58 protein-coding genes (2 of these 58 running past the window's edge) are annotated in these 55,438 nt (G+C 63.9%); 42 read left to right on the top strand and 16 right to left on the bottom strand.

Annotation, left to right across the window (positions count from 1 at the left end):
- The 3 genes from EJ068_RS22570 to EJ068_RS22560 all read left to right on the top strand — a co-directional run.
- A protein-coding gene (locus EJ068_RS22570; RefSeq protein WP_127251938.1) for a protein-L-isoaspartate(D-aspartate) O-methyltransferase crosses the window boundary here: on the top strand, window positions 1-1,399 show its 3' portion. 593 nt of this gene lie to the left of the window's left edge; 1,399 of the gene's 1,992 nt are visible here — the last part of the coding sequence; its start codon lies off the left edge, out of view; its stop codon occupies window positions 1,397-1,399.
- 53 nt (window positions 1,400-1,452) lie between these two features.
- Window positions 1,453-1,656: a hypothetical protein gene (locus EJ068_RS22565; RefSeq protein ID WP_126079175.1), complete on the top strand. Its 204-nt coding sequence runs from the start codon at window positions 1,453-1,455 to the stop codon at window positions 1,654-1,656.
- A gap of 163 nt (window positions 1,657-1,819) precedes the next feature.
- Window positions 1,820-2,128 carry a hypothetical protein gene (locus EJ068_RS22560; protein ID WP_126062605.1) on the top strand — a complete coding sequence of 103 codons (309 nt, stop codon included), beginning with the start codon at window positions 1,820-1,822 and terminating at the stop codon, window positions 2,126-2,128.
- Between the two features lie 86 nt (window positions 2,129-2,214).
- Here the strand turns inward: EJ068_RS22560 and EJ068_RS32745 are convergent, their stop codons facing one another.
- Window positions 2,215-2,382, bottom strand: a complete 168-nt coding sequence (locus EJ068_RS32745) for a hypothetical protein (RefSeq protein ID WP_189341784.1) — start codon at window positions 2,380-2,382, stop codon at window positions 2,215-2,217.
- Between the two features lie 342 nt (window positions 2,383-2,724).
- Window positions 2,725-3,039, bottom strand: coding sequence for a hypothetical protein (locus EJ068_RS22555; protein WP_127251937.1), 315 nt, complete (start codon window positions 3,037-3,039; stop codon window positions 2,725-2,727).
- 148 nt (window positions 3,040-3,187) lie between these two features.
- Between EJ068_RS22555 and EJ068_RS22550 the strand changes: the two genes are divergently transcribed.
- Complete coding sequence (locus tag EJ068_RS22550; protein WP_127251936.1) at window positions 3,188-3,391, top strand: DUF2934 domain-containing protein; 204 nt, start codon at window positions 3,188-3,190, stop codon at window positions 3,389-3,391.
- Between the two features lie 160 nt (window positions 3,392-3,551).
- Here EJ068_RS22550 and EJ068_RS22545 read toward each other — a convergent pair whose 3' ends face one another.
- Window positions 3,552-4,154 carry a diguanylate cyclase gene (locus tag EJ068_RS22545; RefSeq protein ID WP_127251935.1) on the bottom strand — a complete coding sequence of 201 codons (603 nt, stop codon included), beginning with the start codon at window positions 4,152-4,154 and terminating at the stop codon, window positions 3,552-3,554.
- 8 nt (window positions 4,155-4,162) lie between these two features.
- Window positions 4,163-4,357, bottom strand: coding sequence for a hypothetical protein (locus tag EJ068_RS22540; RefSeq protein ID WP_127251934.1), 195 nt, complete (start codon window positions 4,355-4,357; stop codon window positions 4,163-4,165).
- 256 nt (window positions 4,358-4,613) lie between these two features.
- On the opposite strand from EJ068_RS22540, the gene EJ068_RS22535 reads away from it, so the two are divergent.
- Window positions 4,614-5,189 (top strand): response regulator, encoded by a 576-nt coding sequence (locus EJ068_RS22535; RefSeq protein ID WP_245463191.1) that lies wholly within the window; start codon window positions 4,614-4,616, stop codon window positions 5,187-5,189.
- Window positions 5,190-5,226: 37 nt separating this feature from the next.
- Here EJ068_RS22535 and EJ068_RS22530 read toward each other — a convergent pair whose 3' ends face one another.
- Window positions 5,227-5,658 (bottom strand): hypothetical protein, encoded by a 432-nt coding sequence (locus tag EJ068_RS22530; protein ID WP_126079182.1) that lies wholly within the window; start codon window positions 5,656-5,658, stop codon window positions 5,227-5,229.
- Between the two features lie 336 nt (window positions 5,659-5,994).
- Between EJ068_RS22530 and EJ068_RS22525 the strand changes: the two genes are divergently transcribed.
- From EJ068_RS22525 to EJ068_RS22515, 3 genes are read left to right on the top strand one after another with little or no spacing between them, the layout of a single operon-like run.
- Window positions 5,995-7,050, top strand: a complete 1,056-nt coding sequence (locus EJ068_RS22525; RefSeq protein ID WP_245463190.1) for a chemotaxis protein CheB — start codon at window positions 5,995-5,997, stop codon at window positions 7,048-7,050.
- Window positions 7,004-10,579, top strand: coding sequence for a CheR family methyltransferase (locus EJ068_RS22520; protein ID WP_127251931.1), 3,576 nt, complete (start codon window positions 7,004-7,006; stop codon window positions 10,577-10,579). Before EJ068_RS22525 ends, EJ068_RS22520 begins: the two co-directional genes overlap by 47 nt.
- Window positions 10,580-10,602: 23 nt before the next feature.
- Window positions 10,603-10,992 (top strand): response regulator, encoded by a 390-nt coding sequence (locus EJ068_RS22515; protein ID WP_127251930.1) that lies wholly within the window; start codon window positions 10,603-10,605, stop codon window positions 10,990-10,992.
- A 32-nt stretch (window positions 10,993-11,024) separates the two neighbouring features.
- On the opposite strand, the gene EJ068_RS22510 is transcribed toward EJ068_RS22515, so the two are convergent.
- Window positions 11,025-11,387 (bottom strand): response regulator, encoded by a 363-nt coding sequence (locus EJ068_RS22510; protein WP_127251929.1) that lies wholly within the window; start codon window positions 11,385-11,387, stop codon window positions 11,025-11,027.
- 297 nt (window positions 11,388-11,684) lie between these two features.
- Entirely contained in the window at window positions 11,685-12,179 is a 495-nt protein-coding gene (locus tag EJ068_RS22505) for a hypothetical protein (RefSeq protein ID WP_126079187.1), read from the bottom strand.
- 128 nt (window positions 12,180-12,307) lie between these two features.
- On the opposite strand from EJ068_RS22505, the gene EJ068_RS22500 reads away from it, so the two are divergent.
- The 4 genes from EJ068_RS22500 (at window position 12,308) to EJ068_RS22480 (ending at window position 15,553) form a co-directional block, all read left to right on the top strand.
- Complete coding sequence (locus tag EJ068_RS22500; protein WP_127385964.1) at window positions 12,308-12,625, top strand: hypothetical protein; 318 nt, start codon at window positions 12,308-12,310, stop codon at window positions 12,623-12,625.
- 594 nt (window positions 12,626-13,219) lie between these two features.
- Window positions 13,220-14,005 carry an SDR family NAD(P)-dependent oxidoreductase gene (locus EJ068_RS22490; protein WP_127251291.1) on the top strand — a complete coding sequence of 262 codons (786 nt, stop codon included), beginning with the start codon at window positions 13,220-13,222 and terminating at the stop codon, window positions 14,003-14,005.
- Between the two features lie 88 nt (window positions 14,006-14,093).
- Window positions 14,094-15,272: a zinc-dependent alcohol dehydrogenase gene (locus EJ068_RS22485; protein WP_127251290.1), complete on the top strand. Its 1,179-nt coding sequence runs from the start codon at window positions 14,094-14,096 to the stop codon at window positions 15,270-15,272.
- A gap of 41 nt (window positions 15,273-15,313) precedes the next feature.
- Window positions 15,314-15,553 carry a hypothetical protein gene (locus tag EJ068_RS22480; RefSeq protein ID WP_127251289.1) on the top strand — a complete coding sequence of 80 codons (240 nt, stop codon included), beginning with the start codon at window positions 15,314-15,316 and terminating at the stop codon, window positions 15,551-15,553.
- 192 nt (window positions 15,554-15,745) lie between these two features.
- On the opposite strand, the gene EJ068_RS22475 is transcribed toward EJ068_RS22480, so the two are convergent.
- On the bottom strand, window positions 15,746-16,018 hold the full coding sequence (locus EJ068_RS22475) for a hypothetical protein (protein WP_042647258.1): 273 nt from the start codon (window positions 16,016-16,018) through the stop codon (window positions 15,746-15,748).
- A gap of 189 nt (window positions 16,019-16,207) precedes the next feature.
- Here EJ068_RS22475 and EJ068_RS22470 point away from each other — a divergent pair, with 189 nt between their 5' ends.
- The 9 genes from EJ068_RS22470 to EJ068_RS22430 all read left to right on the top strand — a co-directional run bounded on the left by EJ068_RS22470 (window position 16,208) and on the right by EJ068_RS22430 (window position 25,412).
- Window positions 16,208-17,314, top strand: coding sequence for an SDR family NAD(P)-dependent oxidoreductase (locus tag EJ068_RS22470; RefSeq protein ID WP_127251288.1), 1,107 nt, complete (start codon window positions 16,208-16,210; stop codon window positions 17,312-17,314).
- A complete protein-coding gene (locus EJ068_RS22465) occupies window positions 17,311-18,384 on the top strand; it encodes an NAD-dependent epimerase/dehydratase family protein (protein WP_127251287.1) in 1,074 nt (357 codons plus the stop codon). The genes EJ068_RS22470 and EJ068_RS22465 overlap by 4 nt, the downstream gene beginning before the upstream one ends.
- Window positions 18,381-19,673, top strand: coding sequence for a TIGR04295 family B12-binding domain-containing radical SAM protein (locus EJ068_RS22460; RefSeq protein WP_127251286.1), 1,293 nt, complete (start codon window positions 18,381-18,383; stop codon window positions 19,671-19,673). The genes EJ068_RS22465 and EJ068_RS22460 overlap by 4 nt, the downstream gene beginning before the upstream one ends.
- A complete protein-coding gene (locus EJ068_RS22455) occupies window positions 19,658-20,758 on the top strand; it encodes a glycosyltransferase family 4 protein (protein ID WP_127251285.1) in 1,101 nt (366 codons plus the stop codon). The genes EJ068_RS22460 and EJ068_RS22455 overlap by 16 nt, the downstream gene beginning before the upstream one ends.
- A 2-nt stretch (window positions 20,759-20,760) precedes the next feature.
- Window positions 20,761-21,891, top strand: coding sequence for a glycosyltransferase (locus tag EJ068_RS22450; RefSeq protein WP_127385965.1), 1,131 nt, complete (start codon window positions 20,761-20,763; stop codon window positions 21,889-21,891).
- Window positions 21,888-22,982, top strand: a complete 1,095-nt coding sequence (locus EJ068_RS22445) for a glycosyltransferase (RefSeq protein ID WP_127251284.1) — start codon at window positions 21,888-21,890, stop codon at window positions 22,980-22,982. The genes EJ068_RS22450 and EJ068_RS22445 overlap by 4 nt, the downstream gene beginning before the upstream one ends.
- On the top strand, window positions 22,979-24,088 hold the full coding sequence (locus tag EJ068_RS22440; RefSeq protein WP_127251283.1) for a glycosyltransferase: 1,110 nt from the start codon (window positions 22,979-22,981) through the stop codon (window positions 24,086-24,088). The genes EJ068_RS22445 and EJ068_RS22440 overlap by 4 nt, the downstream gene beginning before the upstream one ends.
- A 23-nt stretch (window positions 24,089-24,111) precedes the next feature.
- The gene (locus EJ068_RS22435; RefSeq protein ID WP_127251293.1) at window positions 24,112-25,146 is read left to right on the top strand and encodes a UDP-glucuronic acid decarboxylase family protein; all 1,035 of its coding nucleotides are present in this window, start codon (window positions 24,112-24,114) and stop codon (window positions 25,144-25,146) included.
- 80 nt (window positions 25,147-25,226) lie between these two features.
- Window positions 25,227-25,412, top strand: a complete 186-nt coding sequence (locus EJ068_RS22430) for a hypothetical protein (protein ID WP_127251282.1) — start codon at window positions 25,227-25,229, stop codon at window positions 25,410-25,412.
- 17 nt (window positions 25,413-25,429) lie between these two features.
- On the opposite strand, the gene EJ068_RS22425 is transcribed toward EJ068_RS22430, so the two are convergent.
- A complete protein-coding gene (locus EJ068_RS22425; protein WP_127251281.1) occupies window positions 25,430-27,163 on the bottom strand; it encodes a hypothetical protein in 1,734 nt (577 codons plus the stop codon).
- A 154-nt stretch (window positions 27,164-27,317) separates the two neighbouring features.
- Here EJ068_RS22425 and EJ068_RS22420 point away from each other — a divergent pair, with 154 nt between their 5' ends.
- From EJ068_RS22420 to EJ068_RS32740, 11 genes are all read left to right on the top strand, one after another.
- Entirely contained in the window at window positions 27,318-28,421 is a 1,104-nt protein-coding gene (locus EJ068_RS22420; protein WP_127251280.1) for an inositol-3-phosphate synthase, read from the top strand.
- Entirely contained in the window at window positions 28,418-29,014 is a 597-nt protein-coding gene (locus EJ068_RS22415; protein ID WP_126079201.1) for a histidine phosphatase family protein, read from the top strand. Before EJ068_RS22420 ends, EJ068_RS22415 begins: the two co-directional genes overlap by 4 nt.
- Window positions 29,015-29,029: 15 nt before the next feature.
- Complete coding sequence (locus EJ068_RS22410; RefSeq protein WP_127251279.1) at window positions 29,030-30,130, top strand: glycosyltransferase; 1,101 nt, start codon at window positions 29,030-29,032, stop codon at window positions 30,128-30,130.
- Complete coding sequence (locus EJ068_RS22405) at window positions 30,130-30,933, top strand: sugar phosphate nucleotidyltransferase (RefSeq protein WP_127251278.1); 804 nt, start codon at window positions 30,130-30,132, stop codon at window positions 30,931-30,933. The genes EJ068_RS22410 and EJ068_RS22405 overlap by 1 nt, the downstream gene beginning before the upstream one ends.
- 2 nt (window positions 30,934-30,935) lie before the next feature.
- A complete protein-coding gene (locus EJ068_RS22400; protein WP_127251277.1) occupies window positions 30,936-31,697 on the top strand; it encodes a TIGR04290 family methyltransferase in 762 nt (253 codons plus the stop codon).
- On the top strand, window positions 31,690-32,625 hold the full coding sequence (locus tag EJ068_RS22395) for a beta-xylosidase (RefSeq protein WP_127251276.1): 936 nt from the start codon (window positions 31,690-31,692) through the stop codon (window positions 32,623-32,625). Before EJ068_RS22400 ends, EJ068_RS22395 begins: the two co-directional genes overlap by 8 nt.
- Before the next feature lie 15 nt (window positions 32,626-32,640).
- Complete coding sequence (locus EJ068_RS22390; RefSeq protein ID WP_127251275.1) at window positions 32,641-33,702, top strand: glycosyltransferase family 4 protein; 1,062 nt, start codon at window positions 32,641-32,643, stop codon at window positions 33,700-33,702.
- Window positions 33,702-34,694 carry a GNAT family N-acetyltransferase gene (locus tag EJ068_RS22385; RefSeq protein ID WP_127251274.1) on the top strand — a complete coding sequence of 331 codons (993 nt, stop codon included), beginning with the start codon at window positions 33,702-33,704 and terminating at the stop codon, window positions 34,692-34,694. Before EJ068_RS22390 ends, EJ068_RS22385 begins: the two co-directional genes overlap by 1 nt.
- On the top strand, window positions 34,691-35,605 hold the full coding sequence (locus EJ068_RS22380) for a class I SAM-dependent methyltransferase (RefSeq protein WP_245463189.1): 915 nt from the start codon (window positions 34,691-34,693) through the stop codon (window positions 35,603-35,605). The genes EJ068_RS22385 and EJ068_RS22380 overlap by 4 nt, the downstream gene beginning before the upstream one ends.
- A 59-nt stretch (window positions 35,606-35,664) precedes the next feature.
- Window positions 35,665-35,883, top strand: a complete 219-nt coding sequence (locus tag EJ068_RS22375) for a hypothetical protein (protein ID WP_042647226.1) — start codon at window positions 35,665-35,667, stop codon at window positions 35,881-35,883.
- A 460-nt stretch (window positions 35,884-36,343) separates the two neighbouring features.
- On the top strand, window positions 36,344-36,511 hold the full coding sequence (locus tag EJ068_RS32740) for a hypothetical protein (protein WP_189342007.1): 168 nt from the start codon (window positions 36,344-36,346) through the stop codon (window positions 36,509-36,511).
- 7 nt (window positions 36,512-36,518) lie between these two features.
- On the opposite strand, the gene EJ068_RS22370 is transcribed toward EJ068_RS32740, so the two are convergent.
- Together EJ068_RS22370 and EJ068_RS22365 are read right to left on the bottom strand one after the other, a co-directional pair.
- Window positions 36,519-37,079 (bottom strand): sigma-70 family RNA polymerase sigma factor, encoded by a 561-nt coding sequence (locus tag EJ068_RS22370; RefSeq protein ID WP_127251273.1) that lies wholly within the window; start codon window positions 37,077-37,079, stop codon window positions 36,519-36,521.
- A gap of 354 nt (window positions 37,080-37,433) precedes the next feature.
- Window positions 37,434-38,270, bottom strand: coding sequence for a universal stress protein (locus tag EJ068_RS22365; RefSeq protein WP_127251272.1), 837 nt, complete (start codon window positions 38,268-38,270; stop codon window positions 37,434-37,436).
- A 159-nt stretch (window positions 38,271-38,429) separates the two neighbouring features.
- Here EJ068_RS22365 and EJ068_RS22360 point away from each other — a divergent pair, with 159 nt between their 5' ends.
- Both EJ068_RS22360 and EJ068_RS22355 read left to right on the top strand, forming a co-directional pair.
- Window positions 38,430-38,828, top strand: a complete 399-nt coding sequence (locus EJ068_RS22360; protein ID WP_127251271.1) for a c-type cytochrome — start codon at window positions 38,430-38,432, stop codon at window positions 38,826-38,828.
- A gap of 68 nt (window positions 38,829-38,896) precedes the next feature.
- The gene (locus tag EJ068_RS22355) at window positions 38,897-40,456 is read left to right on the top strand and encodes a bifunctional aminoglycoside phosphotransferase/ATP-binding protein (RefSeq protein ID WP_127251270.1); all 1,560 of its coding nucleotides are present in this window, start codon (window positions 38,897-38,899) and stop codon (window positions 40,454-40,456) included.
- 114 nt (window positions 40,457-40,570) lie between these two features.
- Here EJ068_RS22355 and EJ068_RS22350 read toward each other — a convergent pair whose 3' ends face one another.
- A complete protein-coding gene (locus EJ068_RS22350) occupies window positions 40,571-43,252 on the bottom strand; it encodes a bifunctional acetate--CoA ligase family protein/GNAT family N-acetyltransferase (protein ID WP_129554867.1) in 2,682 nt (893 codons plus the stop codon).
- Window positions 43,253-43,393: 141 nt separating this feature from the next.
- Here EJ068_RS22350 and EJ068_RS22345 point away from each other — a divergent pair, with 141 nt between their 5' ends.
- From EJ068_RS22345 to EJ068_RS22330, 4 genes are all read left to right on the top strand, one after another.
- Window positions 43,394-43,780 (top strand): DUF302 domain-containing protein, encoded by a 387-nt coding sequence (locus EJ068_RS22345; RefSeq protein ID WP_127250443.1) that lies wholly within the window; start codon window positions 43,394-43,396, stop codon window positions 43,778-43,780.
- An 8-nt stretch (window positions 43,781-43,788) separates the two neighbouring features.
- The gene (locus EJ068_RS22340; RefSeq protein WP_127250442.1) at window positions 43,789-45,660 is read left to right on the top strand and encodes a heavy metal translocating P-type ATPase; all 1,872 of its coding nucleotides are present in this window, start codon (window positions 43,789-43,791) and stop codon (window positions 45,658-45,660) included.
- A complete protein-coding gene (trxC, locus tag EJ068_RS22335; RefSeq protein ID WP_127250441.1) occupies window positions 45,657-46,106 on the top strand; it encodes a thioredoxin TrxC in 450 nt (149 codons plus the stop codon). The genes EJ068_RS22340 and trxC overlap by 4 nt, the downstream gene beginning before the upstream one ends.
- An 84-nt stretch (window positions 46,107-46,190) precedes the next feature.
- Complete coding sequence (locus EJ068_RS22330; RefSeq protein WP_127250440.1) at window positions 46,191-46,577, top strand: hypothetical protein; 387 nt, start codon at window positions 46,191-46,193, stop codon at window positions 46,575-46,577.
- Between the two features lie 148 nt (window positions 46,578-46,725).
- Here EJ068_RS22330 and EJ068_RS22325 read toward each other — a convergent pair whose 3' ends face one another.
- Window positions 46,726-47,709, bottom strand: a complete 984-nt coding sequence (locus EJ068_RS22325; protein ID WP_127250439.1) for a zinc-dependent alcohol dehydrogenase family protein — start codon at window positions 47,707-47,709, stop codon at window positions 46,726-46,728.
- A gap of 484 nt (window positions 47,710-48,193) precedes the next feature.
- Between EJ068_RS22325 and EJ068_RS22320 the strand changes: the two genes are divergently transcribed.
- Entirely contained in the window at window positions 48,194-48,838 is a 645-nt protein-coding gene (locus EJ068_RS22320; protein WP_127250438.1) for a helix-turn-helix domain-containing protein, read from the top strand.
- 47 nt (window positions 48,839-48,885) lie between these two features.
- Window positions 48,886-49,401: a GNAT family N-acetyltransferase gene (locus EJ068_RS22315; RefSeq protein ID WP_042647298.1), complete on the top strand. Its 516-nt coding sequence runs from the start codon at window positions 48,886-48,888 to the stop codon at window positions 49,399-49,401.
- Window positions 49,402-49,463: 62 nt separating this feature from the next.
- On the opposite strand, the gene EJ068_RS22310 is transcribed toward EJ068_RS22315, so the two are convergent.
- Both EJ068_RS22310 and EJ068_RS22305 read right to left on the bottom strand, forming a co-directional pair.
- Window positions 49,464-50,651, bottom strand: a complete 1,188-nt coding sequence (locus EJ068_RS22310) for an acetate/propionate family kinase (protein WP_127250437.1) — start codon at window positions 50,649-50,651, stop codon at window positions 49,464-49,466.
- Between the two features lie 62 nt (window positions 50,652-50,713).
- A complete protein-coding gene (locus tag EJ068_RS22305) occupies window positions 50,714-53,095 on the bottom strand; it encodes a phosphoketolase family protein (protein ID WP_127250436.1) in 2,382 nt (793 codons plus the stop codon).
- A 288-nt stretch (window positions 53,096-53,383) separates the two neighbouring features.
- Between EJ068_RS22305 and EJ068_RS22300 the strand changes: the two genes are divergently transcribed.
- On the top strand, window positions 53,384-53,599 hold the full coding sequence (locus EJ068_RS22300) for a DUF1858 domain-containing protein (protein ID WP_127250435.1): 216 nt from the start codon (window positions 53,384-53,386) through the stop codon (window positions 53,597-53,599).
- Here the strand turns inward: EJ068_RS22300 and EJ068_RS22295 are convergent.
- Complete coding sequence (locus EJ068_RS22295) at window positions 53,596-54,300, bottom strand: Crp/Fnr family transcriptional regulator (protein WP_126079224.1); 705 nt, start codon at window positions 54,298-54,300, stop codon at window positions 53,596-53,598. The genes EJ068_RS22300 and EJ068_RS22295 overlap by 4 nt on opposite strands.
- A 206-nt stretch (window positions 54,301-54,506) precedes the next feature.
- Between EJ068_RS22295 and EJ068_RS22290 the strand changes: the two genes are divergently transcribed.
- Window positions 54,507-55,438, top strand: the 5' portion of a protein-coding gene (locus EJ068_RS22290; RefSeq protein ID WP_127250434.1) for an NnrS family protein. 265 nt of this gene lie beyond the right edge of the window; only the first 932 of its 1,197 coding nucleotides appear in the window; it begins with the start codon at window positions 54,507-54,509; its stop codon lies beyond the right edge, outside the window.

Below are 55,438 nucleotides of genomic sequence, written 5' to 3'. Positions count from 1 at the left end.
GGATTTCGGCGGCGTGCGCTTCGTCCCGTTGATCGGCGAACAGGGCTGGCGGGAGGAAAGCCGCCCGGCGACTGTCCCCACGACGCCACTGGCGCGCAAACGCAGCCTGCCGGAAATGATCGCCGCGGTCGCGGAGCCGCTTCCCGACTTCGACGACCCGGCGTTTGCCGAACCGTTCGACCGTTTCGCGGACCGGCGGATCGTCCTGCTCGGCGAATCCAGCCACGGCACCTCCGAATTCTACCGGGCGCGCGCGGCAATCACCAAAAGGCTGATCGAGAGGCACGGCTTCGCCATCGTCGCGGTCGAGGCCGACTGGCCCGATGCAGCGGCCATCGACCGCTATGTCCGCGGCCGCGGCGCCTCGCCCGGCGCCAATCGGCCGTTCCAGCGCTTTCCAAGCTGGATGTGGCGCAACACCGATGTCGCGGCATTCGTGGAATGGCTGCGCAAGCACAATGACAAGGTCAAGGCGCTGCAGCCGCAAGCAGGTCTCTACGGCCTCGACATCTACAACATGCGCGGTTCGATCGCCGCCGTCCTGGAGTATCTCGACCGCGTCGACCCGGAAGCGGCAAGGGTTGCGCGGGAACGCTATGGCTGCCTTACGCCGTGGCAGACCGAGCCGTCGACCTACGGCCGCGCCGCGCTGACCAAGGGCTACCGCGAATGCGAGGAAGCGGTCCTCGAGCAGTGCCGCGACATGCTGGCGAGGCAACTCGATCATGCCGGCCGGGGCGGCGAGGAACTGTTCGACGCCGCGCAGAATGCCCGGCTCGTCGCTTCGGCGGAGCAGTATTACCGCGTCATGTATTATGGCGGACCGCACTCCTGGAATCTGCGCGACACGCATATGTTCGAGACGCTGGGCCATGTGCTGGATGCGCATGGCCCGAACGCAAAAGCCGTCGTATGGGCGCACAATTCCCACATAGGCGATGCGCGTTACACCGAAATGGGAATCTCGCGCGAGGAAGTGAATATCGGTCAGCTCTGCCGGCAGCGCTTCGGCGATGCCGCGGCTCTCATCGGTTTCGGCACGCACACCGGCACTGTCGCGGCGGCGAACGACTGGGACGGCGAGATGGAAATCAAGTCGGTGCGGCCATCGCGCGAGGACAGCTACGAGCGGCTCTGCCACGAAGCCGGCATCGACCGGTTCCTGCTTGACCTGGCACGCGACCCGAAGCTGCGCGACCGGCTGACCGAACGCCGCCTGGAACGGTTCATCGGCGTGATCTACCGGCCGGAAACCGAACTGCACAGCCACTATGCCGACGCTTCTCTGGCGCGGCAATTCGATGCCCTTGTCTGGTTCGACGAGACCAGCGCGGTTACGCCGCTCGGACCCGAACACGCCGCTGAAGGAATGCCCGAAACCTATCCGTTCGGCGTCTGACGCCGGAACATTCCGCGCCGCTTCCGGTTCGAAAGACATAACGAGGAACGACCATGAGCGGAAACCAGCACCCGAAATCGAAAAAACCGAGCGATGCCGATCTGGGCAATGATCCCGGCATTGGAACCTCCAAGGGCACCATCAAGGAAGGCGACGAGCTGGAGCACGGCGAGAACACTGTCGAAGGTGATGTCGAGAATGACACCACCGACGCGGGTGGCATCAACCCGCGTCAGAAGGTTCGCACGAACAAGTAAATCCAGAAACAACACCGATCAACATAGTATAATCGTTAAATTTTTCCGGCATACATCAACATTGATCAACAAAATCTGCACCCGATCAGCGACCTTTGGAACATCCGGGCGCATTTCTTGTTGATTCTAATCGCAATCAGGCGATCAACAGGAGATTATTACCATGATCAAACTTCTTTCCGCATCGGTACTTGCAATTGTTCTGGCGACTTCCGCGATGGCCCAAACCAGCGGCTCGGGCACCGGGGACGGCACCAACGGCACCGGCGCAACCACAGGCACCACTGGCACCGGCGCCGCAACAGGCACGGGCAGCAGCAACGGCACGATCGATCCAAACGCCACCAACAGCACGAACAGCACCAAGTCCAACGGCGCAAACGACCGCTGCAAGGACGCGGCCGGCAACGACACGGACAACAATACCGCTACCGGCAACACCACATCCAATATGCAGAACTGCAACAAGTAAGCCTGGAGCCCGTTCACGCCGAAGGGCCCGCCTTTCTCAGAAGCGGGCCCATCTTCTTGGGCGATCGCGTGCTAGAGCACTTCCCACTACATGCCGCGGTCGGGGACATAGAGGCAGAAGGAGTGCTGCGACTTCATATCGCCACCCGGCTTGCATTCGTGAAAGTTTTCGTCGCGCGATCGCTTTATCCGGTGGTCGCTGTATGGGATCAGCTCGCCGGTCGAAAGCTGGTAGCCATACTTCGTTTCCTTCACGTCCGAAGGCGGCGCCTGGTAGCAATCCACCCCAGAGCAGCAGGAAGGGTCATACTGCCAGCCCGCCGGCGCCTGATGCGCCGATGCCGGGACGCAAAGGAGGCTCGCCAGGACGCTTGCCGTCAGAGGAAGCCATGCCCGCCGGCGGAGTGGACGTAGCCCAACCGCCGCTGCCCGTGCCTGCAGATGTTCGCTTGACGCTGTTGTGTTCATAGCCGATCCGCCGGGGTTGCGGCGGCTCCGGACGGTTCCAGAGCCTCACGATCCGCCGCCGGATCGTCGGCGGCGGCCATTCCCCGAACTTAGAAGTCATAGCTATGTTCCACGACGTCTGCGGCGCCATCATTCCTTTACATAGGCGCCGGGCTGACGGCCGCTCCGGGGCGCTTTCGCGTCCTTGGAATGCTCCGCGACCGCAGGGCCGGCGCCTGAGCTTTTTTCGGTCGCCGGGCTCGGCGTCGGTTGCCGCGGCGGATTGCGGCCTTCCGATTGGTGGGTCTTGTCCTCGACCTCGCCCTGTTTGCGGCTAAGGCCTGGATCGACGTGAGGTCTTTCGTTGCTGGCGGCGTCCTGGGAAAATTCGTCGCTCGGATCCGGATCGGTATTCGCCGGATATTTCCTGGCGCCCGTCTCGCGACGGTTCTGGATGTTGTTCATGACTGATCTCCGGTTGATGGAAGAAAACACCGGCGCGAGGACGGAGTTCCCAACTCCCGGGCAGCCGAAACAAAGTCCTCGGTGGAACAAACCTCCCCCCACCGGATTAGGCGCGGGCAGGGGAGCTCAGCCGCGAGAGGAGTCCGGCATGAACAGGGAAGAACGGATCAGGCAGCGCGCCCACGAAATATGGGAACGCGAAGGCCGCCCCGAGGGGCGCCAGCAGGAACATTGGGATCAAGCCGTTCAGGAGATCGAGTCGGAAGGTTCGGAGGCCGAGCGCGGTCCGGTGGCGCCCGATCCTGCTGTTGGGGTCGGCTCGGACCCGGCCGCCAACAGGCCAGGCGGCTGAGGTCGCGGATGCGCCGTATCATATTCGCAGTTGGCCTTCTGGTGATCGTTCTGGTCGCCCTCTGGCTGTGGGCTGGCCAGAATGGCGGGCGTCCGGCTGGCGGTGCCCAGCAGCCCTCGCCTCATGCTATCGACCAGAATGGCTGAGACGATGAGGCGCTTCATCGTGCGGCGGTGTCGCCGGCCTTGTGCCGCTTTGCCTTGGCTGGAACGAGCCGGCCCGAGTTGGCGCGCAGTCCTCTGAAGAACTCCTCCACATAGGGCAGCAGTTCGAACAGCACGATAATGACCATCACGGCGGCAACATATGTCACCGGCAGTTGCTGAGGTTTCCAGGTCAGATCGAAGCGAGCTTCTTCCGTTCCGGCGCCAAACAGCGCCAGGAATTGCCCCCAATGCAGCGCCACCACGATGACCAGGCCCATCAGCGGGATCATCTCCAGGAAGCTGTGCACATGCTGCTCGATAGGGCTCACCGTGCGCGCCGTGGTCGCGTAGCGCACGTCCCACATCGCTGTCGCTTCATGGACAAAGAAGGTGACGATCATCACGGCGACGACCAGGGCGTTCACCTCGAGGAACATTGCCGCAAGCAGCGGGATCCCGACCTCGGCGAACATCAGGAGATGGATGAGCGATTCCTTCGCGCCGGTCGTGGATTCTATGTGGGTCGCGCGGTGGCAGAGCCAATCGGCAAACCCCGCGATCAGCCAGACCGGCAAGACGAAATACATCAGGATGAGGACCATCGGATCGTCAAGCACGGCTGCCCCTATCTATCGCCATTGTCCGCGTCCCGCTTCAGCTTTGCCGCCTCGCGATCGAGCACGCGCGGATCGTTTCCGTATTTCAGGATCTGCGCCAGCGCCAACCCGCTTGGAATTCCCGCTCTTTCCGCGAGGTCGCGGACCCGTTCGGCATTCTCACACTCGTTATCATCCTTGGAGGCTTCGCCGTGCGATGTCATGGTCCTGGTTCCCGGCCAAGTCCCGCCTCGTGCCGAACCGCGGGCCAGCGCAATGGTTCCATGCCTGCCGGATCGGATCGAAGCATGCGCGAACGGCCGGAACGGTTCACCCGTCGCTGCGTTCTAACATCTGGCTTCCCTGCGGCCTCACTGTCATGCGCGCCGATGTCGGCGCGGCATGGTCCAGGGCTGCGGTCTCACCACGGAATGCTATTGACGGAGTTCGTGTGTGCGAAACCTCAGGGGACTTCACCTCTTGATTGCGGAGGACGAGTGGCTGCTCGCCAGCGATCTCGCGACCTTCTTCGCTGACATGGGCGCGATCATCCTGGGACCGGTGGCGACGCTGGAACAGGCCGGACGACATGCCAAAGCAGCCGAGGCCGCGATCCTGGACATCGACCTGCACGGCCGCAAGATTTTTCCGGTGGCGGACGAACTGATGCTGCGCAACGTGCCCTTCGTGTTCTTCAGCGGATATGACGACATCGCCATCCCCGAGCATTTGCGTTTCGCCAGCAGCCTGAGCAAGTCCTCGAACCGCATCAGCCTGGTCGATGCGTTGTTCCCGCCGGAGCCCTCCGCAGAGCCAGCGACCGTCCCGCAGCCGGTGTCTGCGGCGGAGGACGTCGTCGCGCTGCTGCCCAAGCTCCGGCTTACCGCACGTTTGCTGCTGGACGATGCCGGGGCCTCTGACCGCCTTGTCGAGCACACTCTGGAACAGGCGCTTGAGGATATCGACAATAGGCCCGAGGCCTCATCGATCACCGACTGGCTGAACAGCATTATGCGCAGGATAGCCTGGTCGCGCGGAGCCTCTCTTTTGCACTGATCGGGCCGCCGGCGACCTGCGCTCGCCGGCAACTCTCTTATTGCACGAAGCGGCTTCTGAGCCATCCGAGGATCCGGTTGCCCTTTACAATTCGACGCACCCGCGCGGCGGCCCAGCTGGCCTGCATCGTCGCGCCGGTATGGCAGCTGCAGACGACATCATGCAATTGCCAATCGGAGAGTTCGAAGAAGCGCTTCGCCTCGCCATAGGTGTCCGATTGCAACCCGGCCGCGCGCAGCAGCGGATCATCGAAGGCAACCGCGAGCGGCGAGCCATCCGCCCGCACCCGTTCACGGACGCCGGGATCGACATATTCGGTGCCCGTCAGCGCCGAGAGGCAACGCTGAGGATTGCGATCGAGCAATTCCGCCCACCGCTCGATCCGCTGCCTTCTCGTCGCAAGGGGAATCAAGCCGAGCCGATCGACGATTGCCACCGATTGAAGTTCGTATGAGGTCTGATGCTTCATTGCTGTCTCCTGTGGTTGTGGCGGCGACATCTGCACGGCGGCGCGGCAGGTTCTGCCGGGGCCTGAAGCCCACGCCAGCGAGGGCAGGCGCGGGCCGACCAGGTGTTGCCCACCCGTCTTCAACAGACGCCTTGGCATGGCGTCCGAAGCGAACCCGAACTGCCAGCGATCTCCTATGTTCCAGCCATCTTTTGGGACAGCGGGCAGGCGCTTGAACCGGCAGCGATGGAACATCGCGTGGATTGCATTGTTAAACACCTGACCGGTCGCTGAACCGCGATGCCGCCATCACCGCAACGGAGCGGTTCTTACAGCCCAATGGAGGCTCGTCGCGGAATGGCCCGTTCCACAAGCCCAACGAACAACCACAACATCATCGTTATCGGCGCGTCGGCCGGCGGGATCGAGCCTCTGAAGCGGATCGTCGCCGATCTGCCCGCCGATCTGCCGGCGGCCGTGTTCGTCGTGGTGCATATCGGCCAGGTCAGCTACCTGCCCGATATCCTCGACCGCGCGGGGAGGCTCGAAGCGCAGCCGGCCAGGAACGGCGCGGCGTTCAGGATGGGCTGCATCTATGTGGCGCCGCCGGGTTTCCATCTTCTCCTTCACGATGGCCATATGATGCTGCGGCGCGGCCCGCGCGAAAACCTCGCCCGGCCGGCCATCGATCCTTTGTTCCGTTCAGCGGCGCTGAGCTACGGCGCCAGCGTCATCGGCGTGCTGCTGTCGGGTGCGATGTCCGACGGCACCGCCGGGTTGAGGGCCGTCAAGGCCGTCGGCGGGCTGGCGGTCGTCCAGCATCCTAAAGATACGCTGGTACCTTCCATGGTGGAAAGCGCGCTGCATTATGTCGAGGTCGACCACTGCCTGCCTGCTGCCGAGCTCGGCGCTTTGCTTGCAAAGCTGACTGCCGAGCCGCCGGGCGAGACCTTTGCGGCACCGCCGATGGTAAGATTGGAGGCGGCCATCGCCGCGCAGGAGCATTCGACCATGAAAGACGAAGATCGACTTGGGCAATTGTCGGTGTTTACATGCCCGGAATGCCACGGGCCGTTGTGGGAGATCGAAGACGGTGACATGCTCCGCTATCGGTGTCATACCGGGCATGCCTTCACCGCCGACGCAGTGATAGAGGCTCAGGCTATCGAAGCGGACGAGATCCTGTGGAGCCTGCTTCGCTCGCATCAGCAGCGGGCGGAGTTTGCCCGGCGCATGGCCGAGCGGGAAAAGACACGGCGTCGCTCCGAACTGGCCAATCAGTTCGGCCAGCGGGCGCGGGAATACGAAGCGGATGCCGCCGTCATCGAGCGCATCCTTGAGAGCAGGCGAGCACGGTTAGGCGGCAATGGCGCGGGCGGCGAGGAAGACAGGCACGACAAGAGCGAAGGCTAACGACGCGCCCGAGGCCGCAACGGAGGGGGCACCTTTCCCGATTATCGGCATCGGCGCGTCGGCCGGCGGCATCGCGGCCCTGCAACGGTTCTTTCCCGAAGTGCCGGCCGAAAGCGGCTTTGCCTATGTGGTCATTCAACATCTCGATGCCGAGCACGAAAGCGTTCTCGCCAGCATCATCCAGCGGTCGACCTCGATCGAGACGCTGACGGCGGCCGAAGACATGGAGATCGAGCCCGACAAGATCTACGTCACGCCGCCCGGTGTATCGGTGACGGTGCGTGGCCAGCATTTCCATATGGCCAAAATGGCCACGACGCGCGCCAGGCGCACGCCGATCGACGATTTCTTCACCTCGCTGGCGCAGGAGCAGTCGGAGAACGCGGCGGGAGTGATCCTGTCCGGCACTGGCAGTGACGGCACCATCGGGCTGAGAGCCATCAAGGAACGCGGCGGCCTGACCTTGGCGCAGGAAAGCGCCGAGTATGACGGCATGATGCGCAGCGCCGTCCAGAGCGGCCTAGTCGACATGGTGCTTCCGGCCGAGGAAATGGCGGGCAAGCTCACCAGCTATTTCCGCCACGCCAACCACACCGATGGCGAGCGCGACCGCCGCAAGCGCGATGTCGCCGAGCAGCTTTCGCGCATCGCGGCGCTGCTTCGCGTGCGCACCGGCCATGATTTCAGCGGCTACAAGGACAACACGATCCTGCGCCGCATCCAGCGCCGGATGCAGGTGCTGCAGATCGACGACCCGATCGCCTTTTACGAGCGGCTGCGCGACGAGCCGCAGCAGGTCGATCTGCTCTTCCAGGACCTGCTGATCGGCGTCACCAGCTTCTTTCGCGACGAGCACGCCTTCGATGTGCTGGAAAGACTGGTCATTCCCCGGCTCTTCGAGAACCGAAAGCCCGACGAGACGATCCGTGTATGGGTGCCCGGCTGTGCGACGGGCGAAGAGGCCTATTCGATCGCCATGCTCTTAAAGGAGAGCGCTCCGCGGGGCGCCGCCTCGCCCAATCTGCAGATTTTCGCCACCGATATCGACGAGCGTGCGCTGGAGGTGGCCCGCGCCGGGCGCTATCCTGCAACGATCGCCACGGACATAACGCCGAAGCGGCTCAAGGAGTTCTTCTCGCGCGAGGACGGCACTTACCGCGTTTCGGCCGATCTGCGCGAGGTCTGTCTGTTTTCCTCGCACAACCTGTTGCGCGACCCGCCCTTCTCCAAGCTCGACCTGATCACCTGCCGGAACCTCCTGATCTATATGGGCCCGGAACTGCAGGAAAAAATCATTCCGATCTTCCACTACGCTCTGCGCAACAACGGCTATCTCTTTCTCGGATCCTCGGAGAACGTCACGCGGCACGCCCGCCTGTTCTCCACCGTGGACAAGGCGAGCCGCATCTTTCAGAAGCGTGGCGGGATGACCCCGCAGCGGTTGCCCGAATTCCCGCTCGCCGCCGCTGCCAGGCACACCGTGCCGAATACACGGCAGCGGGCGACGAACGGAACCTTGCAGGAAGTGGCGGAGCGTCTTCTCGTCGAGCGATTTGCGCCGGCCTATGTGGTGGTCAACGCCGGTGGCGAATTGATGCATAGTTCGGGCGGTACCGGCAAATATCTTGAGCTCGCCGCGGGCGCCCCCGACCACAACGTCTTTTCCATGGCAAGGCGGGGCCTTCGCATGGATCTGCGCGCGGCGCTCCACAAGGCGGCCAGCACCGGACAGGTGGCGATTCAGAACAAGATCACCGTCGGCACCAATGGCGGCCGGCAGACGATCAGCCTGGCCGTGCAACCGTTGCCCTCCGACGGCTCGGCGGACCCGCTCTACATGCTGGTCTTCCGCGACATCGGCGGCATCAAGGCGGAGTCGGAGGACGAGCCCGTCCAAATGACCGACGATGTCGAAAGCGCCAATGTCAGCCAGCTCGAAAGGGAGCTGAGGGAAACCAAGGAGCGGCTGCAGATTACCACGGAGGAGCTCGAATCCTCCAATGAGGAGCTGAAATCCTCCAACGAGGAACTGTCGTCGATCAACGAGGAGCTGCAGTCGTCCAACGAGGAACTGGAAACCTCGAAGGAGGAGCTGCAGTCGATCAATGAGGAACTGCAGACGGTCAATGCCGAGCTCAACATTCGCGTCGACGAGCTCAGCCGCGCCAACAACGACATGGCCAACCTGCTCGAAAGCACGCAGATCGCCACCGTGTTTCTCGACCGCGACCTCTGCATCAAGAGCTTCACGCCGACCGCCCGCGACCTTTTCCGCCTGGTCGAGAGCGATGTCGGTCGGCCGCTGGCGCATGTGCGGCCGCGCTTCCCCGCTGACGGGCTGCAGGCCGACATGGAGCAGGTGCTGCTGAGGCTTGGCACGATCGAGCGGCAGGTCGAAGGTACCGACAGCGGCCGGCGCTACATCATGCGCGTCCTGCCCTATCGCACCGTCGACAACCTGATTGCCGGCGTCGTCGTCACCTTTGTCGATGTCACGCAGATCGCGCGGGCAGAGGAAAAGATCGGCGTGCTCTCGCACGACCTGCGCAACCGCGTCGAAAGCCTCGAGACCCTGCTCGACCTGGTGCCGGTCGGCATCTTCATCGCCGAAGACGGCGACGGCGCGGAGATCCGCGCCAACCGCCGCGCGGTGGAACTCATGGGGCAGCGCTCCACCGGCGACAAGCTCATTTCAGTTCCCGCCGTCCTGCCGCTGACGCTCAACGGCGTTAAGGTGGATGCTGAAGAGCAGCCTCTGCGAAAGGCGATTCGCACCGGAAAACCTATCCCCGGCTACGAAGCGCAAATCCTGCACGAGAATGGTTCGGGCATCGACGTGATGATGTCGGCCAACCCGCTTTTCGACGAAAACGGCAAGGTGCGCGGCGCCATCGCGACCCTTGTCGACATATCGAGCCACAAGGAGGCAGAGCGCAGCCAGGAGAGATTGCTGCACGAACTGCAACATCGCGTGAAGAACATCCTGGCCACAGTCACCGCGCTGGCTTCACGCATGGTTGGCACATCGAGTTCAATCGGTGATTTCTTTTCCTCGTTCCAGCAGCGGCTGCAGGCAATGGGCCGAACGCACGAAGTGCTGTCTTCCTACAACTGGCGCGATGCCGATCTCGAGCAGCTGCTGCGGGCGGTTCTAACGCCCTACAGCAGCAAGCTTCGCCAGAACATCGTCATTGACGGAAAATCACTGCAGCTCGGCGCAAGCGTGGCCGCGACACTTGGCATGGTGTTCTTCGAGCTTGCTAGCAATGCGGCGAAATATGGGGCGCTCTCGACCGAGGACGGCCGCGTCGAAGTGGCCTGGAGAACCGACAAATCGGGTGTGCTGTCAATCGGATGGAAGGAAATCGGCGGGCCTGCCGTAGACGAGCCGACGCGACTGAATTTCGGAACAAGCTTTATCAAGCAAAGTTTAGAGTATGAGCTTGGGGGGAAGGTCGACCTGCGGTTCGAGCCCTCCGGGCTTGAGTGCGACATCCAGATACCGTTGGCACCCGCCACGGACCGCTGACATCCTCGCGCTGGGTACCGGGAATGAACACGAATACACTCTTGTCCGACCTTAAAGTCCTGGTGGTTGAGGACGTGTTCATGCTTGCGCAGGACTTGGCCGACCAGTTGAGCGGTGCCGGATGCACCGTGGTCGGACCGGTGCCCACGGTTCAACAAGCGCTGGATCAAGCGGACAGTATCGCCCTGGATGGTGCCGTGCTGGACGTGAATCTTCGCGGCGAGCGAAGCTTTCCTTTGGCCGAGCATCTGGCGCGTGGCGGCGTGCCTTTCATTTTCCTTACCGGATATGACAGCGCCACCGTCTTCCCCGATCAATTCAGGGACGCGCAGAAGCTAGCCAAGCCCGTCGACTACAAGATGCTGATCGAGGCGGTGTCGCGGTTCCGCAAAGGTGATGCCGCGTCGGGCTGAAGTCCAGCTTGGGCTCATTGAATTGGCCTGATCTATTGCTCGGCGCGATCCCCTACCAATTGGCTCGCCAGTTCGACCAGATGCCGGATCGGCGCCGGCTTGGGCACATAAGGCGCGCCGTGGAAGATCGGCGACTGGAACTCCGGATCGTAGCCCGAATGGACGACGAAAGGCACGCCCGCTTCCTTGAGGCGGGCGGCGGTGACACCGCGCTGGCCATCGAGCAGTTGGATATCGATAATGGCAAGGTCCGGCCTGTGATCGTCCAGCCAAGTCGCGGCTGCCCGCTCGGACGCTACGCAGGCCGCCTCGAAACCTCGCTCCTTCAGGCCATTCGCCACGTCCGACGCAATCAGATATTCGTCTTCAATGATCAGTGCCAAGGGCGTTGCCATGGCGACCTCCTATGACAGGCGCATTTCTGCCGGACGCACGACTGATCGTACTCCGCCGGCCAGGGAAACGCACCACGCTTTGCTTCGGAGCGGTTTCGAGCTCCCCAACAGGATTTGGACCGGCCTGGTTCAACCCCGTCTCCTGCTGAAGTTCAATCACGTCGGGGTGGGACAAGGCCGCGCGGGCATCAAGCAGGCGAAGGAACTCAGGTCTCAGCCCGTCGCCTCGTGAACTCGCAAGCGCATGCAGTGACATGAGGGAACGCATCATATTACCTTTCACAGATGCCGCCTCCCTCACATTGCGGCGGTTGCCCTTTCCTGCCTTGCTTCTTCGAAATCGACGGACACGACGACAGCGCCGTCGCCGCCACGAACCCGAACCGCCCAGCCGTCCTGAAAGGGTTCGGCCGCATCGTCGAGCAGATCGATCGCCGACCGCAACGCTTCGTCATGAACGGCTTCCAGGTTGGGCAAGTCCACGCCTTCGAGCCGCCTCACATTGCCACCCTCGCGATATTCGAATGTGTAGGGACCCTCACCTGTATCGCTTTGCCGCTGGATGCCGGGCCGGCCGCCATCTGCGTTCCCCTGCGAGCGGTCTTGTGCAGGCAGGCCGCCGAAAGCCGCGCACTGAACCATCAACTCTTTGGCGCGATCAACAAGGGCGCCGTGGTCAAGCAACGGATTGGACACGACCATCGTGACAGCGATGTTTTCGCCGCCCTCGCCGACAAATTCGACCGTCACAGTTCCGGGACTGGCATGTATCGCTGTGTCGAGAACTTGCATTCCTGCCTCTTTCTCTTGGTGTTGAGAATACAAAGCTGCCCTGCTCCGGAAAGTTCCCTCCGAGTTTCAAGAAGGCGCGGTTGGAACAGCGGGGCCGGATGAAGGTTTGGGAACAAAGGAGGCGCCGAATGTCACCCAACCCACGCACACCGGCCGAGGCCCGCGGCGAAATCCAGGCCGGCAGGACGCAGGACAAGACACCCGGATTCGACCCGGCGGCGGCACCGCAGGAAGCAGACGCCGAAGCCGGTGCTGTCTCGACGTCCGCCGCGCCGGCCGAGCCGCGCAAACCGAACTTCACCAACCAGTCGAGCTTTGCCCACGCGATGCGACCGCCGGAGAACGCGCCACACCTCGAGCCGAGCAGGAACGGGCCGGTCCTGGTCATCGTGGCGCTGGTTGTCCTGGCCGCGGTCGCCTTTCTGCTCGCCGCGGCCCTGCACTAGCCATGGAAGGAACATCATTCGCCGTCCCAGGTTTGATAACGCAGGAGGTTATTGCGATGCCGAGCTTGAGAAGTCTGTTTCGCCATCTGTGGCGCTGGAAAGCACAGCCTGCGACCGACCCCTCTCCAGTGGATGCCATTGTGCGGCTGCTGCGCGACGCCGAGAAGCAGCGCGGATCCCGCCGTTCGGAATGACCGCATATTGACGGTTATGTCTCCGGTGGATCGAGCGATCGCCGGAGTCACTCCTCGTCAAAGATATGCTCGTGGATGATACCGAGGATCTGCAGCTTCACTGTTTCCCGCGCCTCGGGTTTCGCGAAGGCCATCAGCAGATCGACCGTCTCCTCCACCCGCCGCGGCAGGTCGCGCTCGGATCGCTCAGATAGCTGCCATGGGCATAGAGGTTTTCGGTCAGCTTCTTGTTCAGGTCGGAAAAGAGTCCCATGGCGATTGCTCCTTGCCGATCCAACAGCCAGAGCGCCCACGCGGTTCCCTCGGCCGAAGGCATTGCAGTTTCATCGTGCGGAATCCTCCGATCCCAAGGAACATTCGGTCCAACCGGATGTTCGGCCGAACCACTCAGGAGGATCGAATGGGAAACGGGAAACTGGCGGTCGTCACCGGTGCCTCGAGCGGCATCGGCAGGGAGCTCGCGAAACTCTGCGCCAAGGACGGCTACGATCTGGTCATCGTCGCCGATGAGCCGGCCATCGAGCAGGCCGCGGAGGCGCTCCGATCGCACGGCGTCTCGGTCGATGCGGTGGAGGCCGACCTTGCACGCGAGAATGGCGCCGACAAATTGATCGCCGAGATCGGCGACCGCGACATCGATCTCCTGTTCCTCAACGCGGGGCGCGGCCTGGGCCGGGGCTTTGTCGACCAGGATTGGAACGAGGCACGCCGCGTCATCGACACCAACATCACCGGCACGGTCTATTTGGCCCATCGGCTTGGCCGCAAGATGGTCGGACGCGGTCGCGGCCGGATCCTGTTCACAGGCTCGATCGCCGGCTTCACGCCAGGCACATTCCAGGCGGTCTACAACGGCACCAAGGCCTTCATCGATTCCTTCGCCATCGCGCTGCGTCACGAGCTGAAGGACAGCGGCGTGAGCGTCACCGTTCTGATGCCGGGCGCCACGCAGACGCGCTTCTTCGAGCGCGCCGACATGATGGATACCGAGATCGGGGTGCAAGAGAAGGACAATCCCGCCGATGTGGCCAGGGACGGCTACGACGCCTTGATGGCCGGCGAGGAGCAAGTGGTCAGCGGCTGGAAGAACAAGATGCAGGCCGCCGCCGCCCATGTCACACCGGCCGGCACTCTGGCCGAACAGCACCGCAACATGGCCGAACCGGGTTCGGCGAAGAATGGCTGAAAACGCGGGCTCTGATCCGGGAACATTCCCGCCCAGCGCCAGTTCGGTCCGTAGCCCGCTAAGCATCGACAACCCAAAGGAACAACCGATGAAAGCCCTGACCTGGCATGGCAAAGGCGACATTCGTTGCGACCAGGTCGCCGACCCGGTGATCGAGAACGATCGCGACATCATCATCAAGGTCACGTGCTGCGCCATATGCGGCTCGGACCTGCATCTGATGGACGGCTACATGCCGACGATGAAATCGGGCGACGTGCTGGGCCACGAGACCATGGGCGAAGTGGTGGAAGTCGGCCGCGCTCACACGAAGTTCAAGAAGGGCGATCGCGTCGTGGTCCCCTTCAACATCTCCTGCGGCGAGTGCTGGTTCTGTCGCAACGGCCTGTTCTCGCTCTGCGACCGCTCGAACCCCAACGCCGAGCAGGCCGCCAAGGTGATGGGCCAGTCGCCCGCGGGCCTGTTCGGCTATTCGCATCTGGTCGGCGGCTATTGGGGAGGACAGGCCGAGTATCTGCGCGTGCCCTTTGCCGATGTCGGCCCGATCAAGGTGCCTGACGGCATGGATGACGAGCAGGTGCTGTTCCTGTCCGATATCTTCCCCACCGGCTACATGGCGGCCGAGAACGCCGGGATCCAGGAAGGCGACACTGTCGCCATCTGGGGCTGCGGGCCGGTCGGGCAGTTCGCCATCCAGAGCGCCTGGATGCTCGGCGCGGGCCGCGTCATCGCCATAGACAAAGTGCCGGAACGGCTCGCCATGGCGCGGGACTACGGCAAAGCGGAGACCCTCGATTTCAGCAATTCCGATATTTACGATGCCCTCATGGCCATGACCGACGGTCGCGGCCCTGACAGTTGCATAGACTGCGTCGGCACCGAGGCCGATGCCACCGCAACGTCCGATTCCATGCTCGATAAGGCCAAAGCCACCGTCTATCTCGGCACCGACCGGCCGCATGTGCTGCGCGAGGCGATCTATTGCTGCCGCAAGGGCGGCACGATCTCGGTGCCCGGCGTCTATATCGGCCTGGTGGATCACATTCCGTTCGGCGCGGCGATGAACAAGGGGCTGACTTTCCGCATGGGCCAGACCCATACCCACCGCTATCTCGAGCCGCTGCTGCAGAAGGTGCTAAGCGGCGAGATCGACCCGTCCTTCGTCATCACCCACCGCGCGGGCCTGGAGGAAGGACCGGATCTCTACAAGACATTCCGCGACAAGCAGGACGGCTGCATCAAGGTGGTGATGCGCCCGCACGGCTGATCGCGCGCATAGCGAACGGCTGAACGAGGAAAGGTTCGAAAATGGCTGAACCGAAAGACACGTCCAAGCCTGCGGTGAAATCGCCCGATCCCGGTGGGCTTCCGCATCCGCATCGCGATGCGCAGGACCGCGATGCGGGCGCGAGACCGACTGCCCCAAAGACCTCAGGCGCACGGGAGCCCTCGACCTCGCCGCTCGACAATCCTGTTGCAAACCGCAACGCCGGCCGACGGCGCCAGACCGGGCCGACACCCAGGCCGACGGACAAGCCGCTCGATTGAGCGGCACGAACAAATGCGGCAGCCTGACCGCCTGCCGCGGCGCCGTTGCAGGGCCTCCTCTCCCTCCAACGGCGCGACGACGCCAGCTTCTCGACCCACTAGAGCGTTTCGCCGTTTCACGGAAACGGCGAGCCGCTCTATCTCTGACGCAATTCCGAACGGAAAACCGCTGACACTTTTCCTGGAATTGCTCTAGTCCTTCTGGCTGCGCTCGACGAATTTGTTGAAGCGGCTCGTTCCTCCGCCGCCGGCTTCATCCTGATGCAGGAAGGCTAGGTCGTTCTCGTCGAAAATGCGGAAGAATTCGTCCCACTCGATCGGTTCCAGCGTGTCTTCGGGCTCGCCGAAATCGATGCGCAGAATGCCGCCCTTGCCTTTCGTGCGAACGACGGCCGGCTGACCATCGCGTTCTTCCACCCATTTCCGGATCTCGTCGTGATTGGTGGTCGTCTTGGCCTCGGACATGGATTTCCCTTTCTCGCAGCGGGGATTGGTGAGCGGCCCTAACAGCAGCCAAAGGGCAATGTTCCACCGGGTTGCACAGCCCTTGTCTGGGCTGCGTGACCTCCCGCGGCGGGAACTTTGTTGATGCAGGGAACAAACCTTTTACCGCGCAGTTCGGGGCGCCGAAGCAAAATCCGCAAGGGAGTCATCGTGAAACGAGTATTGGTTACGGGAGGTTGCGGCTTCATCGGCCGCCACGTCGCCCAGGAGCTCGCCGACCATGGTTATCGCGTGCGCCTGCTCGATGCGCTTGTCGACCAGGTGCACGGTGCCGAAGCCATCAACCTTCCCACCGGAGCCGAGCTGATCAAGGGCGACGTGCGCGATCGCGATGCGGTCGCCGAGGCCGTTTCGGATATCGACGCGGTCATCCACCTGGCGGCCGAGGTCGGCGTCGGCCAATCCATGTACGAGATCGCCCGCTATGTCGGCACCAACGACCTCGGCACGGCGGTGCTGCTCGAGGCACTCATCAAGCATCCGGTCGAACGGATCGTCGTGGCATCCTCCATGAGCATCTATGGCGAAGGCCTCTACCGGACTGCGGACGGCGAGCGGATCGATAATGCCCGACGCAAGCACGCTGACATCAAGGACGGCCTGTGGGATCTCAGATCGGCATCGGGCGAGGCCCTGTCGCCGATTCCCACCGACGAGGAGAAGCGGCCGGATCTCGCCTCGATCTACGCGCTGACCAAATACGCGCAGGAGCGCGCGGTGCTGATCTTCGGCCAGGCCTATGGCATCGATGCGGTGGCGCTGCGCCTCTTCAACGTCTTCGGCGCCGGACAGGCGCTTTCCAATCCCTATACCGGTGTTCTCGCCAACTTCGCCTCGCGTCTCGCCAACGGCAAGCGGCCGACGATCTTCGAGGACGGCGAGCAGAAGCGCGACTTCGTGCATGTGCGCGACGTCGCCACCGCTTTCCGGCTTGCTCTGGAACAGCGCCAGGCCGCCGGCCATGCCATCAATATCGGCAGCGGCCACGCTTATTCGATCAGCGACGTAGCCCGCCTGCTTGCCAGGGCGATGGGTATTCCCAAGCGCCCGCCCGAAATTCTCGGCAAGGCGCGTTCCGGCGACATCCGCAACTGCTTCGCCGACATTGCCAAGGCGCGCGAGCTGCTCGGCTTCGAGCCGAAGCATCGACTGGAAAATTCGCTCGGCGAATTCGCCGCCTGGGTTCGCAACAGCGTCGTCATCGACCGGGGCGCCGACATGCGGCGCGAGCTGGAAGAGCGGGGATTGGTCTCATGACCCAGACGCACCGCCACGCCCGACAGGCGCCCGTGGCCGTTATCGGCGGCAGCGGCTTCATCGGCTCCAATCTCGCCGACAGCCTGCTCTCCGACGGGGAAACAGTGCTGGTCGTCGACAATCTCAGCCGTCCAGGCGTCGAGCAGAATCTCGATTGGCTGGCGCAAAAGCATGGCGAGCAGCTGACCGTCGAAATCGTCGACATTCGCGATCTGAGCGCGTTGGCCACCGCACTGGCGCCGGCCAAAGCGATTTTCCATCTGGCCGCTCAAACAGCAGTGACGACCAGCCTGAGCGATCCCGCTGAAGACTTCGACATCAATCTCAAAGGGACGTTCAACGTTCTGGAAGTCGCCCGCGGCGCCGGAGCTCCCGTGGTCTTCGCCAGCACCAACAAAGTCTATGGCAGCCTGCCCCAGATCGCGGTTCGGCAAGCCGACGATCGCTATGAACCGCTCGACGAGGAGGTGCGTACGAGCGGCGTCGCTGAGAAGGTGGGCCTTGATTTCTGCACGCCCTATGGCTGCTCGAAGGGCGCGGCGGATCAGTATGTACTCGACTATTCCAAGTCCTATGGCTTGCCGACGGCGGTGCTGCGTATGAGCTGCATCTACGGGCCGCGCCAGTTCGGCACCGAGGACCAGGGCTGGGTCGCGCATTTTCTTCTCAGCGCCCTGTCCGGCCAGCCGATCACCATTTACGGCGACGGCAGGCAGGTGCGCGACATCCTGCATGTGTCCGATGCGGTTGCCGCCTATCGCGGCCTGTTGGCCAGGATCGAGGACCTGAAGGGCCAGGCGTTCAATCTGGGCGGCGGCCCGCGCAATGCGGTCAGCCTGCGCGTGCTGCTGGCGGAGATCGCCGACATGACCGGCAGCGACATCACGATCCGCCACGACCACGAGCGCACCGGCGATCAGCCCTTCTTCGTCGCCGACACGCGCAAGCTGCAAGCCGCGATCGGCTGGCAGGCGCATGTCCCATGGCACGAAGGCATCTGCGATCTTGCCAGCTGGCTGCTGCGGCATCGGCTCCAATCTCGCCCCGAAGCCACGAGGTACGTCGCATGAAAGTCGCCTTGGTCAATCCGTTCTGGACGTATGAGCACAGCATCTATTTCGGCTGCCGCCAGCCGCATCTGCCGCTGGAGCTCGGCTATTCGAAGGCAATGCTGGAAGCCGACGGGCACGACGTCCTGATGCTGGACGGCTTGCTGCAGGGGCTCGACAACGCAGCCCTTGCCGAGCGCGTGGCGTCATTCGCGCCGGACATGACGGTGGTAACCACCGCGCCGACCTATCTGTTCTGGCGCTGCGCGCCCCCGGAACTGCGTGTTCCCGGTGAATTCCTCAACCATCTGGCCGGACGCGGCGGACGCACCGTGGCGGTCGGACCGCACGGCTCGGCGACGCCTGCGCCGACCTTGCGCAAGCTCGGCGTCGATCTCGTCGTGCGCGGCGAATGCGAGGAGATCGTGGCGGAGCTCGCGCGGCAAAGCGACTGGAGCAAGGTCGCGCATACGGCCCGCCTCCAGGGCGAGGGTCTCGCCTGCTATGGCGGCGTTCATGCCAGTTCATTCATCGATCATCCGGCGCTCAGCTGGCCGTCCGACTGGATCGCGGCGCATAGCCACCACCACCATAGGTTCGATACCGTCCAGAAGGGCGCCGGCGCCGAGGTGGAGGCGTCGCGCGGCTGCCCTTACAATTGCAGCTTCTGCGCCAAGATCGATTTTCGCGATGCCTATAGGCGCAGGAAGCACGATGCGATCGTTGCCGAGATCGACGGGCTGATCGCGCAAGGCGTCGGCTACATCTATTTCATCGACGAGATTTTCCTGCCGCAGAAAGCGCTGCTGGAGGCGCTGGTCGATCGCGACGTTCAATTCGGCGTCCAGACGCGCATCGATCTGTGGAAGCCGGAACTGCTCGAGCTGCTCGGCGCGGCAGGCTGCGTCTCGATCGAAGCAGGCCTTGAAAGCCTGACCGTCGAGGGCCGCGCGATGCTTGCCAAGCGCTGCCGCCTCGACACTGAGGACCTCGCAGCGCTTCTCATCGACGCCCGCCGCAACGTGCCTTTCGTCCAGGCCAATCTGATCGGCGTGGTCGAGGACGACCCGGCGCTGGTGGACTATTGGCGCAAGCACCTCATCGATCACGGCGTCTGGGCGAACGAGCCCGTGCCTCTCTACCCCTATCCGAGCTCGCCCAGCTATCGCGAACTCTGGGGCGAACCCGACGACCTCGCCTGGGAGCGCGCGCATGAGCACTACCTCGCCTCCTTCCGCTCGTTCAGCGACATCCAGGACCAGCGCCCGCATGCGCTGGCTGAGTTGGAGTCCTCATGCTGCAATCACTGATCCATCGTCCGCGGCGCATCCTGATGACGACCGACGCCGTCGGCGGGGTGTGGCGCTATTGCCTCGACCTGGCTCGCGAGCTGGCAGCCGGCGGCGACAGCATCGTGCTTGCCGGGCTGGGGCCCGAGCCTTCTCCGGAGCAGGCGCGTGAGGCGCAGTCTTTCGCCACGCTGGTTTGGCTGAAAAGCCCGCCGGACTGGATGACGCGCGATGAAAAAGATCTCGACCGCTTGCCGGGCGAATTGCGAAGCCTTGCCAAGACCTATGCGATCGATCTCGTCCATCTCAATGCGCCGGCGCAAGCCGCCGGACTTGATCTGACATGTCCCATCGTCGCGGTCTCGCATTCATGCGTGGCCACCTGGCTGCACGCGGTGCGTGGGCAGGCGCCGGCGGACGCCTGGTCCTGGCAGCGAGATCGCAACAGGGCCGGATTCGATCGCGCCGACACCGTTGTCGCTCCGAGCCGAAGCCATGCCGAGATGCTCCAAGCCTGCTACGGCGCGATCGCAGGCTTGGGCGTCGTCCATAATGGCGCCCTGCCCGGTCCGAGGCCGGGACGCCGCGAGCCTTTCGTCTTTGCCGCCGCGCGCTGGTGGGACGAGGGCAAGGATGCGGCATCGCTCGACGCCGCCGCCGCGCTCTGCGCCTGGCCCGTTCAGGCCGCCGGTCCGCTCGCCGGCCCCGACGGACAGCGCGCCCGTTTCGACCACTGCGTCTCTCTCGGTTCAATCGACCACCGCGAGGTTCGGCGCCGCATGAGGCGGGCCGGCATCTTCGTGTCAACTTCCATCTACGAGCCCTTCGGGCTGGCCGCCCTGGAGGCAGCGCTCTCGGCCACGCCGCTGGTGCTCGCCGATATCGCGACCTACCGCGAGATCTGGAATGGCGCGGCCATGTTCTTCAACCCGCGTGATCCACATGCACTGGCCGGCTGCATCGAGAGCCTGTCCCGTGACGAAAGCTTGCGGCGCAAGCTCGGCAGGAGCGCCGCGCGGCAGGCACGCAAATTCTCGCTGGGCAAGCAGGTGAGGATGATGCGCGACATCTACAATCGGGCGGCGCTGACCGCAGCGGGGCGTTGACCATGCGTTTTCTGTTCTACACCCATTCGGCGGTTTCCGACTGGAACCACGGCAACGCGCACTTCCAGCGCGGCATCATGCGCGAGCTTGTGGCGCGCGGCCATGAGGTGATCGCGCTGGAGCCCGCCGACGGCTGGAGCCGATCGAACCTGCTCGCCGAGCAAGGCCCTTTCGCCGTCGAGCGCTTCCGCAAGGATTTTCCGGAATTGATGGCGGTGACCTACGACGCGGGTTTCCAGCATGAGTCCTGGCTCGCCGACGCAGATATCGTCATCGTTCATGAATGGACTGACCCTGAGCTCGTCGCTCGCATCGGCCGCATTCGGGGCCGGGGTGGCGATTTCACGCTGCTGTTCCATGACACCCATCATCGCGCCGTATCGGCGACGCAGGCGATCGCGGTGCTTCAGCTCGAGCATTATGACGGGGTTCTGGTCTTCGGCGAGGTGCTGCGGGAGAGCTATCTTCGTGCCGGCTGGGGCAGACGGGTCTTCACCTGGCATGAGGCGGCGGACGAACGGCTATTCAAGCCGCTGCCCGAGATCGACCGTGAGTCTGATCTCGTCTGGATCGGCAATTGGGGCGACGACGAACGCAGCGCCGAGATCGGCGAGTTCCTGATCGAGCCGGCGCACGCCCTCGCGCTGTCGGGAACCGTGCACGGCGTGCGCTATCCGCCGGATGCGCTGACGGCCCTCGCGGATACCGGCTTGCGCTATGAAGGCTGGATCGCCAATGCCGACGTGCCGAAGGCCTTCGCCCGGCATCGCATCACCATGCACATCCCACGCCGGCCCTACCGGGAGAGCCTGCCGGGCATTCCCACCATTCGCATGTTCGAGGCGCTGGCCTGCGGCATTCCGCTTGTGTCTGCGCCATGGTCGGATGTCGAAGGCCTGTTCCGCTCCGGAACGGATTTCCTCTTCGCCCGAAACGGCGCCGAGATGACAGGTCATCTCCGCAACGTGCTGAACGACCGCCAGCTTGCGCAAGCGCTGGCCGCATCGGGCCTGGAGACAATCCTGGCGCGGCACACATGCCGGCATCGCGCCGACGAGCTGTTTGACATCCTCGCCGCATGCGGCAATCGCGCGGCGGCTGAAATCAAGCCTGCAACGGAGGCCGCCGCATGAAGATTGCCTTTTACGGATCGAGCCTTCTGTCATCCTACTGGAACGGCGCCGCCACCTATTACCGCGGCCTGCTCAAGGCGCTGTCGCAGCGCGGCTATGACATCGTCTTCTATGAGCCCGACGTCTACGACCGGCAGAAGCATCGCGACATCGAGGCTCCGGACTGGTGCAGCGTCGTGGTCTACGAGCCGACCCCGCACGCCCTGATGCAGGTCGCTTCGCGCGCCGCGCAGGCAGACATCGTGGTCAAGGCAAGCGGCGTCGGCTTCGAAGACGATGCGCTGCTGCAGGCGGTTCTCGACAACGCCCGCCCGGACGCGCTGACCGTCTTCTGGGATGTCGACGCGCCGGCGACCCTGAGCGAGTTGCGCAACGACGCCGACCACCCGTTGCATGAGGCACTGAAGAGGATCGGCATCGTGCTGACTTATGGCGGCGGCGACCCGGTGGTCTGGGATTATCGTGCGCTCGGCGCCGCGGAATGCGTGCCGATCTACAACGCACTCGATCCTGAGACGCATCATCCGGTCGCCGCAAATCCGCGCTTTGCCTGCGACCTGGCCTTCCTCGGCAACCGGCTGCCGGATCGCGAGGCGCGCGTCGACGCCTTCTTCCTCGACCCGGCCCGCAGGCTCGGCGGCCAGCGCTTCCTGCTTGGCGGCTCCGGCTGGGACGACAAGCCGCTGCCGGCGAACGTTTCATGGCTGGGGCATGTCAGCACCAGCGATCACAACGCCTTCAACGTCACGCCGAAGGCCGTGCTCAACATCAGCCGCGACAGCATGGCGGCCAACGGGTTTTCGCCCGCGACCCGTGTCTTCGAGGCGGCGGGGGCCGGCGCGTGCCTCCTGACCGACGCCTGGCTTGGCATCGAGTTGTTCCTGACCCCCGGCGAAGAGATCCTGGTCGCCCGCGACGGCGCCGATGTCGCCGAGATCATGCGCACCCTGACGCCGCAGCGGGCGAAGGCGATCGGCGCGGCAGCGCTGCGGCGCGTTCTGGCCGAGCATACCTACACGCTGAGGGCTCGGCTGGTGGACGACATCTTCAAGGCGCATTTCGAGCGCCGCGCAATGGAGGCTGCGGAATGACGAAACCGCTCGACATCGTTTTCCTTGGGCTCTCCCTGTCTTCGTCCTGGGGCAACGGCCATGCGACGACTTTCCGCGGATTGCTGCGTGCGCTCAACGAACTCGGCCATCGCGTCAGCTTCCTCGAACGCGACGTCTCCTGGTACGCGCATCATCGGGACCTGCGCGATCCCGATTTCTGCGACTTGCGCTACTACGAGACAGTCTCGGAGCTGCGCCGAAACCACCGGCGGGACCTGCAGCGCGCCGATGCAGTGGTGATAGGCTCCTTCGTGCCGGAAGGCAGGGTGATCATCGACGATCTTGCTTCGCTCTGCACGGGGCAGTTCTGCTTTTACGACATCGACACACCGGTGACGCTGGCGCGGGTTGCCGATGACGATTGCGACTATCTTGCCCGCAGGCAGATTCCCTATTTCGACGTCTACTTCTCCTTCACCGGCGGACCGACGCTGGAGCGGCTGGAGTCCGAGTTCGGCGCGCGCCGGGCGGAGGCGCTCTACTGCTCCGTCGATCCAACGCGGCATCGTCGCACCAGACACGCCATCGAATGGGACCTTGGCTATCTTGGCACTTATAGCGCCGACCGGCAGCCCTCATTGGAAGCGCTGCTTTTGGAGCCTGCGCGACGCCTGCCCGACCGCCGCTTCGTCGTCGCCGGCTCGCAATATCCCTCTGACATCGCTTGGCCGGACAATGTCGAGCGGATCGAGCACCTGCCGCCTTCTGGACATGCCGCCTTCTACAGCCGCCAGCGCTATACGCTGAACCTTACGCGAGCGTCGATGATCGCGGCCGGATGGTCGCCCAGCGTGCGGCTTTTCGAGGCCGCAGCCTGCGGCACTCCCATCATAAGCGACCGCTGGCCCGGGCTCGACGATTTCTTCCCGGGACCGGCGATCGAGACGGCAGCCTTTGCCGCAAATGTCGAGGAGATCCTCAGCGCCAAATCCGAGCGGGCAAGGCTCGACATGGCCAGACTGGCGCGCGAGGCGGTGCTTTCAAGACATACCGCCATGGCAAGGGCACGTGAATTCGTTTCGGCGCTGACGCCGTCGGTGGGGACGCGTCCGGCGGTCGATCTGGACGTCGAAAGTGCGGCATGAACGGCAGACAGGAGACCATCGATATGCGGCGATCAAAAAGGGCTGAACAAAGAAGGACCGCGCTTGTTGCCGGCGGTGCCGGTTTCCTCGGTTCGCATTTATGCGAGGCGCTGCTGCGTGACGGCTATCGCGTGATCTGCGTCGACAATTTCCTCACCGGCAGAATGGAGAATATCAGCTCGTTGGTTGGCCAGGCGCGCTTTCGGCTGATCGAGCAGGACGTTTGCGCCCCGCTGGACCTCGGTGAACCTGTCGATCGCGTTTTCAATCTGGCCTGCGCGGCCTCGCCGCCTCGCTATCAGGCCGACCCGATCCATACGACGCGCACCTGTGTGATCGGGACCCTCAATCTTCTGGAACTCGCCGCCAGCAACGGCGCACGCTTCCTGCAGGCATCGACCAGCGAAGTCTATGGCGATCCGGAACAGCATCCGCAGCGTGAGGACTATGTCGGCCACGTCAACTGCACCGGACCGCGGGCCTGCTACGACGAGGGCAAGCGCGCCGCCGAAACACTCTGCTTCGATTATCTGCGCGCGGAGATGGCGGATATTCGGGTCGCGCGCATCTTCAACACCTATGGGCCGAGGATGGACCCCGCCGACGGCCGTATCGTTTCCAATCTGGTCATGCAGGCGATCGAGAAGCGGCCGCTGACGATCTTCGGCGATGGCCGGCAGACCCGCTCCTTCTGCTATGTCACCGATCTGGTCGAGGGTTTGCGCCGGCTGATGGATGTCGATCCCAATCCGCGCCAACCGGTCAATCTCGGCAATCCCGGGGAGTTTTCGATCCTCGAACTGGCAAGACTGGTACGCGAGCTGACCGGCACCAGATCGCCGGTGAAGTTCCTGCCTCTGCCTGAGGACGACCCGCGCCGCCGGCGCCCCGACATAGGCCGCGCAAAGGCGCTTCTCGGCTGGTCGCCCGAGGTGCCTCTCAGGCAAGGCCTGCTGCAGACGATCGTCCACTTTTCAGGGATGGACGAGCTGGCGATCGCGCCGGTCGCTGCAATCGACAGGGCGGGTGGGGGGAAGCTGCAGAACCTGCAGCTCTGAAGCAGCGGCATCTTTTCACCGGGGCGGAACAACCACCCGACATCGCGGTTGGGCATGACAACCGCGATGGAGGACGAGCTGTGAAGCCGAAGCGATCAGTCAACGACATCGACAAGATGGCGGCGGCGGAAACCGCCGCGTTCCTGCGAAGAGCTTCCATCACCTATCTCGAGTGTTGCGTCAGCCTGATGATGACGCATCTGCGACGGGAAGAAGTGGCAAGCATACTGGAGCAGGAAGCCGATATGCTGCGCAGGCTCGACTGACCCAGCGGGCTTGGCTTTCAACAGACCAGAAGCCGGACAAGTCCGGCTTTGTAACGTTCGACTGCGCGCGTCGACCGCATCCGCTCTTCCTCGTCAGTCGACTGCCCTGCAATCGTCCAGAGGCCAAGCTGAAACGCGAGATAGCAGGGCTCCAAATAGTCGACCAAAGCTCTGTCGATCGATGTCGCCTGCTCGATGCAGCCCACCAGCGTCGAAAGCTCGGCGGCCGACAGGTCGTGTTCGACCCGTGCGCCGGCAACGTCCCATTCTATCCCCTGGCAGCCGATAAGATCGTGCGATCGGCAATGGTCGATAGTGTCCGTCTTGAGCAGGGTTCCGTCCGGACGAACCAGAAACTCCCAAGCATGCAGCCGTCCGTCGATCTCGACCCGGCGCGTTGGACCTGGTGACGGCTGGCGGGCAAACCAGCTCTGCAAGGCGTGCGCCAGTTTCTCCCCCAGCGCTTCCTCGCAGTTTTGCACCGCCATGCGCGCGAGCTGGTCCAGCGACGCGCCTGTCTCGTCGGTCTGTAGGCTGGCGGTGCGCCAGCCGAGGTAACGCCCAAGCCATTCGATCAGCAGATCCCTTGCCAGCGCTGCCCGGTCCAGCCTGTCGGCATCGATCCAGCCCTCGACCAGGAAACCGTGGCAGAGTCCGGCAGGCTGAGCGCCAAAGCCCGCTTCGTGCAGTGCCTTGGCCGTACGCAGCTTGCGCCGTCCTGTCTCGCCAAGACCTGCGAACTTGACCAGCCAACGCTCGCCGCCAGACGTGGCCATGAATTTGCGTCGCTCGAACGCCGGGAATGCAGGCGGCCAGGCGCCGGTCGGCACAGAAAGATAGTCGCGCCATGCGCCGCCGGAGATTTCCTGAAGCTCAACATCGGCCTTGCCGAGCAGATGTCCTAGCCAGTCCCGCAGCCCGGGGGCAACCGCGCCGTCAAAGACATCTTCAAAGCCCGCGACATGGCTTTGGCACTGCGACAAGGCGGCGACGGTCGCGGCATCAGCCTGCGCGCCGGGCCCGCCGCGATGGCTCGGGAACAGATGAATGCGCTCCTGGTCGATGCCCTGCCGGCGCAGCCAGACAATGACAGCATGAAAGGAGCTGCCGGAGAGGCCCGGACCTTCATCGACAATGGCAAATTCGGCTCGCGGTCTGTCGCGCCAAGAGCCGAGGAGTTCGGGCGCCGCGCTTATGTGCCGGCAAAACGGATGGCCGATCGGCCGCACGCTGATTGGCGGCGGCGCATGCAGCGCGGCGGCGACCATCGCCGCGAGGCCAAGCCCGATGCTGCGGATGCCGATGACGCAGGTGTTTGCGTCGAGGCCGGACTGCAGTGCCCCAAGCAGATAGGTTTCCGGGTAGAGGGCGTACAGCGCATAGCCTTCAGCCGGACCGGTGGTTATTGCGCTGCCGCAGTCGATGGCGGCAAGCTTTGCAAGCAGCGATGCATCGAGCGATCCTTTTCGGGCAAATCCCTGCTGCCAGGACCGCAGCACTTCCCGCGACAGCTCGACGAGGATTTCCGACCCCAGCTTCTGCCTCGACGAACTGCCGTCGGCGCCTCTGGTGTCGAATTCCGCATCGGCAAGGCCCTGGAAGAGTTCAGAGGCAGTGACGAAAAGATCGACCAGAGCGGCATGACGTTCGATGCCGGCAAGCAGATCGCCAATCGCTTCAGCCTCGGCCAGGACAGCCTTCCTGAGCTGCTCTGCGCTATGCGTTCGCTTGTGGTCGCCGAAGACGATCATACGGCTCCTGCCTGCTGTCTGGTCGCCAACGCGAAGCGGAGCCTCTTTGATCCGCAATCAGGCTCGGCAATTTTTCGCGGCGCGAAGGAACATTCGCGGCCGCTCCCGGTTCGGCGCCGAGGAACTTACCTCCAACCAAAGAGGCCGTGGTTTCGTGACATCGAAGAAAGTTCGTATCGGCATCGTCGGCGTAGGCAATTGCGCATCATCGCTTGTGCAAGGTCTCTCCTACTATCGCCACGCCAACGGCAATGAGCCGATCCCCGGACTGATGCATGCCGATCTCGGCGGCTACCATGTTGACGATGTCGAGGTGGTCTGCGCCTTCGATGTTGCGGAAAACAAGGTTGGGCGCGATGTGGCGGAAGCGATCTACACCGCGCCCAACAACACCTTCCGTTTCGCCGATGTTGCTCCAATCGGAGTTCGCGTGGATCGCGGCCCAACGCTCGACGGCATCGGCAAATATCTACGCGATGAGATCGAAGAGTCAGATGAACCGGTCGCAGACGTAACCGCACGGCTCAAGGAAAGCGCGACCGAGGTGCTCATATGCTATCTTCCGGTGGGCTCCGAAGCCGCTGCACACTTCTACGCAGAATGCGCGCTCGATGCTGGCTGCGCCTTCGTCAATTGCATCCCTGTCTTCATCGCTTCGCGGCCGGAATGGCGCCAACGCTTCGAGGAGCGCGGCCTTCCCCTGCTCGGCGATGACATCAAGAGCCAGGTCGGCGCAACCATCGTGCACCGGCTGCTCGCCAATCTGTTCCGCGAGCGCGGCGTGCGCATCGATCGCACCTATCAGCTCAACTTCGGCGGCAACACCGATTTCCTTAATATGCTCGAGCGCGAGCGGCTGGAATCGAAGAAGATTTCGAAGACGCAGTCCGTCACCAGCCAGATCGACGTTCCGCTCGAAGCCGGCAACATCCATGTCGGACCCAGCGACCATGTCCCGTGGCTGACCGATCGCAAATGGGCCTATATCCGCGTCGAAGGCACCACTTTCGGCGGCGTGCCGCTCAATGCCGAGCTGAAGCTGGAGGTTTGGGATTCGCCCAATTCGGCTGGCGTCGTCATCGACGCCGTCCGCTGCGCTAAGCTTGCCCTCGACCGCGGTATTGCCGGCGCGCTCACGGGCCCCAGCAGCTACTTCATGAAGTCGCCGCCGGAGCAGTTCACCGACGCAGAGGCGCGCCTGCGCACGCTCGCCTTCATCGCCGGCAATGACGAGCCGATGCTGGACGCTGCCGAATGACCACCACCTTCTTTCTCATCCGCCACGCGGCGCATGATCATGTCGGCTCGTACCTGGCCGGGCGGCTCGAAGGCGTTCGCCTGGGCGAAGCCGGCCAGGCGCAAGCGCTGCATCTCGCGCGGCGGATGGCGCGGGAGCCGCTCGCCGCGATCTTGAGCAGTCCGCGCGAACGGACGCTGGAAACAGCGAAGCCGATCGCCATCGCTTGCGAGATCGAGAAGATCGCGATCTGCAAGGAACTCGACGAGATCGACTTCGGCGAGTGGTCCGGCAAGACCTTCGAGGAACTGAACGGCGACGCAAGCTGGCGGCTTTGGAACGACCAGCGCCAGAGCGCCCGCACGCCGAGCGGCGAGACCATGCTGGACGTGCAGCACAGGATGATCGGCCTGATGGACGCGCTGCGCGAGAATGGACAAGGTCAGTGCATCGCACTTGTCAGCCATGCCGATGTCATCAAGGCGGCTGTCTGCGCGATCCTCGGCCTGCCGCTCGGCGATTGCTTCCGCTTCGACATCGCGCCGGCCTCCATCACTACGGTCGTCCACGGCGACTGGGGGTCCAAGCTGGTCCGTTTGAATGAAATCGCCTGACGGGAGCGGCAACCGATGCGCATGGTCATTTTCGGCCTCACCGTCACATCCTCGTGGGGCAACGGACACGCCACGCTCTGGCGCGGACTGATTGGCGCGCTGGCGCCGCTTGGCTGGTCGATCAGCTTCTTCGAGCGCGATACGCCCTACTATGCCGGCGCCAGGGACATCGACCGGCTCAATGGCGGGAATATCGTTCTCTACGCAGACTGGGAGGACATCCGCCAGGAGGCCGAGACCGCGATACGGGAAGCCGACGCCGTCATCGTCACCTCCTATTGTCCCGATGCCGTCGAGGCCTCGCGGATCGCGAACGACAGCTGCCGCAGCCTGAAGGTGTTTTACGATCTCGATACACCGGTGACGCTGGCGAGCATAGAGCGAGGTGACTACCCGGCCTATTTCGAGCCGAAGGGATTGCGCGATTTCGACCTGGTCCTGAGCTACACGGGAGGGCCGGCGATCGACACACTGAAGAGCATACTTGGCGCACGTCATGTCCTGCCGCTCTACGGCCATGTCGATCCTGACCGGCACCGGCCGGCGCAGCCAAGGCCCGAGTTCGCATGCGACCTGTCCTATCTCGGCACCTATGCCGAGGACCGGCAGGCGGCCGTGGAAAGGCTGCTCGTCGCTCCAGCGGCCCGACTGCCGAACCGCCGTTTCGTCATAGGCGGGGCGCAGTACCCGCAGGACTTCCCCTGGAGCAGCAACATCTATTTCGTCAGGCACCTGCCGCCGGCCGATCACCCGGCCTTCTTTTCCTCCTCGCGCCTGACGCTGAATGTCACCCGCGAGGCAATGGCGCGACAGGGCTGGTGCCCGTCAGGCCGTCTGTTCGAGGCGGCGGCGTGCGGCGCCGCGATCATCTCCGACGACTGGGCCGGCCTCGACAGCTTCTTCACGCCCGGCAGCGAGATTCTGTTGGCGCACAGCACCGGCGACGTCGTTGCCGCGCTTGACCTGTCGGAGAACGAGATCGCGACTCTCGGCCGCCGCGCCCGGGAGCGCGTTCTCGACGAGCATACGTCCGCGCATCGCGCCGCCGAACTCGACCGCATCCTGAACGACGCTTTTTCGTCCATGTCGAAGGGCACAATGGAGGAAGCTGTCTGATGTTTGGCATCGTGCCTGCCGCCGGCCGCGGCAGCCGCATTCAGCCGCTGGGTTTCTCCAAGGAGCTGCTGCCGGTCGGCAGCCGCCTGGACGGCCAGACCGAACGCCCTTGCGCGGTGAGCGAATATCTGGTGCGGCGCATGGTGCGCAACGGCGTCGACCGCATCTGCTTCATCATCGGTTCCGGCAAGTCGGACATCCTCGAATATTACGCCGCCGGCTATGGCGACGCCGCGGCGATCTTCGTGGCGCAGCCGTCTCCGGTTGGCCTTTGCGACGCGATCTTCCGCGCCGCACCGCTCGTGACACCGGACGAAACGGTCCTGATCGGCCTGCCTGACACGATCTGGTTCCCTGAAGACGGCTTCTGCCGTCTGGCCGACGACCGGCTGTCCTTCCTGATGTTTCCGGTCGATCGCCCGGAACTGTTCGACGCCGTCGTCCTCGATGGGAACGGGCGGGTCGAGCAGATCCAGGTCAAGCAAGCTGACGCCGCGACAAACTGGGTCTGGGGCGCCTTCAAGATGCCGGGCCGTGTCTTCCATCAACTGGCGGCCCTGTGGCGCCAGCGCGACGGCGTCGACGAGTATTTCGGCACGCTGGTCAACGCCTATCTCGCCGGCGGAGGCGAAGCTTACGGCGTCAAGGCGGGGACGGCCTATGTCGATGTCGGTACCTTCAACGGCTATCGCACGGCGCTCAGGCTGCTCGAAAGCAACGACGCCATCGATGACGGACCCCTGCCGACATTCGCATCGCAGGACCGCTCGCCAATGCCAACCGTTCCAGGCGAAGGAGCTTAGCCATGCTGCATTCCAGCACGGAGATACGCCGCCGCATCGACGCATTGGGGCCGTGGTTCCACAATATGGAGCTCGCGGGCGTGGAGACCGCTCCCGATCATTTCCTCGGCAACTACCCGCTGATCAAATGGCGCAAATTCGCGGATGCCATTCCGACTGATCTTTCGGGCAAGTCGGTGCTCGATATCGGCTGCAACGCAGGCTTCTACTCGATCGAAATGAAGAAACGCGGTGCCGATCGCGTGCTTGGGATAGACTTCGACCAAGCCTATCTCGCCCAGGCGCGTTTCGCCGCCGAGATCGCCGACTGCAACATCGAGTTCCGGGAACTGTCGGTCTACGACGTCGCCTCGCTCGGCGAGCGCTTCGACATCGTGCTGTTCATGGGCGTGCTTTACCACCTGCGCCACCCGTTGCTGGCGCTCGACCTGATCCGCGCGCATGTCGCGAACGACCTGATGATCTTCCAGTCGATGCAGCGGGGCAGCAACGAAGTCCTGCCGCTCGAACAGAACTACCATTTCTGGACACGCGACCTCTTCGATCGGCCCGAGTTTCCGAAGCTGCACTTCATCGAGCATCGCTATGCGGACGACCCGACCAACTGGTGGATTCCGAACCGCGCCTGCACCGAAGCGATGCTGCGCAGCGCCGGTTTCGAGATCCTGCTCCACCCGGAAGACGAGGTCTATTTCTGCCGCGCGTCCGGTGAACCGGCCGGCAGCGCCGCCGTCTATCCTTCGAAAGGAGAGACCCATGATTGAAGCCGCCATGATCTGGAACGAGCCCAACAACAAATCGCACTGGGATCCGGAGCTCGACCCCGACTGGAGCCGTTTTGCCACAATGGCGACCCTGGCGGCTGATGCGATCGGCCGGGAAAATCCTGCCATCACAAAGGTGCTGGGCGGCATTTCGCCGATCGATGCCGGGTTCATGACGCGCATGAAGGAGTTCGGCGTGCTCGACCATGTCGATGCGGTCGCCGTGCATGGCTTCCCGCTCGACTGGAACCTCTGGCAAATCCACGAGTGGCCCCACAAGCTCGGAGAGATCGCGACGGTCGCGGACATTCCCGTGTGGGTCAGCGAAGTCGGTGTGTCGACCTTCGGCGCCGAGGAGGTGCAAGTCTGGGGCTTGCGCCGGACAGCGGAGCTTTTGCTCGGACTTGCGCCACGCGTTCAGTGGTACAGCCTCTATGATCTGCCGCGCTCCTGGGAAGCGACGACGCGCCATCGGGAGGCGGAAGGCTCGTCCTATTACAGGCACTTCTACATGGGCCTGCTTCGCGAGGACGGCACGCCCAAGCCGGCGCTCGAGGAATTCGTGCGCCACACTCCGCAAATGGGCCTGGTGCAGTGGTTCCATTACGAGGACCCTCGGCTGGACGACGCTGTTGCCTGGATGGAACGTCTGGGTGTCACCCACCTGCGCACCGGCCTGTCCTGGGCCGACAGTTTTCGGCCGAATGCGCTGGACTGGTTCGACCGCCAGATGGAAGCGCTTGCCGACTTCAACGTCACCGTCACCTTCTGCTTCACGCCGGAGCATCGCGGTCTTCAACCTCATCACACCAGCCCGCCCCAGATTCCCGAGGAATTCTCCGAGTTCTGCGCGGCGATGATCCGCCGCTACGCTCCGGCGATCGGCGACAACATGGCGACGACGCAGCGCGTGCCGGCGGCATGGTGAAGCCCCAGATCAACGATGACACTGACTGTCCTCAACGTCGCCTACCCTCTCGCGCCCGTCGGGCCGGATGCGGTCGGCGGGGCCGAGCAGGTGCTTTCGGCGCTGGATCGTGCGCTGGTCGAGAAAGGCCACCGTTCGGTTGTCGTCGCCTGCCAAGGGTCAAGCACAGCCGGCGTCCTGGTGGAAACACCAGCCGAGGCGGGTGTGCTCGATGAGGCGGCGAAGGACCGTGCTCATCAAGCGCATCGCGACGCGATAGCCGCCGCCCGCGCGTGCTGGCCAATTGACGTCGTTCACCTCCACGGGATTGACTTCGACGCCTATCTGCCTTCCGACGGCCCAACCCTGGTGACGTTGCACCTGCCGCTCGGCTGGTACCCGCCCGAGGTGCTGGCGCCGTCACGCGAGGACCTGTGGCTGCATGCAGTCTCGCAGGCGCAGCACAGGACGGCGCCGGCGGGATCGAGACTTGCGAAGCCTATTCCAAACGGTGTTGATATCGAAGCGCTGAACGAGCCCCGGTCGCGGCGCAATTTCGCGCTGGTGCTCAGCCGCATCTGTCCCGAAAAGGGCATCCATCTCGCATTGGAGGCAGCCAAGCGCGCCGGCATGTCCTTAGCGATCGCCGGCCAGGTCTATCCCTACGAGACCCATCTGCGCTATTTCGCCGACGAGGTCCGCCCCCGGCTCGATCGCCAGCGGCGTTTCCTCGGGCCACTCGGCTTCTGTGCCAAGCGGCGGCTGCTCAACACCGCACGCTGCCTGGTCATTCCCAGCCTTGCCCCCGAAACAAGCTCGCTTGTCGCGATGGAGGCGCTTGCCTGCGGCACGCCGGTCGTCGCTTTCCCGAACGGCGCCCTTCCCGATGTCGTCCAGCACGGCAGGACCGGTTTCCTCGTCAATGACGTCGAGGAGATGGCGAAGGCCATTATCGCTTCCGGAGCCCAGGACCACGAGGCATGCCGTGCCGAGGCGCGTCGCCGCTTCTCGCTTGAGCGCATGATCCCGTCCTACATGGATGCTTACGAAGCGCTGGCGAAGCTTGGCACCCGTCGCGCCCTGCTGGGAACCGGCTGATGGGCGGTCTGTGCACCGAGATCATTCGTGACGCGAGAGCATTCGAGGACCTGGAGCCGCATTGGTGGCGGCTCTGGCGGCGGACCATCTCGGCCACGCCGTTCCAGTCTCCTGCCTGGCTCATTCCGTGGTGGCGGACATTCGCGCCCGGCGACCTTGCGGCCATTGCCGTGTGGAGTGGAGACGCCCTCGCTGGTCTGGCGCCGCTCTATGTCGAAAGGCATGATCGCGGTCAGCGCCTGCTGCCCATCGGCATTTCTCTAAGCGACTACCTCGACATCTTGTGCGTGCCGGAACTGGAAGCGAAGGCTGGCGCCGCCATCGCCGGCGCGGTGCTCTCGCTCGAATGGTCGCAATGGATCCTGCCCGACCTCCCGGCTGATGCCATGTCGCTGAGGCTTGAGCTGCCGAATGCGCAAGAGTGCCGGTCGATGGCGCACGCCGCCTGTCCCGTGCTGCCGCTCGATGGCGATCGAACCCTGGCCTACTCGGTTCCGGCGAGACGAAGGCGACAGTTGCGCCGCGCCGAGCGAGCTGCCCGGCGAAGGGGGGCCGTTGTCGTCAGCCGCGGCGAGTCCGATCCGCAGATATTTCTCGACAGGCTGATCCGGCTGCATGGCGCGCGCTGGGCCGGTCATGGCGGGGGCGTGCTATCCGCCGCGGCTGTGGAATTCCACCGCAGGGCCCTGCCGCGGCTTGCCGATAGCGGCCTGACGCGATGCCTGACGATCGAGATCGGCGACGCCGTCGTCGGTGCCTATTACGGATTTCATCACCGCGGCCGGGCCTATGCCTATCTCGGCGGTTTCGATCCAGCCTATTCCGAGGAAAGCCCCGGCGCGATCCTGATCGGCCATGCCATCGCGGAAGCCGCCAACGAAGGCGCGCGCGAGTTCGATTTCCTGCGCGGCCGTGAAGGCTACAAATATGGCTGGGGCGCGAACGATCGCTGGACAGCGCAAAAGATGTGGACGCGGGGCGCGCCGCCGTGACCCCCGCGAGGCAAACCGGCGCGATCGCCAGGCGCCTGCTGGAGGACTACATGGCGGACGGCCTTTCGGTCGACAACGCGCTGGCCAGACTGGCCGTCTGTGTCGACAAGACGACCAGCGCGGCGCAACTGGCGGATGTCGCCCTGGACATGCGCCCGAGCCATGTCCCCCGGCGACGCTGGCTGGAAGGCATCGCCACGATGCTGCGTGACAAGGCCGACGCCTTCGACTCCGTCCGCAGGGTCGCTGCCTGCGTGTCGCATGACCCTGCCAACGGCGAAACGGCCGCCATGACCGTCGAGCGGCTGGCCGGCGGATTCGATCGGGCGGCCGCCATATCTCCGGCCGCCAGCGTGCAGCTGTCGTCGCTGGGCGATGAGGACAGGCTCTCGGCCACAACCGGCGAGATTGCCTTGTGGCTGGAACGACAAGGCATGCTCGGCAGCCGCAACCGCATATTGGACATCGGCTGCGGCATCGGGCGCCTCGAACATGCGCTTGGCGCCATGGCAGGACGTATCGTCGGCATCGATATCTCGCCTCGGATGATCGCCATCGCGCGCCGGCGATGCGCCGGCGTCGCCAATGTGGAATTCCGCCTGACCTCGGGCTTGGATCTCGGTGACTTTGCCGATCAAAGCTTCGACTGCGTGCTGGCTCTCGACAGTTTTCCGTACCTGGTGCTTGCCGGTGTTGCCGAGCGGCATTTCGGCGAGATCGCGCGCGTGCTGCGGCCAGGAGGAATGGCGGCAATCCTCAACTATTCCTATCGGGCGTCGCCGGACATCGATTCCCGCGATATCGACCGTCTTGCCCGTGCATATGGCATGGACGTCTTGGTCGATGGCGAAATGCCTTTCGGCAGTTGGGACGGCGCGGTCTTCCTTATCCGCTGTGGCGGCGGAACATAACGCGCGGGCGGCAGTTCGGTCGCCGAACAGTTTCTCGCGGGCAGCCCAGGAGAAGAACAATGGCAACCGGCGGTAAGAAGCATATGGGCCGCGGCAGCCAGGGCAAGGGCTCCGGAACCGGAGCGAAGACGACGCTCGCAAAGGACATGGTCGGCGAGAACGAGGTCCTGTCCAACCGGGACAAGAAGCAGCATACGGAGCAACGCGGCCTCGACGGCAACCGGATCAAATCCGATCAGTACCAGGACCACGCGGCGAACCGTCTGCCTAAGGAATGAGTGCATGCTCACGGATCGCCTTTTGCCCCGAAATCCGAAGACTGCGATCCCGAAATCCTTGCGTCGAGCGTCTTGCAAAGGCCGGTCGGGTATGCCTCAGTGAGATCTGAAGGGGCCTCTATTGTTAAGAGAATGCGATGTCTCGCCGGAGCCAGCGCGATCTATGCGCCCAGGCAATCCAGAGCTTGGACCAGGAGATCGCGTCCCTGTTGACCGCCATCGAGCGGGAGAAGGTCCCTGACCGGCTGACCAGGCTTGCACTCGAACTGCAGAACGCGCTGATCGAAAAAGCGCAAAGGCGATGTGACGGCTGAGCGCGGTTGAAGACGACGCGGCAAGGATGCGGCATTCCTCCGAGACCGGGCCGAAGGGCATTGGCAGTGCCTGCTGTCGCAATGCCAGCATGATCGGTGGAACATTAACATAAGTGAATCGTCGTTGCCGGTTAGGAGTCATCCCGATGGCGCAGGATGGCAGAACTCCGGAAGTGGACGAACTCGTTCGGCGGCTGGTCGCAACGACGGGCATCACCGAAACGCAGGCGCTTGACCTTATTTCGCTGCTCGGCCTGAATTGGGCCTCGTTGATGAGAGAGGCGAAAGTCCTGAAATCAACTCAGCGCCGGTAGGCTGGCTTTAGCGTCTTGCGCCTTCAGTATCCCAATGGTCGTCCGAAAATTGACGTCGTCGCTCGATCAGCGCCTGCGGCGAGCTTTCCCCGAGGAACTCCAGAACACCGGCACGGGCACGATTGAGACGGCTTTTGACGGTGCCGACAGCGCAACCGCATATCTCAGCGGTTTCTTCGTAGCTTACGCCCAGCACGCCGATCAGCACCAGAACCTCACGCTGATGGGACGGCAGCTGCTGAATGGCTCGATGCACTTCCTTGCTTTGAACCGACCAATCCTGCGACGGCTCCGAGATCGGCCGGCTGGAGGCGCAGTCAAGCAGCCCGGGCGCCTCCCTGGCCGCTGCCTTGACACGCGTGTAATGCGTGTTGCGCATGATCGTGAAGAGCCAGGACTTCAGCCGCGTGCCCGGCTCGAACTTGTCCAGGTTGGCAAGCCCCTTGGTCAGTGTCTCCTGCACGAGATCGTCGGCGTCGTCGGGCACCCGACAGAACGTTCGTGCAAAAGCCCGCAGGGCAGGAATAAGATCGACGACGGAGACCTCACCGGCGTCAGGGTTCGACAAATTATGCTCTCTGGGTAACAATTTTCCGGGCCCAGCAAACAGGAGTGAATGAGATGCGGACTAGGGAGAATGCCTGAGAAAAAGGAACGTTCCTGTTTTCCGTCGCTCGGCCGAAAACTTTTGGCCAAGGGGCTCCCGGGAGCAGCACCGCAATGGGGCGGTCACTCGACATGCGCGCCACACGGACGGCAATGACATCTTTCGACAGTTGAAAGGCAAAGCTGAGCGCCTTGTCCGCGCCTGTTCCACTGCTGGGTCACGACGAGAACGATAGGCGGTTGAATGTTGCCGAGATTGAGCTTTCCGGGCTCGCGCAGACCAGCCTCGAGATCTGGCCTTTCGGCGAATGCGCCTTCAGCGCGCCATAAGAACCGTCAGCCCCGGATCCTCGATCATGGACTTGGTCACGCCGCCGAATATCCGCTCGCGCAGCCGGGAGTGGCCGTAAGCTCCCATGACCACGAGCTCGGCGCCAGTGTCGGTGGCATGCTGGCGAAGAACGGCGGCGACAGAGTGGCCCGAACTCGGCAGGCGATCGACCGCGACCTTCGCGCCATGCCGGGAGAGATAGGCCGCCAGATCCGCTCCCGGCTCCGCGCCATGATGCCGTTCGTCTTCGATCGGATCGATCATGGCGATGCGGACCTCGTCGGCGGACGACAAGATATCGAGCGCCTCCCGCACGGCGCGCGAGGCTTCCAGACTGGCGTCCCAGGCGACAAGGACGCGTTTCGGTTTCAATGTCGCGCGCGCTCCCTGAGGGACCAGCAGGATAGGCTTCCCGGACGAGAACAGGCTGCCCGCAAGGACCTTATCCTTAAGCAAGCCGCTTGCGAGCATCTCCGGTCCGACGATGGTCAGGTCGGCATAGCGGGCCCGCCGACCGATGATCTCATCCGTCCAGGACTGCTCCGGGTATTCGCTGCCGAGGTCGGCCGATACGGGGCCTTCCGACAGCATCCTGGATACCGCCGAGCTGCGCTTCTCCTGGGTTTCCATTTCGGCTTCGCGCTCTGCGAGCCAGGCCGGCGAGATCACCGCTGCGTATTCTCCGCCAGACGGAGGCGCCGCAATGACCACGACGAGCACGGAAAGATGCGCGTCGATTTCCTCGCACAGACCGGCGGCGAGCCTCAAATCACCGTCTCCGTAGTCGGGCCCGGTAACCGTGAGCAATGTCTTGAATGGCATGGGGGCCGCTCCTTGTTCGAGAACACGGAATGCAGCCTTAGCGAGCCGGTTGGGATCCTTCCTTGCGCTGAATCAAATCGTCCCTCGCAAGATTGATCCCGGTCAACGTGCGTGCGCGTCGCATGGTTTAGCCTGACACCGATGGCTGGAGGCAGATCAATGAGATTCCGGACGACGATTGGTCTTTTCGCGCTGACGCTGAGCGCCGCGGCGGCGCAGCAGATGAGCAATGGACAGCAGGAATATCTGAATTCCTGCGCGGTCTGCCACGGCGTGGAAGGCAAGGGCGACGGGCCCTTGGCCGATGAGCTGCGCAAGCGCCCCGCCGATCTGACGACGCTGACGAAGCGCAATGGCGGGGAATTTCCCTACTGGCGGGTCTACGCCACGATCGACGGTCGCGGTCTCGTCCCGGCGCATGGTGAGCGCGACATGCCGGTTTGGGGCAACCAGTTCCTGCCTGACGACGTGAAGAAGTACGGTCCCTATGGTGGAGAGGCCGTGACCACGGAACGCATCCATAACCTCGCCGGTTACGTCCAGACGCTTCAGCGTTAGCGACTCCCGCGAGACCTCGGCCGGCGAGGCCGAATGAGGATGCAATCAAAGGCCAAGGACATGCCCCAATGATCACCGAGAACCAGGATGTCGTGGTCGAGATGCTGAAGAACCCTGCCAGCCATGGCGAGGTTGGTCCGGTCGAGACGATCGAAACACATATTTCCCGGATCTTCCTCGTCGGGCGGCGCGCATTCAAGATGAAGCGGGCGGTCAAGCTGCCCTATGTCGACTTCTCGACGCCGGCGTTGCGGCTCGCCGCGTGCGAGAGGGAAGTGGAGCTGAACTCCATAACAGCGCCCGGCCTCTATCTCGATGTCCACCGCGTCACGCGCGCGGGCGACCGGCTTGCCCTGGACGAGCCGGGAGAACTGGTCGACGCCGTCATCGAGATGGTCCGCTTCGACCAGTCCAAGCTCCTGGATCGCATGGCCGCGGCGGGGGAACTGACACCCGCGCTGATGACAGGCGTGGCCCGCATGATCGCGCACTATCACCGCGGCGCCGAAGTGGTCCATGCCGGCAGCGGGTCGGCGAATATCGGCGGCGTCCTGGAAATCAATTCGGCCGGATTTGCGACAAGCCATGTGTTCGACCGAAAGGAGATCGAAACGCTCAACGCGGCGTTTCGCGACGCCCTTTCCCGCCATGCCAGCCTGCTCAACCGGCGCGAGGCGGCAGGTCGGGTCCGCCGCTGCCATGGCGACCTGCATCTGCGCAACATCTGCGTCTTCGATGGCGAGCCTCGCCTGTTCGACTGCATCGAGTTCAATGATCAGATCGCCACCGTCGATGTCCTCTACGATCTCGCATTCCTGCTGATGGATCTGTGGCATCGCGGTTTTCCGCAATTCGCCAATCTGGTGATGAACCGCTATCTCGACGATGCCGATGACGAAGACGGCTTCGTTCTCCTGCCTTTCCTCATGGCGGTGCGGGCGGCGGTGCGCGCGCACGTGACCGCGACGCAGGTCGAGGAAGCCAGCCAGGATTCGACAAAGCTGATTGCCGAAGCGCGATCCTATTTCCACCTCGCGCAAACCCTGCTTGCCGAAACGCCGCCTCGGCTCGTCGCAATCGGCGGCTTGAGCGGCTCGGGCAAGACGACGGTCGCCGAGGCGCTCGCCGCTCAGATCGGCGCGCCCCCCGGCGCCCGGATCGTCGAGAGCGACCGCATCCGCAAGGCCATGCATGGCGTGGCGGCCGAAACGCGGCTGCCGGCCAAGGCCTACCGGCCCGGCGTATCGGAACGCGTCTATCGCCAGATAGCCTGGCTGGCGGAGCTTATCCTTGCCGAAGGCGGCTGCGTCGTCGCCGACGCGGTCTTCGACAGACCGGAGGATCGCGACAGGATCGAGCGCGCAGCGACCGGGACAAACGTCCCGTTCGCGGGATTTTGGCTGGCGGCAGATCCGTCGGTGCTTTGGCGCCGGGTCAGCGAGCGCAAGGGCAGCCCCTCCGATGCCACGATCGACATCGTTTCGCGGCAATTGCAGCGCGATGCCGGTCCGATGACCTGGCGCAAGATCGAGGCCGACCGCAAAGTGGCCGACATCACGGCCGAGATGGTGGCCTCGGTCGAGGGCGCCGTTTCATCCGCGGCCGGCTTCAGGAAGACCGGATCATAAAGCTGTCACCCGCTTACAGGAATTCCAAGAATAGTGTGCGCGGTTTTCCGTCAGGAATTGCGTCAAAACAAGGAGATAGAGCGTTTCGCCATTTCCGTGAAACAGTGAAACGCTCTAGCGGACTTCCAGCGTCGCCACCGACAGGCCGGGCTCGCTCGGGTGGTGCGCGATCGAGAAGCCGAACTCCAGGCACATTGTGAGCATCTTGCGATTTTCGTTGAGGATCGTGCCTTCGATGCGGCCGATGCGTTCGGCCTTCGCATAGTCGATGACCTGTTTCAGCAGATCCCATCCCAGGCCATGGCCTTGCAGCTCCGATCGCACGAGCAGCGCATATTCACCGCTCCTGTGATCCGGATCGCAGGAAAGCCGGCCGATTCCCGCCAGCGCTCCCGTGTCCTTTTCAAGAGCGACGAAGGCGATGTCGCGCTCGTAGTCGAGCTGTGTGAGCCGCTTCAGCATCTGGTCCGGGAAGTTCTTCCGCAGCGACAGGAAGCGCAGTCTGAGGTCGTCGGGAGAAATCTTCGCCAGGAACGCGGGATAAAGCGCCACGTCCGCCGGCATGATCGGCCGGATGTGAAAGATCATGCCGTCCGACTGGAGATCGCGGCTCCATCCCGACGGATAGGGCCTTATGGCAAGCGTCGGGTTCGGCGCCGGCTCATCCACCCGTCGCGGGTCGATCTCGATACGCGCATCGAGCGCAACCACGCCTTCGGCATCGGCCAGCAGCGGGTTGATGTCGAGGGAGACGAGGCAGGGGAAGTCGACGATCATTTGCGACAGGCCGTTCAGCGCGGCGATGATCGCGCCTCGGTTGGCCGGCTTGCGATCGCGATAGCCGGCAAGCAGGCGGCCTATCCTGGTCGCGTCGATCGCGTCTCCGGCCAGCACGTCGTCAAGCGGCGGCAGGGCGATCGCGGTATCGTTCACGACCTCGACCGCCGTGCCGCCGGCGCCGAACAGAATGACCGGGCCGAACATCGGGTCGAGGTTCATGCCCAGGATGAGTTCCTGAGCATGCTTGCGCGCGACCATGGCTTGCACCGTGTAGCCGTCCGCCTTCACCTGCGGCGACCGCGTGCGCAGGCGCGTCTCGATCGACCGGGCGGCCTCCGCGGCCTTCTCCGCGGTCGCGATGTCGAGGACCACGCCGCCGACATCGGACTTGTGCGAGACTACCTTCGACAGCAATTTGACGACCACTGCTTCAGAGCTTTCGAGAAGCTCGCCGGCCGCCTGCGCCACTTCCACAACGGATCCGGCGACGATGGTTCGCGGCACGGGGATTCCGTAGGCTTCTATCGCCGCTTTTGCTTCCGGCTCCGTCAGCATGCGTCGCCCTTCGGCGGCCACCTGCCGGAAGATGGCGTGCGCCGATGCCTTGCCATCGGCTTGGTCTCCACCCCGGCTCGAGGGAGTCCGCAGCAGCGCCCGCTGGGCTCGCGACCATTCGCCGAGATAGGACGCCGCGATCGCCGCGTCCTCCGGCGTCTCGAAGCTCGCGATGCCGGCTTCCGTCAGGACGCGCCGGCCTTCGCGCGCGGTATGCTCGCCGAGCCAGCACGCGAGAAGCGGTTTTCCGCCGATCTCGCCGTCGTCGCCAAGCTCGGCGACCTTCCTGGCCGCGTCCGGCGAGGAACCGAGCCCGGTGGGGCAATTCATGACTAGGATAACGTCCGTCCCCGGATCCGCCGCCAGGGCTTCGAGCGCCGCCCCGTAGCGCTCCGGCGCGGCGTCACCGACGATGTCGACCGGGTTCGCATGCGACCAGGTCGGCGGCAGCGCACGGTCGAGCCGCTCGATCGTCGAGGGCGCAAGTTCGGCCAGCTCGCCTCCACGATCGACGATCTTGTCGACGGCAAGCACGCCGGCCCCGCCGCCATTGGTGACGATGCCGACCCGCGCCCGCTCGAGGGGAGCGTGACGGGCGACCGTCTCGGCGGCATCGAGCAGCTCGGCGAGATCATCCACACGCAGCACGCCTGCCCTGCGCAAGGCGGCGTCGACTACCCTGTCGGCGCCCGAAAGCGCCCCGGTGTGTGTCGCGGCCGCCTTGGCCGCCTGCTCGTGCCGCCCGGGCTTGATCGCGATAACCGGCTTAAGGCGCGCCGCCGCCCGCGCGGCCGACATGAACTTGCGCGGATTGGGTATGGTTTCGAGATACATCACGATGGCGCGCGTGTGGAAATCGCCCGCCAGCATGTCGAGGCAGTCGCCGACATCGACGTCCGCCATGTCGCCGAGGGAGATGATCCGGGAAAAGCCGACATTGTTCTCGGCCGCCCAGTCGATCAGCGACGTGGCGATGGCGCCGGACTGCGAGATCAGCGCAATGTTCCCGGGCCGCGCAGCCATATGGGCGAAACCGGCGTTGAGCTTCGCCGGGGGAACCATCAGCCCGACAGTGTTCGGGCCAATGATGCGCATGAGCGAGGGCTTGGCCGCATCGAGCATCGCCTGGCGCAGACCATTGGCGTGATTGAGCCCCGCGGTGATGACGACGGCGGCTCGCGTCCCCTTCTCGCCCAGTTCCCGCACGATGTCGGGCACAGTCTCGGGAGGGGTCACGATCACGGCCAGATCGGGAACCCCCGGCAGATCGGCGACCCTGCCGTAGCAGCGGTGGCCGACCACCTGCGCATGTTTGGGATTGACCGGCCAGATCTCCCCCTCGAAGCCGCCGCCGACGATGTTGTCGAAGACAACGCGGCCGACCGAGCCAACGCGCTCGGTCGCGCCGACGACAACGACGGATTTCGGTGAGACCGCGTATTCAAGATTTCGGATTGTCATCCTGGAGAACTCCTTGCCGCCACATTCACCGAAGGCGGCTGGCATTCATTGCGCTGGATCAAAGCGCCATCCGACCCCGGCGGCTAGCTACTGCCCTCAAGCTGTCGCTGCTGGCGAAGATCGCCATGGAAGGAGGATCCGATGAGCTATTACTTCAGCAAGAGCCTCGACATGCCGTTCGCGGCGGCGATCGAACACGTCACCAGAAAGCTTGCCGGCAAGGGCTTCGGCATCCTGACGAGGATCGATGTCCAGCACACGATGAAGGTCAAGCTGGGCGTCGACTTCAAGCCATACATGATCCTCGGCGCCTGCAATCCGCATTTCGCATGGCGCGCGCTGCAGGCCGAGGACAAGATCGGCGCGATGCTGCCCTGCAACGTGATCGTGACCGAGACCGCCCCCGGCAAGACCGAGGTGGCGGCGGTCGATCCGATGGTGGCGATGGGAGCGATCGACAACCCGCAACTTGCCGCGACGGCAAAGGATGTCCGGCTTTTGCTGCGGGAAATGATCGACGAGCTTTGACGGCCGTCATGAACGAATCCGTGCTGCGGCGCGCGCTGCTGATCATCGCCGTTCTCGGCCTGACGCTCGGACTGGGCGTCTGGCGAAACGGTATCGACATCGCCTCGCCCGATACGATCTGGACAGCGGCAACGCTGCCCGTCGTGGCGGCGCTTGCCATCTCGATCTTGCGGGATTTCTGGATCGGCCGGATCGGCGTCGATGCCATCGCGCTGGTTTCGATGTCGGCGGCGCTGCTGCTTGGGCAGGCCTTGGCGGCGGTGGTCGTCGCCATCATGTATGCCGGCGGCACCGTGCTTGAAGATCTGGCGCGCGGCCGGGCGGAGCGGAATCTCAGGGCTCTGACCGACAGGGCGCCGCGTGTGGCGCACCGGAAATCCGCACATGGCACCGAAACTGTCGCGATCGACCAGGTGGCGGTCAGCGACGAGCTTCTGGTGCGCGCCGGCGAATTGCTGCCCGTGGACGGCGTCTTGATCGACGCCTCGGCCCAGCTCGATGAGTCGACGGTCACCGGAGAGCCCCTGCCGGAGCGGCGCGGCGCCGGCGACGCATTGCGCAGCGGCACCGTCAATGTCGGCGAGGCCTTTGTCATGCGGGCCTCGGCCATCGCCGACAAAAGCACCTACGCCGCGATCGTGCGCATGGTCGCCGCCGCGCAAACCGCCAAGGCGCCGTTCATACGCGTTGCCGACCGTTTTGCCCTGCTCTTGCTTCCGGCCACGCTGCTGATCGCCGCCATCGCCTGGTATCTTTCCGGTGATCCGATCCGCGCTCTCGCCGTTCTGGTGGTCGCGACGCCCTGCCCGCTGATCCTCGCGGCGCCCGTCGCATTCATCGGTGGCGTGTCGCGTGCCGCCCGCGCCGGCATCCTCATGAAGGGCAGCGCGGCGCTGGAGGCGCTCGCCCAGATACGCACCGCGATCTTCGACAAGACAGGGACCCTGACGCTCGGCGGCGCCGAGCTGATCGAGATCGACGTCGCTCCAGGCCAGGGAACCGATGAACCGCTGCGGCTGCTCGCCTCGCTTGAACAGGCTTCGCACCACGTCCTTGCGGATTCGATTGTCCGCATTGCCCGCCATGGGAACCTTTTGCTTTCCCAACCCTGTGATGTCCGCGAGCATCGGGGAGAAGGCCTTGAAGGTCAGGTGGATAGGATGTCGGTCGCGGCCGGGTCGAGGCCGCTTGTTCTCGGAAGCGGGCCATTGCCCAACTGGGCCGAGAGCGGAGAGAGCCGGTATCGCGAGACGCAGGTGCTCAGGGTGTTTGTGGCCATCGATGGCCGGCTTGGCGCTGTTTTCACATTCGGAGACGCCATACGCGAGGATGCGCCCGGCACTGTCGAGGCTTTGCGTTCGGCAGGCGTCACCCGGATAGTCATGCTGACTGGCGATGACGGCGCGGCGGCCGAAAAGGTCTCCGCTTCGCTCGATCTCGATGCCGTCTTCGCCAACGCCACGCCGGCCGACAAGGTTGGGACAGTCGAGGCCGAAAAGGCTGCGGCGCCGACGATGATGGTCGGCGACGGCATCAACGATGCGCCTGCCCTTGCCGCGGCGACCGTAGGCATTGCCATGGGAGCCCGCGGCGGGACAGCTTCGTCCGAGGCGGCGGACGTGGTCGTGCTGACCGACAGGCTGGAACCTGTCGCGGAAGCATTGCGTATCGCCAGGCGCACGCGCGGGATCGCCCTGCAGAGCATCGTCGTCGGGCTGGGGCTCTCGGGCGCGGCGATGATCGCGGCCGCCATGGGGCATATAACGCCGGTGGCGGGAGCACTGCTGCAAGAGGGCATAGACGTCGCCGTCATCGTCAATGCGCTGCGGGCCCTTGGCGACGGGCGTCTCGGCCGCGATCGAAACGGGAGAAGGTCATGACGCAGGAGAATCTGGCGGTTTGCACCAAATGCGGCGTGGTCAACCGCCTGCCGCCGAACCGAAACAGCGCCGAAGCGCAGTGCGGAAAATGCGGCGCCCGGCTGTTTTCAGGAGTTCCGCAGGACATCGACGCAGCGAACTTCGACCGTCAGATCGGGCGCGGCAGCCTGCCCGTCCTCGTCGACGTCTGGGCTCCCTGGTGCGGTCCCTGCAAGATGATGGCGCCGGCTTATGAGGCCGCCGCCAAGACGCTCGAGCCGCACATCCGGCTGGTCAAGCTGAATTCCGACAAGGAGCAGGCCATCGCGGCGAGGCTGGGCATTCGCGGCATCCCCACCATGATCCTGTTTCACCGCCTGCGGGAAATCGCGCGCGTATCGGGGGCAATGAGCGCCGGCCAGATCGTCAATTGGGTTCGCGGCCACCTGCCGACAGGCACCAGTTGAGACCGCGGCACGCCGAAGCCCGTTTGACCTTGATCAAGGTGACCCCCGGCCGCCGCGATAGGAATGGCCTCGAAGGAGTCTGCCATGACCAGCTTGCACGACCTCACCCCGAAATTCAGGAACATCCGCCTGCTTCTCGCACGCGAAAAAGGTCATCCGGAAGGAGACCGCGAGGAAGGCTACGATGTGCTCGCACCGCTCACCAACGAGGGACGGCTGGACGCGGAGGAGTGGAAATCGCACAAGGGCTTCTGCCGCGTCCGCCGCTTCCGCACCGGCGAGGACGATCTTGTCGGCCGCCTGCGGCGCAAGCCGGGCGGCCAATGGTATTTCGACTACGCCGAGGGCGATCGTGACGACGAGGTTGGCTTTCATCTCGGCGAGGAGCGCTTCGTCACCGGCGAGTACGTCTCGATCAAGCGCAACGGCGCCATGCACACCTACCAGGTGGCCCGCGTCGAGCAGCCATAGCGCAGCTCGGCAAGCCGTCGCGAGAAGAATGTCGCGCTGCGTGCCTGTTCTCATCGGCCGTCCCGACCCGCCCTGACCGACTCTGCCTGCCAGGGACGAACCGGCTAAAGCAGATAAGACGGCCGTGCGAACGCGCGCTCCAGGACCATCACGGCTTAAGGACGGCGGCGCCACTCAGCCGGCCCATGCGCAAATCATCCAGCGCCTGGTTCGCCCGCTCCAGCGGATAGACCTTTGTGTGCGTGCGCACCCGGGAGTCCCTCGCGATCGGAAAGAACTCCTCGGCGTCCCGGCGGGTCAGGTTGGCGACCGACACCAATTCCCGTTCTTCCCACAGAAGCCTGTAGGGCATCGATGGAATGTCGCTCATATGGATGCCGCCGCAGACCACCCGGCCGCCCTTGCGGACAGCGCGCAACGCCGCCGGCACCAGGTCGCCGACCGGTGCGAAAATGATCGCGGCGTCAAGCTCGACCGGAGGCAATGCGTCGGAGGCGCCTTCCCAGGCAACGCCCAATGAACGCGCGAATTCCTGTGCCTGGATGTCGCCAGGCCGCGTTAAGGCAAAGATCTCACGTCCCTGCCAGATTGCGACCTGCGTGATGATATGCGCGGCGGCGCCGAAGCCAAAGATGCCCAGCCGGCGGCCATCGCCGGCCTTCTTGAGACAGCGCCAGCCGATCAGACCAGCGCACAGGAGCGGCGCCAGCGACACCGGATCGGCGGCGGCATCGAGCTCGAAGGCGAAATGCTCGTCGGCAACGACATGACTGGCGAAGCCGCCGTCGCGCGTGTAGCCGGTGAAGAGCGGCTGGTCGCAGAGGTTCTCGGCGCCGGCGTTGCAATAGGGACAATGTCCGCAAGTGTGCCCCAGCCACGGAACGCCTACCCTTTGCCCAAGCCTGGCTCGCGACACGCCTTCACCGACAAGATCGACGATGCCGACGATTTCGTGGCCCGGCACGAGCGGCAGCCTTGGCCGTGGCAAGTCACCGTCCACGACGTGCAGGTCGGTGCGGCATACCGCGCATGCCTCCACCTTGAGCCTGATCTCGCCCGCCCCCGGCAAGGGATCCGGACGGTCGACGAGTTTCAGAAGCGTACTGGGCTTTTCCAGCACCATTGCCTTCATCACGCTTCCCCGTTTCTCGGAAGACAGACTGGAACGGACCGGCTTTCCCTCGGCACGAAAAATGAAACCTCGCTGGTCCGGCATCCTTTCCTATCGCGAGCGCCTTATCCTGTCCGGATACGGCCGGACGTGGCCACGTCTTGCTGGGACATGCTTTCTGGCACGGAGCATTTCGAAATAAAGGCCTGCGGCGGCAAGATAGGCAAGGCCGAGTATCCCGGTCCAGATTTCAATCATATCGGAGGTCATGGTCGGTTTCCCCTGGTTGCTCCGGCCAGACAATGCCGGGTCAAATCATGCCGGCCTTGATCGCGGTCAATCGCGGACCCAGTTGGCGCACGGGCCAGGTGGCCTGCTCGACACGCCTAGCCCGACCAGGTGATTTCAGGTCGCACTAAGTAGTTTCCCGTAGGGACATAACCGAATTTCGGCATGGCCGGATTTGGGCGATTGCTGTTGCCACAAATTCACTGGGACCACAGCCATGTACGCTCAAGCCTCCGCCAAGATCGAACTGCCGTCCTATCTCCCCCATCAGAGCCCCGCGCCCGTCTTCGAAGGGCCGGCAACGCCGGTCAGCTTCTTCACGGCAGGCGCCGAAATCTATGCCCAGGGCGAAAAGGCCGGCGCACTCTATCAGGTCGAATTCGGCGCGGTCCGCATCTACCGCCTGCTCGCCGACGGCCGCAGGCAGATCAGCGCGTTCCACCTGGCGGGAGAGACCTTCGGTTTCGAGGCCGACGCCACCCATCACTTCTTCGCCGAGGCGATCAACGCGACCGGTGTCCGGGTCTTCCGCGCTCCGTCAGGCACGGACATGTCGCGTCAGCTCCTGCCTCTGGCGCTCAAAGGCCTGACCCGGGCGCAGGAACATCTCCTGGTGCTCGGCCGCCAGAACGCCATCGAGCGCGTCGCGGCATTCCTCGTCGAGATGTCGGAGCGTCAGGGCGGGCTGCGGCAGGTGGAACTGCCTATGTCGCGCAACGACATCGGCGACTATCTCGGCCTCACCATCGAAACCGTGTCGCGGGTCTTCACCCGGCTGAAAGAGAAGGGCGTGATCCGCCTGCTCAGCCTGCGCAGCATTGAAATTTTGAAACGCGACACGCTGCTGGCAATGGGTGAATGAGGCCATTGCGCCAATCCCGCGCATCAATCCTGAAAAGGGGGCTGAAAATGAAAACCATGCTTACGACCCACACCGGATTTCGCTTCGAGGTGCGTCGAGCGCGTCCCGACGATGAGCCGATCGTCGCCGAGTTCTTCACCCATGTGACGCCGGAGGATCTGCGCTTCCGCTTCCTCGGAGCGGTGAAGGAGGTTTCGCATGAGCGGCTTGTGGCGATGACCCGCTCCGACGATCCGCACGTCCATAATTTTCTCGCCTTCTCCACCGACGGAATGCTGATCGCGGTGGCGACCCTCGCCGCGGACCCGGCCGATCGGCGTGGCGAAGTCGCCATCTGCATCCGCGAGGATCGCAAGCATCTCGGCGTCAGCTGGGAATTTCTCGGTTATGTCGCGCGTTATGCCGACGATCATGGGATAGAGACCATCGAATCGATCGAGAGCCGCGAAAACCGCGCAGCGATCGAACTCGAGCGCGAGATGGGCTTCATCGTCACGACGGATCCCGACGACCCGACGCTCGTCCTGGTTCAGCGGAAGCTCGGCGCCTCGTTGCCGGGCTGAGGCGAGTCGCATTTGTTTGATGATATCGCCCGGGAGCGCCGCGCGCTTCCGGGCGATATCATTTAGTCTTTGCCTTCGAAGCCTTCGAAGCCGAGCAACTCAGCGGCCACCGCACGTTCCTCGTCGGCGGGAATGACAAGCACGTCGACCAGGGAATCCGGGGCGCTGATCAGTTCTTCGCCATGCGCGTTCAACTCCTCGTCGAGCCCGACGCCCAGCCATCCCGCGGCTTCGCAGATGCTCTGCCGGATCGCGGGCGCATGCTCGCCGATGCCCGCCGTGAACACGATGGTGTCGAGCCCGCCAATCGCCGCGGCAAGCGATCCGATCTCGCGCCCGACACGATAGACGAAGAGATCGACGGCGCGCATCGCCGCCGGGTCTTTCGATGCAAGCAGCGTCTGCATGTTTCCCGAGATGCCGGATACCCCGAGCAGACCGGATCGCTGATAGAGCAGGTCGGCAAGTTCCTCCGACGACAGCTTCCGGTCCTGCAGAAGGTGCAGGAGGATGCCGGGATCGATCGCGCCGCAACGCGTGCTCATGACCAGGCCGTCAAGCGTCGAGAAGCCCATGGTGGTGGCGTGGCTTACGCCTGCCTTCATCGCGCACAGGCTCGCACCGCTGCCGAGATGGGCAACGATCGTCCGGCCGCCGGCGGCGGCGCCATAACGGTTGTTGAGCTCGCTGGCGATATGGCTGTAGGAGAGCCCATGGAAGCCGTAGGAGACGATGCCTTGCTCCGCCATCTCATGCGGCAGGCCATAAAGCCTTGCGTGCTCGGGCTGCGCCGCGTGGAAGGCCGTATCGAAGCAGCCGACCTGCATGGTGCCGGGCAGGAGGCGGCTGGCCAGGTCGACGAGCTCCAGGTTGATCGCCTGATGAATCGGGGCGAGCGGCTCCAGCCTGCGCAAGGCACCGAGCGTGCGCTCGTCGAGCAGCATTGCGCGGACAAACTCCCGGCCGCCATGCACGATGCGATGTCCGACCCGGCCCACCCGGCGCAGGAGGCCGCGGTCCGCAAGATAGGACGCAACGGCTTCGAACGCCGTGCCGATGGAGATCGGCTGTTCGCCAAGGCTCCTGTCGAATGGCGGCGTCATTGCCGTTGGCGCGACGTGGAGCCGGGGCCGCTCGCCGATCGACGAGACGCTGCCACGCACCAGCAGATGGAGCTCGTCGCGCCATTGGAAGACGGCGAACTTCAGGCTCGATGAGCCGCCATTGAGGACGAGAATTGCATCGGTCATGGCCGGCCGGTCCCCGCCGCTTTTGCAAGCCCGATCCTCTCAGCCCGGCGCCTCGTCATCGATTACCGCTCCCACTTCCAGCCGAGTATCTCGGGCATGTCCTGCCCGTGCTTGCGGATATAGGCTGCGTGCTCGATCAGCTTGCCTTCCATGGCCTGCCTCAGCTGGATGTGCGCGCCGGCCGGCTCGGGAATGCGGTCGAGCACGCCGAGCACGAGATGATAGCGGTCGAGCCCGTTCAGCACGGTCATGTCGAACGGCGTCGTCGTCGTCCCTTCCTCATTGTAGCCGCGCACATGGATGTTGTCGTGATTGGTCCGCCGGTAGGTCAGGCGGTGGATCGTCCACGGATAGCCGTGATAGGCGAAGATGACAGGCTTGTCCCTGGTGAACAACGCGTCGAACTCATGGTCCGACAGCCCGTGCGGGTGATGTTCCTTCGGCTGCAGCGTCATCAGATCGACAATGTTCACCACACGGACCTTGAGGTCGGGAATGTGGCGCCTCAGGATCTGAACGGCGGCCAGGGTCTCGAGCGTCGGCACGTCGCCGGCGCAGGCCATCACCACATCCGGCTCGGCGCCGCCGTCGGTCGACGCCCATTCCCATATCCCAATGCCGGCGCCGCAGTGGACTTTCGCCTCGTCGATGGACAGCCACTGCCAGGAATTGGCCTTGCCGGCGACGATGACGTTGATGCGGTTCCATGTCTTAAGCACATGGTCGGTCACGCAAAGCAGGCTGTTGGCGTCCGCCGGCAGGTAGACGCGCACGACGTCCGCCTTCTTGTTCAGCGCCACGTCGATGAAGCCTGGATCCTGATGGCTGAAGCCATTGTGCTCCTGCTGCCAGACATGGCTGGACAACAGATAGTTCAGCGAGGCGATCGGTCGCCGCCAGGCAAGCTTGCGGCAGGCATCCAGCCATTTCGCATGCTGGTTGAACATGGAATCGACGATGTGCGTGAAGGCTTCGTAGCAGGAGAAGAAGCCGTGGCGCCCGGTGAGCAGGTAACCTTCCAGCCAACCCTGGCAGGTATGCTCGGACAGAATTTCCAGAACCCTGCCTTCCCGCGCCAGGTGGACATCCTCGGGAAGGATCTCTTCCATCCAGGCGCGCTCCGTCACCTCGAAGACATCCTGCCACCGGTTCGAGGCCGTCTCGTCGGGGCCGACGATGCGGAAGTTCCTGGCAGCCCGGTTCAACGTCATGACGTCGCGCAGGAAGCGGCCCATGACACGGGTCGACTCCGCCTTGACGCCGCCGGGCCGCTCGACCGGGACAGCGTGCTCATCCAGGCCAGGCAGTTCGAGAGACCGCCGCAGCAGGCCGCCATTGGCATGCGGATTGGCGCTCATGCGCCTGTCACCTTGCGGCGCGGTGGCGCGGATCGCGGCCAGGGGTGCGCCGGCGGCGTCGAAAAGCTCTTCGGGCCGGTAGCTTCTCATCCACGCCTCAAGCATCCTCAGATGCTCGGGGTTTTCGGCCAGGCCGGAAAGCGGGACCTGGTGGGCGCGCCAGAATCCCTCGGTCTTCAGCCCGTCGACCTCCTTCGGACCGGTCCAGCCCTTCGGGCTTCGCAGCACGATCATCGGCCATTTCGGCCGCGGCTGCGCGGTCTTCGCGCCGCCGCGGGCCGCATCCTGGATCGCCTTGATGCGGTCGAGCGCATCGTCGAGCACGAGCGCCATCCGCTCATGCATCAACGCCGGATCGTCACCTTCGACGAACAGCGGCTCGTAACCGTAGCCGATGAACAGCGCACGCAGCTCTTCCTCGGGGATACGGGCCAGAATGGTGGGATTGGCGATCTTGTAGCCGTTGAGGTGGAGGATCGGCAGCACCGCGCCGTCAAGCGCCGGGTTGAGGAACTTGTTGGAATGCCAGGAGGTGGCGAGCGGCCCGGTTTCCGCCTCGCCGTCGCCGACGACGCAGGCGACGACAAGGTCCGGGTTGTCGAAGGCCGCTCCATAAGCGTGCGAGAGCGCGTAGCCAAGCTCGCCGCCTTCATGGATCGAGCCGGGCACATCAGGCGCCGCATGGCTTGGGATGCCGCCGGGAAACGAGAACTGGCGGAAGAGCTTCTTCATTCCGGCCTCGCCCAGCGCAATGTCCGGATTGGTCTCGCTGTAGGTGCCCTCGAGGTAGGTGTTGGCCACCATCGCCGGCCCGCCATGGCCTGGACCGCAGACATAGATGACATTGGCGTCGCGTTGCCTGATGGCACGATTGAGATGCGCATAGATGAAGCTGAGACCAGGCGAGGTCCCCCAGTGGCCGAGCAGCCTTGGCTTGACATGATCCAGCCGAAGAGGTTCGCGAAGCAGCGGATTGTCGAGCAGATAGATCTGCCCGATGGTCAGGTAGTTGGCGGCACGCCAGTAGGCATCGATGTCTTGCAGTTCCTGCGCGGACAGACGATTGGCGCTGGGATGCTCGGTCATTTCCGACTCCTTCGCTGGGTTGAACCGATGCGGATGAAGCACAACGCATCAACGCTGCCACCGGTTCATGACCGGTCCATGTCAGGACCGGGCGCGCCTTCGATCTATCCGGCAGGGAGCCAGCGGGCTTTGATCCATCGCAAAATGCCGAGGCAGGCCGGCCGCGGCTCCAAACAGCATCGCAAAACTGCATCCTGTAAGACAAGACAGCGCCTTCTTTGCTTCAGAGCAACGAACGCATTGAAAAGACCCGTCAGGATAGTTGTTCGCAAAATGCGGACAGACAAGATGAAACGCAAATTGAACGACGATGCGACGATGGATGGGATCATGCGCGAGACGCCGGCGGCTGTTCGTGTCGTCCTCCAGCACGGAATGTTGTGCGTCGGCTGCCCGATCGCTTCCTTCCACACCGTTTCGGACGCGGCACGCGAGCATGACTTGGACGAGGATCAGCTTCGCTGCGACCTGGAGGCGGCCATTGACGCCGGCGGAGCGGGCTAGCCCTTTGCCGAGCGGCCTTCAGCGATGACGAGGAGGCGATGGGGTTCGACCACGACCACCCTTTGTCGCCCGCTCTTGACCAACCCCTGGTCTTCCCAGGCGGAAAGCAGCCGGCTGACCGTGTGAAGTGTGGTGCCTGTCATCTCGGCAACGTCCTGGCGTGAAATGGGGAAGTCGATCATGATGCCTGCCTCGGTCTTTTTCCCCGACTGCTTGATCAGCTTCAGCAAGGCATGCGCAACGCGCTGCTCCACCTGCTCGGTGGACATCTCGATGACGCGAGCATGAGCGTCCTGCAGCCTTATTCCCACCGCCTTGTAGGCATTGGCGCTGAAGCTCGGGTAGCTCGCCGCGAATGTAGCCCAGAGCTGGCTCGGCCAGGCGAGCGCCACGCAATCGACCGCCGCAAGGGCATTCGCCGGATAGGTCGTCCGGCCCAGCGCGCTGGCGATCCCCATCAATTCGCCCGGGCTTATGTAGCGCACGGTCACCTCATGACCATCCGGAGTCGATTTCACCACGCGCACATGGCCGTCGAGCAGAAGGAAGAACGAATGGGCCTCCTGCTCCTGCTCGAAAACCGGCTGATCCTTGGCGATGCGAATGGACCTTGCCTGTCCGATTATGCGATCCAGGTCCGCGGAGGCGATCCCCTCGAAGACAGGCAGTCCGGCAATCAGCGATCGATCAAGGCTTGCCAACTGCCTTCCTCCCCAACTTCAACGCTGCAATGCGTTCAGGCTCTGCCTGACTGTGTCACGGACGACCGCCCGTCGACAAGTGAAGCCTTCCCCTCGGTGTGGCAAGGCGATCACTCCCTTGTTTGCGCTGAGGCAAATTCCGGACCTCAGAGCCCGGATAAAAGCGGCCCAGCAGGCGTCTTGCCTGGTTTTCAATGGGGCATGTCATGGCAATTCCACGGACGCGGCCAAGCGCCTATCCGGCAATTCTCTCCTACGGGTTCCGGCCATTCTTCCTTCTGGGCTCGCTCCAGGCCGCCATTGCGATGCTGCTGTGGCTGCCCCTTTATTACGGCAGGCTGGTAACCTTCAGCACATTCCTGCCCGTGGACTGGCATATTCATGAGTTGCTTTTCGGCTACCTGCCGGCGGTCGTGACCGGCTTCCTGCTGACCGCAATTCCGAACTGGACCGGCCGGCTTCCCGTTCAGGACTTTCGCCTCCTTGCGCTGGTGTTACTCTGGGTTGCCGGTCGGGCGGCCGTGTTCCTTTCCGCGGAAACCGGATGGCTGCTGAGCGCGGCCATAGACTGCTCTTTTCTTCTGGCGGTGGTTGCGGCCGCCACAACGGAGATCATCGCCGGACGGAACTGGCGGAACCTCAAGGTGCTGCTGCCAGTCGCGACCCTATTTGCGGCAAACGTCATATTTCATGTTGAAGCGCATTACCAAGGCATCTCCGACATGAGCCGGCGCCTGGGTCTTGGAGCGGTCGTCGTCCTCATCATGATCGTAGGCGGGCGAATAGTCCCCAGCTTCACCCGCAATTGGCTGGTGCGCGAGAACCCCGGCCGGATTCCGGCATCATTTGGCAAGTTTGACATCGGAACGATCGCGCTGTCCGCCGTCGGCCTCGCGGCCTGGACCTTCTTTCCCGCCAGTCTTGCAACCGGCGCGCTTCTGATCGCGGGAGCGGTCTTCAATACTGTTCGGCTTGCCCGCTGGGCGGGCGATCGGACACTGGGCGATCCGTTGGTGCTGATCCTGCATATTGCCTTCGTCTTTGCGCCGCTAGGCCTGCTGCTTGCCGGACTGACCGTCCTCGCACCGGGTGCCGTTCCAGCGGCGGCAGGCATTCACGCATTTGCCGTTGGAGCGGT

The sequence above is a fragment of the Mesorhizobium sp. M2A.F.Ca.ET.043.02.1.1 genome (assembly GCF_003952405.1).
Classification (GTDB): domain Bacteria; phylum Pseudomonadota; class Alphaproteobacteria; order Rhizobiales; family Rhizobiaceae; genus Mesorhizobium.
The sequence above is the reverse complement of the archived record's forward strand: the minus strand, read 5'-3'. Positions and strand labels throughout refer to the sequence as shown.

Excerpts from the sequence above, each read along its gene's own strand:
- EJ068_RS22560 (WP_126062605.1), top strand. The coding sequence starts at position 1,820 with ATGATCAAACTTCTTTCCGCATCGGTACTTGCAATTGTTCTGGCGACT.
- EJ068_RS22565 (WP_126079175.1), top strand. The coding sequence starts at position 1,453 with ATGAGCGGAAACCAGCACCCGAAATCGAAAAAACCGAGCGATGCCGAT.
- EJ068_RS22525 (WP_245463190.1), top strand. The coding sequence starts at position 5,995 with ATGGCCCGTTCCACAAGCCCAACGAACAACCACAACATCATCGTTATC.
- EJ068_RS22310 (WP_127250437.1), bottom strand. The coding sequence starts at position 50,651 with ATGACCGATGCAATTCTCGTCCTCAATGGCGGCTCATCGAGCCTGAAG.
- EJ068_RS22530 (WP_126079182.1), bottom strand. The coding sequence starts at position 5,658 with ATGAAGCATCAGACCTCATACGAACTTCAATCGGTGGCAATCGTCGAT.
- EJ068_RS22425 (WP_127251281.1), bottom strand. The coding sequence starts at position 27,163 with ATGATCGTCTTCGGCGACCACAAGCGAACGCATAGCGCAGAGCAGCTC.
- EJ068_RS22400 (WP_127251277.1), top strand. The coding sequence starts at position 30,936 with ATGCTGCATTCCAGCACGGAGATACGCCGCCGCATCGACGCATTGGGG.
- EJ068_RS22475 (WP_042647258.1), bottom strand. The coding sequence starts at position 16,018 with ATGTCCGAGGCCAAGACGACCACCAATCACGACGAGATCCGGAAATGG.
- EJ068_RS22345 (WP_127250443.1), top strand. The coding sequence starts at position 43,394 with ATGAGCTATTACTTCAGCAAGAGCCTCGACATGCCGTTCGCGGCGGCG.
- EJ068_RS22540 (WP_127251934.1), bottom strand. The coding sequence starts at position 4,357 with ATGACATCGCACGGCGAAGCCTCCAAGGATGATAACGAGTGTGAGAAT.
- EJ068_RS22360 (WP_127251271.1), top strand. The coding sequence starts at position 38,430 with ATGAGATTCCGGACGACGATTGGTCTTTTCGCGCTGACGCTGAGCGCC.
- EJ068_RS22485 (WP_127251290.1), top strand. The coding sequence starts at position 14,094 with ATGAAAGCCCTGACCTGGCATGGCAAAGGCGACATTCGTTGCGACCAG.
- trxC (WP_127250441.1), top strand. The coding sequence starts at position 45,657 with ATGACGCAGGAGAATCTGGCGGTTTGCACCAAATGCGGCGTGGTCAAC.
- EJ068_RS22365 (WP_127251272.1), bottom strand. The coding sequence starts at position 38,270 with ATGCCATTCAAGACATTGCTCACGGTTACCGGGCCCGACTACGGAGAC.
- EJ068_RS22555 (WP_127251937.1), bottom strand. The coding sequence starts at position 3,039 with ATGAACAACATCCAGAACCGTCGCGAGACGGGCGCCAGGAAATATCCG.
- EJ068_RS22480 (WP_127251289.1), top strand. The coding sequence starts at position 15,314 with ATGGCTGAACCGAAAGACACGTCCAAGCCTGCGGTGAAATCGCCCGAT.
- EJ068_RS22375 (WP_042647226.1), top strand. The coding sequence starts at position 35,665 with ATGGCAACCGGCGGTAAGAAGCATATGGGCCGCGGCAGCCAGGGCAAG.
- EJ068_RS22415 (WP_126079201.1), top strand. The coding sequence starts at position 28,418 with ATGACCACCACCTTCTTTCTCATCCGCCACGCGGCGCATGATCATGTC.
- EJ068_RS22460 (WP_127251286.1), top strand. The coding sequence starts at position 18,381 with ATGAAAGTCGCCTTGGTCAATCCGTTCTGGACGTATGAGCACAGCATC.
- EJ068_RS22465 (WP_127251287.1), top strand. The coding sequence starts at position 17,311 with ATGACCCAGACGCACCGCCACGCCCGACAGGCGCCCGTGGCCGTTATC.
- EJ068_RS22385 (WP_127251274.1), top strand. The coding sequence starts at position 33,702 with ATGGGCGGTCTGTGCACCGAGATCATTCGTGACGCGAGAGCATTCGAG.
- EJ068_RS22550 (WP_127251936.1), top strand. The coding sequence starts at position 3,188 with ATGAACAGGGAAGAACGGATCAGGCAGCGCGCCCACGAAATATGGGAA.
- EJ068_RS22515 (WP_127251930.1), top strand. The coding sequence starts at position 10,603 with ATGAACACGAATACACTCTTGTCCGACCTTAAAGTCCTGGTGGTTGAG.
- EJ068_RS22320 (WP_127250438.1), top strand. The coding sequence starts at position 48,194 with ATGTACGCTCAAGCCTCCGCCAAGATCGAACTGCCGTCCTATCTCCCC.
- EJ068_RS22305 (WP_127250436.1), bottom strand. The coding sequence starts at position 53,095 with ATGACCGAGCATCCCAGCGCCAATCGTCTGTCCGCGCAGGAACTGCAA.
- EJ068_RS22505 (WP_126079187.1), bottom strand. The coding sequence starts at position 12,179 with ATGCAAGTTCTCGACACAGCGATACATGCCAGTCCCGGAACTGTGACG.
- EJ068_RS22315 (WP_042647298.1), top strand. The coding sequence starts at position 48,886 with ATGAAAACCATGCTTACGACCCACACCGGATTTCGCTTCGAGGTGCGT.
- EJ068_RS22340 (WP_127250442.1), top strand. The coding sequence starts at position 43,789 with ATGAACGAATCCGTGCTGCGGCGCGCGCTGCTGATCATCGCCGTTCTC.
- EJ068_RS22390 (WP_127251275.1), top strand. The coding sequence starts at position 32,641 with ATGACACTGACTGTCCTCAACGTCGCCTACCCTCTCGCGCCCGTCGGG.
- EJ068_RS22435 (WP_127251293.1), top strand. The coding sequence starts at position 24,112 with ATGCGGCGATCAAAAAGGGCTGAACAAAGAAGGACCGCGCTTGTTGCC.
- EJ068_RS22510 (WP_127251929.1), bottom strand. The coding sequence starts at position 11,387 with ATGGCAACGCCCTTGGCACTGATCATTGAAGACGAATATCTGATTGCG.
- EJ068_RS22325 (WP_127250439.1), bottom strand. The coding sequence starts at position 47,709 with ATGAAGGCAATGGTGCTGGAAAAGCCCAGTACGCTTCTGAAACTCGTC.
- EJ068_RS22330 (WP_127250440.1), top strand. The coding sequence starts at position 46,191 with ATGACCAGCTTGCACGACCTCACCCCGAAATTCAGGAACATCCGCCTG.
- EJ068_RS22300 (WP_127250435.1), top strand. The coding sequence starts at position 53,384 with ATGAAACGCAAATTGAACGACGATGCGACGATGGATGGGATCATGCGC.
- EJ068_RS22395 (WP_127251276.1), top strand. The coding sequence starts at position 31,690 with ATGATTGAAGCCGCCATGATCTGGAACGAGCCCAACAACAAATCGCAC.
- EJ068_RS22500 (WP_127385964.1), top strand. The coding sequence starts at position 12,308 with ATGTCACCCAACCCACGCACACCGGCCGAGGCCCGCGGCGAAATCCAG.
- EJ068_RS22440 (WP_127251283.1), top strand. The coding sequence starts at position 22,979 with ATGACGAAACCGCTCGACATCGTTTTCCTTGGGCTCTCCCTGTCTTCG.
- EJ068_RS22445 (WP_127251284.1), top strand. The coding sequence starts at position 21,888 with ATGAAGATTGCCTTTTACGGATCGAGCCTTCTGTCATCCTACTGGAAC.
- EJ068_RS22520 (WP_127251931.1), top strand. The coding sequence starts at position 7,004 with ATGGCGCGGGCGGCGAGGAAGACAGGCACGACAAGAGCGAAGGCTAAC.
- EJ068_RS22490 (WP_127251291.1), top strand. The coding sequence starts at position 13,220 with ATGGGAAACGGGAAACTGGCGGTCGTCACCGGTGCCTCGAGCGGCATC.
- EJ068_RS22350 (WP_129554867.1), bottom strand. The coding sequence starts at position 43,252 with ATGACAATCCGAAATCTTGAATACGCGGTCTCACCGAAATCCGTCGTT.
- EJ068_RS22455 (WP_127251285.1), top strand. The coding sequence starts at position 19,658 with ATGCTGCAATCACTGATCCATCGTCCGCGGCGCATCCTGATGACGACC.
- EJ068_RS22355 (WP_127251270.1), top strand. The coding sequence starts at position 38,897 with ATGATCACCGAGAACCAGGATGTCGTGGTCGAGATGCTGAAGAACCCT.
- EJ068_RS22450 (WP_127385965.1), top strand. The coding sequence starts at position 20,761 with ATGCGTTTTCTGTTCTACACCCATTCGGCGGTTTCCGACTGGAACCAC.
- EJ068_RS22405 (WP_127251278.1), top strand. The coding sequence starts at position 30,130 with ATGTTTGGCATCGTGCCTGCCGCCGGCCGCGGCAGCCGCATTCAGCCG.
- EJ068_RS32740 (WP_189342007.1), top strand. The coding sequence starts at position 36,344 with ATGGCGCAGGATGGCAGAACTCCGGAAGTGGACGAACTCGTTCGGCGG.
- EJ068_RS22410 (WP_127251279.1), top strand. The coding sequence starts at position 29,030 with ATGCGCATGGTCATTTTCGGCCTCACCGTCACATCCTCGTGGGGCAAC.